58 protein-coding genes (1 of these 58 cut by a window edge) are annotated in these 55,621 nt (G+C 72.3%); 29 read left to right on the top strand and 29 right to left on the bottom strand.

What is annotated here, in order from left to right:
- Together TOK_RS29850 and msrA are read left to right on the top strand one after the other, a co-directional pair.
- Window positions 1-326 carry the 3' portion of a VOC family protein gene (locus TOK_RS29850; RefSeq protein WP_098961331.1) on the top strand. The gene continues 103 nt to the left of window position 1, outside the view, so the window shows 326 of its 429 coding nt (coding positions 104-429); its start codon lies off the left edge, out of view; the stop codon is at window positions 324-326.
- 228 nt (window positions 327-554) lie between these two features.
- Window positions 555-1,073 carry a peptide-methionine (S)-S-oxide reductase MsrA gene (gene msrA, locus TOK_RS29845; RefSeq protein ID WP_098961330.1) on the top strand — a complete coding sequence of 173 codons (519 nt, stop codon included), beginning with the start codon at window positions 555-557 and terminating at the stop codon, window positions 1,071-1,073.
- An 85-nt stretch (window positions 1,074-1,158) separates the two neighbouring features.
- Here the strand turns inward: msrA and TOK_RS29840 are convergent, their stop codons facing one another.
- From TOK_RS29840 to TOK_RS34575, 3 genes are all read right to left on the bottom strand, one after another.
- Window positions 1,159-2,250, bottom strand: a complete 1,092-nt coding sequence (locus tag TOK_RS29840; protein ID WP_141566620.1) for a lysylphosphatidylglycerol synthase transmembrane domain-containing protein — start codon at window positions 2,248-2,250, stop codon at window positions 1,159-1,161.
- Window positions 2,251-2,349: 99 nt separating this feature from the next.
- Window positions 2,350-2,868 carry an Ldh family oxidoreductase gene (locus tag TOK_RS29835; RefSeq protein WP_253258738.1) on the bottom strand — a complete coding sequence of 173 codons (519 nt, stop codon included), beginning with the start codon at window positions 2,866-2,868 and terminating at the stop codon, window positions 2,350-2,352.
- A gap of 68 nt (window positions 2,869-2,936) precedes the next feature.
- Window positions 2,937-3,416, bottom strand: coding sequence for an acyl-CoA thioesterase (locus tag TOK_RS34575; RefSeq protein WP_098961327.1), 480 nt, complete (start codon window positions 3,414-3,416; stop codon window positions 2,937-2,939).
- Between the two features lie 154 nt (window positions 3,417-3,570).
- Here TOK_RS34575 and TOK_RS29825 point away from each other — a divergent pair, with 154 nt between their 5' ends.
- Window positions 3,571-4,104 carry a hypothetical protein gene (locus TOK_RS29825; RefSeq protein WP_098961326.1) on the top strand — a complete coding sequence of 178 codons (534 nt, stop codon included), beginning with the start codon at window positions 3,571-3,573 and terminating at the stop codon, window positions 4,102-4,104.
- Between the two features lie 71 nt (window positions 4,105-4,175).
- Here TOK_RS29825 and TOK_RS29820 read toward each other — a convergent pair whose 3' ends face one another.
- From TOK_RS29820 to TOK_RS29810, 4 genes are all read right to left on the bottom strand, one after another.
- A complete protein-coding gene (locus TOK_RS29820) occupies window positions 4,176-4,502 on the bottom strand; it encodes a hypothetical protein (RefSeq protein WP_098961325.1) in 327 nt (108 codons plus the stop codon).
- Window positions 4,503-4,648: 146 nt separating this feature from the next.
- Entirely contained in the window at window positions 4,649-5,065 is a 417-nt protein-coding gene (locus TOK_RS29815; RefSeq protein WP_098961324.1) for a nuclear transport factor 2 family protein, read from the bottom strand.
- Between the two features lie 48 nt (window positions 5,066-5,113).
- Window positions 5,114-5,287 (bottom strand): hypothetical protein, encoded by a 174-nt coding sequence (locus TOK_RS33090; protein WP_172457867.1) that lies wholly within the window; start codon window positions 5,285-5,287, stop codon window positions 5,114-5,116.
- Window positions 5,284-7,005 (bottom strand): FUSC family protein, encoded by a 1,722-nt coding sequence (locus TOK_RS29810; RefSeq protein WP_172457866.1) that lies wholly within the window; start codon window positions 7,003-7,005, stop codon window positions 5,284-5,286. Before TOK_RS29810 ends, TOK_RS33090 begins: the two co-directional genes overlap by 4 nt.
- Before the next feature lie 127 nt (window positions 7,006-7,132).
- Here TOK_RS29810 and TOK_RS29805 point away from each other — a divergent pair, with 127 nt between their 5' ends.
- The 8 genes from TOK_RS29805 (at window position 7,133) to TOK_RS29770 (ending at window position 14,403) form a co-directional block, all read left to right on the top strand.
- Window positions 7,133-8,497: an FAD-binding oxidoreductase gene (locus TOK_RS29805; protein WP_172457865.1), complete on the top strand. Its 1,365-nt coding sequence runs from the start codon at window positions 7,133-7,135 to the stop codon at window positions 8,495-8,497.
- 91 nt (window positions 8,498-8,588) lie between these two features.
- The gene (locus TOK_RS29800; protein WP_098961321.1) at window positions 8,589-9,089 is read left to right on the top strand and encodes a DUF1269 domain-containing protein; all 501 of its coding nucleotides are present in this window, start codon (window positions 8,589-8,591) and stop codon (window positions 9,087-9,089) included.
- Window positions 9,086-10,612: an FAD-dependent monooxygenase gene (locus tag TOK_RS29795; protein ID WP_098961320.1), complete on the top strand. Its 1,527-nt coding sequence runs from the start codon at window positions 9,086-9,088 to the stop codon at window positions 10,610-10,612. The genes TOK_RS29800 and TOK_RS29795 overlap by 4 nt, the downstream gene beginning before the upstream one ends.
- A gap of 66 nt (window positions 10,613-10,678) precedes the next feature.
- Window positions 10,679-11,176 carry a hypothetical protein gene (locus tag TOK_RS29790; protein ID WP_098961319.1) on the top strand — a complete coding sequence of 166 codons (498 nt, stop codon included), beginning with the start codon at window positions 10,679-10,681 and terminating at the stop codon, window positions 11,174-11,176.
- 4 nt (window positions 11,177-11,180) lie between these two features.
- Window positions 11,181-12,026, top strand: a complete 846-nt coding sequence (locus tag TOK_RS29785; protein ID WP_098961318.1) for a DUF4097 family beta strand repeat-containing protein — start codon at window positions 11,181-11,183, stop codon at window positions 12,024-12,026.
- Between the two features lie 13 nt (window positions 12,027-12,039).
- Window positions 12,040-12,999, top strand: a complete 960-nt coding sequence (locus tag TOK_RS29780; protein ID WP_098961317.1) for an ATP-binding cassette domain-containing protein — start codon at window positions 12,040-12,042, stop codon at window positions 12,997-12,999.
- Entirely contained in the window at window positions 12,996-13,805 is an 810-nt protein-coding gene (locus TOK_RS29775; RefSeq protein WP_098961316.1) for an ABC transporter permease, read from the top strand. The genes TOK_RS29780 and TOK_RS29775 overlap by 4 nt, the downstream gene beginning before the upstream one ends.
- Before the next feature lie 82 nt (window positions 13,806-13,887).
- On the top strand, window positions 13,888-14,403 hold the full coding sequence (locus TOK_RS29770) for an ATP-binding protein (RefSeq protein WP_141566618.1): 516 nt from the start codon (window positions 13,888-13,890) through the stop codon (window positions 14,401-14,403).
- Window positions 14,404-14,440: 37 nt separating this feature from the next.
- Here TOK_RS29770 and TOK_RS29765 read toward each other — a convergent pair whose 3' ends face one another.
- The 3 genes from TOK_RS29765 to TOK_RS29760 form a co-directional block, all read right to left on the bottom strand.
- Window positions 14,441-15,685 carry an MFS transporter gene (locus TOK_RS29765; RefSeq protein ID WP_253258737.1) on the bottom strand — a complete coding sequence of 415 codons (1,245 nt, stop codon included), beginning with the start codon at window positions 15,683-15,685 and terminating at the stop codon, window positions 14,441-14,443.
- Between the two features lie 42 nt (window positions 15,686-15,727).
- Window positions 15,728-15,871 carry a hypothetical protein gene (locus TOK_RS33640; protein ID WP_216362153.1) on the bottom strand — a complete coding sequence of 48 codons (144 nt, stop codon included), beginning with the start codon at window positions 15,869-15,871 and terminating at the stop codon, window positions 15,728-15,730.
- A 63-nt stretch (window positions 15,872-15,934) separates the two neighbouring features.
- Entirely contained in the window at window positions 15,935-16,804 is an 870-nt protein-coding gene (locus TOK_RS29760; protein WP_098961314.1) for an LLM class F420-dependent oxidoreductase, read from the bottom strand.
- A 119-nt stretch (window positions 16,805-16,923) separates the two neighbouring features.
- Here TOK_RS29760 and TOK_RS29755 point away from each other — a divergent pair, with 119 nt between their 5' ends.
- The 3 genes from TOK_RS29755 to TOK_RS29745 all read left to right on the top strand — a co-directional run bounded on the left by TOK_RS29755 (window position 16,924) and on the right by TOK_RS29745 (window position 20,016).
- Complete coding sequence (locus tag TOK_RS29755; protein ID WP_098961313.1) at window positions 16,924-17,958, top strand: YbhN family protein; 1,035 nt, start codon at window positions 16,924-16,926, stop codon at window positions 17,956-17,958.
- A 327-nt stretch (window positions 17,959-18,285) separates the two neighbouring features.
- Window positions 18,286-19,194, top strand: a complete 909-nt coding sequence (locus TOK_RS29750) for an alpha/beta fold hydrolase (RefSeq protein WP_098961363.1) — start codon at window positions 18,286-18,288, stop codon at window positions 19,192-19,194.
- 93 nt (window positions 19,195-19,287) lie between these two features.
- The gene (locus TOK_RS29745) at window positions 19,288-20,016 is read left to right on the top strand and encodes a spermidine synthase (RefSeq protein ID WP_098961312.1); all 729 of its coding nucleotides are present in this window, start codon (window positions 19,288-19,290) and stop codon (window positions 20,014-20,016) included.
- Between the two features lie 88 nt (window positions 20,017-20,104).
- Here the strand turns inward: TOK_RS29745 and TOK_RS29740 are convergent, their stop codons facing one another.
- The 7 genes from TOK_RS29740 to TOK_RS29710 all read right to left on the bottom strand — a co-directional run bounded on the left by TOK_RS29740 (window position 20,105) and on the right by TOK_RS29710 (window position 27,415).
- A complete protein-coding gene (locus TOK_RS29740) occupies window positions 20,105-21,757 on the bottom strand; it encodes a CdaR family transcriptional regulator (protein WP_098961311.1) in 1,653 nt (550 codons plus the stop codon).
- A 21-nt stretch (window positions 21,758-21,778) separates the two neighbouring features.
- On the bottom strand, window positions 21,779-23,035 hold the full coding sequence (locus TOK_RS29735; protein WP_098961310.1) for a M20 family metallopeptidase: 1,257 nt from the start codon (window positions 23,033-23,035) through the stop codon (window positions 21,779-21,781).
- A complete protein-coding gene (locus TOK_RS29730; RefSeq protein WP_098961309.1) occupies window positions 23,032-23,946 on the bottom strand; it encodes a DUF1028 domain-containing protein in 915 nt (304 codons plus the stop codon). Before TOK_RS29730 ends, TOK_RS29735 begins: the two co-directional genes overlap by 4 nt.
- The gene (locus tag TOK_RS29725) at window positions 23,943-24,782 is read right to left on the bottom strand and encodes an alpha/beta fold hydrolase (RefSeq protein ID WP_098961308.1); all 840 of its coding nucleotides are present in this window, start codon (window positions 24,780-24,782) and stop codon (window positions 23,943-23,945) included. Before TOK_RS29725 ends, TOK_RS29730 begins: the two co-directional genes overlap by 4 nt.
- An 89-nt stretch (window positions 24,783-24,871) precedes the next feature.
- Window positions 24,872-25,345: a nuclear transport factor 2 family protein gene (locus TOK_RS29720; RefSeq protein ID WP_172457864.1), complete on the bottom strand. Its 474-nt coding sequence runs from the start codon at window positions 25,343-25,345 to the stop codon at window positions 24,872-24,874.
- Window positions 25,346-25,415: 70 nt separating this feature from the next.
- Entirely contained in the window at window positions 25,416-26,429 is a 1,014-nt protein-coding gene (gene fgd, locus TOK_RS29715) for a glucose-6-phosphate dehydrogenase (coenzyme-F420) (protein ID WP_098961307.1), read from the bottom strand.
- Window positions 26,426-27,415: an LLM class flavin-dependent oxidoreductase gene (locus TOK_RS29710; RefSeq protein WP_098961306.1), complete on the bottom strand. Its 990-nt coding sequence runs from the start codon at window positions 27,413-27,415 to the stop codon at window positions 26,426-26,428. The genes fgd and TOK_RS29710 overlap by 4 nt, the downstream gene beginning before the upstream one ends.
- 307 nt (window positions 27,416-27,722) lie before the next feature.
- Here TOK_RS29710 and TOK_RS29705 point away from each other — a divergent pair, with 307 nt between their 5' ends.
- From TOK_RS29705 to TOK_RS29695, 3 genes are read left to right on the top strand one after another with little or no spacing between them, the layout of a single operon-like run.
- On the top strand, window positions 27,723-30,107 hold the full coding sequence (locus tag TOK_RS29705; RefSeq protein WP_098961305.1) for a xanthine dehydrogenase family protein molybdopterin-binding subunit: 2,385 nt from the start codon (window positions 27,723-27,725) through the stop codon (window positions 30,105-30,107).
- Entirely contained in the window at window positions 30,104-30,985 is an 882-nt protein-coding gene (locus TOK_RS29700) for a xanthine dehydrogenase family protein subunit M (RefSeq protein WP_098961304.1), read from the top strand. Before TOK_RS29705 ends, TOK_RS29700 begins: the two co-directional genes overlap by 4 nt.
- The gene (locus TOK_RS29695; RefSeq protein WP_098961303.1) at window positions 30,982-31,515 is read left to right on the top strand and encodes a (2Fe-2S)-binding protein; all 534 of its coding nucleotides are present in this window, start codon (window positions 30,982-30,984) and stop codon (window positions 31,513-31,515) included. The genes TOK_RS29700 and TOK_RS29695 overlap by 4 nt, the downstream gene beginning before the upstream one ends.
- Before the next feature lie 50 nt (window positions 31,516-31,565).
- On the opposite strand, the gene TOK_RS29690 is transcribed toward TOK_RS29695, so the two are convergent.
- From TOK_RS29690 to TOK_RS29660, 7 genes are all read right to left on the bottom strand, one after another.
- The gene (locus TOK_RS29690; RefSeq protein WP_098961302.1) at window positions 31,566-32,498 is read right to left on the bottom strand and encodes a helix-turn-helix domain-containing protein; all 933 of its coding nucleotides are present in this window, start codon (window positions 32,496-32,498) and stop codon (window positions 31,566-31,568) included.
- 57 nt (window positions 32,499-32,555) lie between these two features.
- Complete coding sequence (locus TOK_RS29685) at window positions 32,556-32,960, bottom strand: nitrile hydratase accessory protein (protein WP_098961301.1); 405 nt, start codon at window positions 32,958-32,960, stop codon at window positions 32,556-32,558.
- The gene (nthA, locus tag TOK_RS29680; RefSeq protein WP_098961300.1) at window positions 32,960-33,565 is read right to left on the bottom strand and encodes a nitrile hydratase subunit alpha; all 606 of its coding nucleotides are present in this window, start codon (window positions 33,563-33,565) and stop codon (window positions 32,960-32,962) included. The genes TOK_RS29685 and nthA overlap by 1 nt, the downstream gene beginning before the upstream one ends.
- Complete coding sequence (nthB, locus tag TOK_RS29675) at window positions 33,565-34,260, bottom strand: nitrile hydratase subunit beta (protein ID WP_098961299.1); 696 nt, start codon at window positions 34,258-34,260, stop codon at window positions 33,565-33,567. Before nthB ends, nthA begins: the two co-directional genes overlap by 1 nt.
- A complete protein-coding gene (locus TOK_RS29670; RefSeq protein WP_098961298.1) occupies window positions 34,257-35,786 on the bottom strand; it encodes an amidase in 1,530 nt (509 codons plus the stop codon). The genes nthB and TOK_RS29670 overlap by 4 nt, the downstream gene beginning before the upstream one ends.
- 85 nt (window positions 35,787-35,871) lie before the next feature.
- On the bottom strand, window positions 35,872-37,296 hold the full coding sequence (locus tag TOK_RS29665) for a substrate-binding protein (protein WP_098961297.1): 1,425 nt from the start codon (window positions 37,294-37,296) through the stop codon (window positions 35,872-35,874).
- A 90-nt stretch (window positions 37,297-37,386) separates the two neighbouring features.
- A complete protein-coding gene (locus tag TOK_RS29660) occupies window positions 37,387-37,704 on the bottom strand; it encodes a helix-turn-helix transcriptional regulator (protein ID WP_253258736.1) in 318 nt (105 codons plus the stop codon).
- Window positions 37,705-38,083: 379 nt separating this feature from the next.
- On the opposite strand from TOK_RS29660, the gene TOK_RS29655 reads away from it, so the two are divergent.
- From TOK_RS29655 to TOK_RS29610, 10 genes are all read left to right on the top strand, one after another.
- Window positions 38,084-38,461 carry a hypothetical protein gene (locus TOK_RS29655; RefSeq protein ID WP_098961295.1) on the top strand — a complete coding sequence of 126 codons (378 nt, stop codon included), beginning with the start codon at window positions 38,084-38,086 and terminating at the stop codon, window positions 38,459-38,461.
- Window positions 38,462-38,765: 304 nt separating this feature from the next.
- Entirely contained in the window at window positions 38,766-39,092 is a 327-nt protein-coding gene (locus TOK_RS29650; RefSeq protein WP_172457863.1) for a helix-turn-helix transcriptional regulator, read from the top strand.
- Window positions 39,093-39,171: 79 nt separating this feature from the next.
- Complete coding sequence (locus TOK_RS29645) at window positions 39,172-39,651, top strand: NADH-quinone oxidoreductase subunit B family protein (protein WP_216362152.1); 480 nt, start codon at window positions 39,172-39,174, stop codon at window positions 39,649-39,651.
- On the top strand, window positions 39,648-41,663 hold the full coding sequence (locus TOK_RS29640) for a proton-conducting transporter membrane subunit (protein WP_098961294.1): 2,016 nt from the start codon (window positions 39,648-39,650) through the stop codon (window positions 41,661-41,663). Before TOK_RS29645 ends, TOK_RS29640 begins: the two co-directional genes overlap by 4 nt.
- Window positions 41,660-42,607, top strand: a complete 948-nt coding sequence (locus tag TOK_RS29635; RefSeq protein ID WP_098961293.1) for a respiratory chain complex I subunit 1 family protein — start codon at window positions 41,660-41,662, stop codon at window positions 42,605-42,607. The genes TOK_RS29640 and TOK_RS29635 overlap by 4 nt, the downstream gene beginning before the upstream one ends.
- Before the next feature lie 16 nt (window positions 42,608-42,623).
- Window positions 42,624-43,295 carry a hypothetical protein gene (locus tag TOK_RS29630; RefSeq protein ID WP_253258735.1) on the top strand — a complete coding sequence of 224 codons (672 nt, stop codon included), beginning with the start codon at window positions 42,624-42,626 and terminating at the stop codon, window positions 43,293-43,295.
- Entirely contained in the window at window positions 43,295-44,764 is a 1,470-nt protein-coding gene (locus tag TOK_RS29625) for a proton-conducting transporter membrane subunit (RefSeq protein ID WP_098961292.1), read from the top strand. The genes TOK_RS29630 and TOK_RS29625 overlap by 1 nt, the downstream gene beginning before the upstream one ends.
- Window positions 44,761-46,278 carry an NADH-quinone oxidoreductase subunit C gene (locus tag TOK_RS29620; RefSeq protein ID WP_098961291.1) on the top strand — a complete coding sequence of 506 codons (1,518 nt, stop codon included), beginning with the start codon at window positions 44,761-44,763 and terminating at the stop codon, window positions 46,276-46,278. The genes TOK_RS29625 and TOK_RS29620 overlap by 4 nt, the downstream gene beginning before the upstream one ends.
- Before the next feature lie 422 nt (window positions 46,279-46,700).
- On the top strand, window positions 46,701-46,931 hold the full coding sequence (locus tag TOK_RS33635; RefSeq protein ID WP_216362151.1) for a hypothetical protein: 231 nt from the start codon (window positions 46,701-46,703) through the stop codon (window positions 46,929-46,931).
- Window positions 46,932-47,033: 102 nt separating this feature from the next.
- Window positions 47,034-48,323 (top strand): APC family permease, encoded by a 1,290-nt coding sequence (locus tag TOK_RS29610; RefSeq protein WP_098961290.1) that lies wholly within the window; start codon window positions 47,034-47,036, stop codon window positions 48,321-48,323.
- 111 nt (window positions 48,324-48,434) lie between these two features.
- Here the strand turns inward: TOK_RS29610 and TOK_RS29605 are convergent, their stop codons facing one another.
- The 3 genes from TOK_RS29605 to TOK_RS33085 all read right to left on the bottom strand — a co-directional run bounded on the left by TOK_RS29605 (window position 48,435) and on the right by TOK_RS33085 (window position 50,465).
- Window positions 48,435-49,208, bottom strand: coding sequence for an SDR family oxidoreductase (locus TOK_RS29605; RefSeq protein ID WP_216362150.1), 774 nt, complete (start codon window positions 49,206-49,208; stop codon window positions 48,435-48,437).
- Window positions 49,205-50,224, bottom strand: coding sequence for a polysaccharide deacetylase family protein (locus tag TOK_RS29600; RefSeq protein WP_098961289.1), 1,020 nt, complete (start codon window positions 50,222-50,224; stop codon window positions 49,205-49,207). Before TOK_RS29600 ends, TOK_RS29605 begins: the two co-directional genes overlap by 4 nt.
- 97 nt (window positions 50,225-50,321) lie before the next feature.
- Window positions 50,322-50,465, bottom strand: coding sequence for a hypothetical protein (locus TOK_RS33085; RefSeq protein ID WP_172457862.1), 144 nt, complete (start codon window positions 50,463-50,465; stop codon window positions 50,322-50,324).
- 197 nt (window positions 50,466-50,662) lie between these two features.
- On the opposite strand from TOK_RS33085, the gene TOK_RS29595 reads away from it, so the two are divergent.
- Window positions 50,663-51,385 carry a CdaR family transcriptional regulator gene (locus tag TOK_RS29595; RefSeq protein ID WP_172457861.1) on the top strand — a complete coding sequence of 241 codons (723 nt, stop codon included), beginning with the start codon at window positions 50,663-50,665 and terminating at the stop codon, window positions 51,383-51,385.
- Here TOK_RS29595 and TOK_RS29590 read toward each other — a convergent pair.
- Window positions 51,372-52,361, bottom strand: a complete 990-nt coding sequence (locus TOK_RS29590; RefSeq protein WP_216362149.1) for an NADP-dependent oxidoreductase — start codon at window positions 52,359-52,361, stop codon at window positions 51,372-51,374. The two genes, TOK_RS29595 and TOK_RS29590, sit on opposite strands and share 14 nt — an antisense overlap.
- Window positions 52,362-52,470: 109 nt before the next feature.
- Between TOK_RS29590 and TOK_RS29585 the strand changes: the two genes are divergently transcribed.
- Entirely contained in the window at window positions 52,471-54,081 is a 1,611-nt protein-coding gene (locus tag TOK_RS29585) for a long-chain fatty acid--CoA ligase (protein ID WP_172457860.1), read from the top strand.
- A gap of 173 nt (window positions 54,082-54,254) precedes the next feature.
- On the opposite strand, the gene TOK_RS29580 is transcribed toward TOK_RS29585, so the two are convergent.
- Window positions 54,255-55,235, bottom strand: coding sequence for a GlxA family transcriptional regulator (locus tag TOK_RS29580; protein ID WP_098961286.1), 981 nt, complete (start codon window positions 55,233-55,235; stop codon window positions 54,255-54,257).
- Window positions 55,236-55,621 lie beyond the last annotated feature (386 nt).

The raw sequence follows: 55,621 nt of genomic DNA, 5'->3' as shown, positions 1-55,621 counted from the left end.
CGATCGGCGACGGCTACCGGTGGTGCACGGTGAAGCACCCGAACCAGCCGGAACTGCAGGTCCACCTGACGGTGCCGGGCCCACCGTTCTCCCCGGAGATGGTCGAGGCGATCAAGCGGTCGCAGGACGGCGGCGGAATGAACGGCCTCGGCATGAACGTCGACGACTGCCGCAAGACCTACGAGGACCTGGTGTCCAAGGGTGTCGAGTTCATCAACCCGCCGGAGGAGCGGCCGTACGGCATCGAGGCCGTCGCCCGCGACAACTCCGGCAACTGGATGGTCCTGGTGGAGCCCCGCGAGTTCACCCCCGGCGACTTCTCCTGACCTCGCACGATCGGTGTGCGCGGGACATGGGCGTCATCGGTGACGCTCATGTCCCCATGTCAACCGGCGTCACGTCGAACACCCGGACCACGTCCTTGTTCTCCGCGACACCCGTCGCGGCATCGTAATGTGGACCTCACCACGCCAGGCTCGACGATTCCACGGGATGGGTGACCCCCGCTCGCGTGTTGAACCGACTGGCAGGCCCACGACGGAAGGAACCCGGACATGAGCCAGACCGAGAAGGCGATCCTCGCCGGAGGGTGCTTCTGGGGGATGCAGGACCTGATCCGCAAGCGCCCCGGAGTGGTCACGACGCGGGTCGGGTACACCGGCGGCGACGTCACGAATGCCACCTACCGCAACCACGGCACGCACGCCGAGGCGATCGAGATCGTGTTCGACCCGGCCGAGACCAGCTACCGCGAGGTTCTCGAGTTCTTCTTCCAGATCCACGACCCGACCACGAAGAACCGGCAGGGCAACGACATCGGTATGTCGTACCGGTCGGCGGTCTACTACGTGAACGACGAGCAGCGTGACGTCGCGCAGGACACGATCGCCGACGTCGAGGCGTCGGGACTGTGGCCGGGCAAGGTCGTCACCGAGGTGGAGCCGGCCGGCCCGTTCTGGGAGGCCGAGCCCGAGCACCAGGACTACCTGGAGCGCATCCCCAACGGCTACACCTGCCACTTCCCGAGGCCCGACTGGGTGCTCCCGCGTCGTGACGCGAGCACCACTGCCTGACCCGGTTCCTGTCGACGGCCCGTCCTGCTCCCGCGGGGCGGACCGTCGTCGTGTCCCCGGTCGCCCGCCCCGACGACGGTGAGCGTCAGGCCGGGTGCGCTGCCAGCTCGGCGGCGTGGCGGTGGCGGTGCCGCGGGCCGGCGTGGATCTGCACGGCGTAGACGACCCAGCCGATCACCGACAGCCCGAGCCACGTGATCAGCCGGTAGACGAGGACGGTCGCGGCCGCGGGACCGGCGCCCACCCCGGCCGCGACGAGGGCGCCGAGCAGGCCGACCTCGGCGAGCCCGGCCCCACCGGGCAGGATCTGCAGCGCGATGCTGGCCTGCACCGCCAGGAAGCCGAGCGCGAGCGGCACCCACAGCACGGGGATGCCGACGGCCGCCGCCGCCGCCGCGAGCGCCAGGTAGTCGAGTCCCCAGCTGACGGTGGCGAGACAGATGAGGACGAGCCACTGCGGCGCGGTGGGCCGGAGCAGGCCGATGCGGGCGGCGAGCCGGTCGGAGACGGCGTCGGGGTCGAGCGCCCAGACTCCCCGGCAGTGGCGGCACAGCCACGGCAGCCGGCGTCCGACGTGCAGCAGCCCGGTCAGCGCGCGGCGCAGCACGGCCGGGCGGGTGAGCACCGCCCACAGCCCGGCCGACCCGAGCGCGACGACCATGGCGAGCACCACCGCCGACCAGGGCGGGAGCCAGCCGGCGATGCCCGCGACCACCATGGCGACGACGATCAGCACGATCGTCGACAGCGCGCCGGGCAGAACCACCGACCAGGACGCGAGCGTCGCGTCGACGCCCCGGCGGCGCAGCCGGGCGATCGAGTAGGCCATCGATCCGGCGCCGCCGACGACGGGCACGGTGTTGGAGATCGCGTTCTCCGCGAACGTGATGGCCTGCATCTGCCCGACGCCGACAGAGGCGTCGGCGACGACGAGCAGCCGCCTGTGCAGCTCCCCGTAGAGGGCGAGCGCGGCAACGGCGAGGAGCGCGCAGACGCCGGTCCAGGTCCAGCTCAGGTCGGCCAGGGGGTCCCGCGCCGCGACGGCGGCGCGGACCAGGTCGGGCGACTGCCAGGCGAGGTAGCCGAGCGCGGCGAGCACGAGCGCCCAGTGCGCGATCGACCCGCCGTGCGTCGCGAGGGTGTGCAGCGCCGACCGCGGGCGGGTGGCTGCGGTCATCGCGTCCTCACCGGTCGTCGTGGCGTTGCGTCCACCGTCGTCCCGTCGCCGGTCGTACGCAAGCACATGTTCCGCGGCCCACTCCGCCGACGTCGGCGCTCACCCCCGCCGGGCGCGGACCAGCAGCACGATCGCGAACACACCTTCGGTCAGCCGCACCGCGCGGGTGCGGGCCTCGGCGTCGCCGGGCGCGAGGACGGGGCCGTCGCCGTCGACGGGCCGCGCCGACAGCACCCAGTCCAGGTAGGCGCAGCCGGCGCTCTCGAACTCGGCCCGCGTGCCGGAGTGGGCGGGCGAGAGGTGGATCGAGCATCCGCGACCCTCCTCGGTGACCGGGCCGGAGCAGCCGCCGCCGGTCAGCGCACCACCCAGCAGCTCGCGCATCAGTGCCGGCCCCGAGCCCTTGTGCTCGCCGAACGCGCGGATCGCACCTGTCCCGCGCGTGGGCGAGCGCGCCTCGTACGGCCCGTACCCGCCGTAGACGGCGTGCGGATCACCCGTGTACGTCCCGTCTCCGGTGACCAGCGCGTCCGCGGGCAACGGCTTCCCGCCGAACGACGCCACCCGCACCTCGCCCTCCGCGACCGACGACGTCGCGAATCCTGGCAGCGCGTGCACACCTCGGTGCGGGCCGACGCCCCTGTGAGTGGCGGCGCCGTGGCACGGGGCCGCAGGCGGCCGGACGTCTACGACTCCGCGCGGCTGATCTCGCGGCGCCGTGCGGCCTCCGCCCAGCGACGCTTCTCGTCGTCGGTACGGGGGACGTGTGGGCGGACGGGGACAGGCGTGCCGTCGTCGCCGACCGCAACCATCGTGAAGTAGCAGCTGTTGGTGTGCCGCACCAGGTTGCGCCGGATGTCCTCGGTCGTGACCCGGATACCGACCTCCATCGACGAGCGGCCGGTGTAGTTGACCGACGCCTGGAAGGTGACCAGCTCGCCGATGTCGATCGGCTCCCGGAACACGACGCGGTCCACCGACAGCGTGACGACGTAGGTCTGTGCGAAGCGGCTCGCGCAGGTGAACGCGACCTGGTCGAGCAGCTTCAGGATCTGCCCACCGTGGACGTGCCCGGAGAAGTTCGACATGTCCGGAGTCATCAGGACGGTCATCGACAGCCGGTGACGGCCCTCGTCGACGTGGGTCTCGGCCAGGGTCTCGGGCATGCCACTCCAGTCGTTCGTACCGTGACGACCCTAGGACGCCGAACGCGCGCGGGCGTCAGCGGCTCCGTCTGGTCGTCCGGGTCAGGGGAGGGCACTGCCGGCGGCGACGCTCCGGGGGCCGGCCGGACGAGGACCCGGCATAGACTTCGCCGACGTGGACACGGGACACCGCGATCGCCCACCCCTCAACGAGCTCGACGCTGCGATGAAGTCCTTGGACGCCTTGACGAGCGAGGTCCGCGGTCTCGGACCGGAGCCCGACGAGGGCACGGACCTGACGGGCATCTCGGACCGGATCGAGGCGCTCCATCGCACCGCCAGGCGCGAGAACCCGACCGGGACGGAAGCGCGCTGGCGACGCGTCGCCGACGACGCCGACAAGCTGGCCCGCCGCGTCGCGCGGCTGCAGCGGACGCCGGTCGACCCCACCCCGGCCCCTGCCCGGCCCGCCCCTGCCGCCACTCCCGCGCGGACCACGCGGCGCGCGTCGACGCCACGGCCGCCCGCGGAGCCCCACGGGCAGCGGTGGGTCCGGGCGGAGCCCGATGCCACGCTGCACCGGGTGATCTCGGGCCAGGCGCGCCGGACCATCTGCGGTCAACCGACGACACCCGGCCTGCCCGACCTGTCCGCCGACCCCGGGCGCCGCTGCCCGCTGTGCTCCATCGGGGACCCGAACGGCCGCTGACCCGGCCGCCGCCGGATCCGTTCCCGGCGACAGGCCGGGTCGGCGGACGGTCCCGGCGAACACCCCGGCGGTCAGCAGTGCCGCAGGTCGGGCGCGACCGTGACCGAGTCACGGTGCACGAACGACGAGCCGTTCGGGTCGCTGATGCGGAACCAGTAGAAGTTGCTGCTGCCGGCCGGCGTCTGTCCCTCGACGACGCACTGCACCTGCAGCGCCGTGTCCTTCGGGAGCGACGAGACCGGGGCGCTCTGGTTGGACGGGCTCGAGTAGGACGTCGTCGCGTGGGTGACGACCCCGTTCGGGCCCGCCGTCTCCGCCGCCGACGCGGCACTCGCCGTCGCGATCGCGCCCACGGCCAGAATCGCCACGACACCCCCGGTGACCAGTGTCTTTCGCATTGTCCTGCTCCGTTCTCTCCGTGTCGCCCGGCGTTTCCGGGCATGCGAGAACGATCTCCTGATCGGGGACGGCCCAGGATCGGTCGACCGGCCGACACGAGGGACCACAGCGGGGTCCCCCGATCGGCGGCGCACCGGGACACCGGTCAGGCGAAGAGGGCCGCCACCTTGACCTGGTCGTAGTAGCCGACGACCTCGACGATCTCGCCACCGACGACGCGCAGCAGCCAGCAGTAGCGCATCGAGTAGTCGAGGCCGTTGCGCCCCAGGCCGTCGACGCCGTCGAACTCGACGGTGGCCCACTCCCCGTCGACGATCATCCGCAGCACGCTCGCGCGGGGCCAGCGTTCGAGGCGGTCGTCGAGCTTGCGCCAGATGCCGTCGGCGTAGGCCTGCTTGCCGCGGAAGGTCCCGGAGACCGGGGACTCCCCGGTGGCGGTCCAGACGAGGTCCTCGGAGAGTGCGCCGAGGAACACTTCACCGGAGAACCCGCTCGCCGCGAGCCGATCGAACCAGTCGGTGAGGAAGGCCCGGGTCGCTGCTGTCGTGTCGTCGCTGCTCATGACCGGAGTGTGCGCGGGCCGCCTTCAACCGGGCTCCAACGCCGGCGGTCAGCGGGTCTCGGGGGTGGAGACGACGTGCATGGTGCCGTTGGCGAGCTGCGTCGACGACGCCAGCGGCAGCGGGAACGACTCGCCGTCGGCGAACACGCGTTGCCCCTTGCCCACGACGACTGGGTGCACGAGCAGCTTCAGCTCGTCGAGCCGGGCGCGGGGAGAACTCATCGCCCGGACTGCGGATCTTCTCGCATCCTCTCGCCGACGGCGGTGAGCAGGACGGATGCCTCCCCTGCCGACGTCGGGGTGTCGGCGTGCAACAGGTCCAGCAGTTCGGCCCGGGCGTCGGGTGTCCGGGGCCCGGCGGCGCCGACGAGGTCGACGACGTGTTCGAGCTGCAGCGCCACGGGCAGCCAGGCCGCGGCGGTGCGGGCGGGGTCGGGTTCGGCGAGGTCGCGTTCGAGCTGGGCGCGCCAGCCGTGGGCGGCCCGGTAGGCGTCGTCGGTGGCGAGCGCCGGGTCGGCGTCGGGCGGGAGCGCGATCCACCGGGCAAGGGTCTCGAGGGCGGCGGCGAACGTCCGCGGCTGGTCGGGGACCCCGCGCCGCGGCCACAGCAGCACGCCAGCGACGAGCGCGACCGCGCAGCCGAGGACGGTGTCGAGCAGCCGGGCCCAGGGCTCGACGCCGGGTGGGTCGCCGACAGCGATGCTGAACAGCGCGGAACCGGTGATGCCGACAACGGCGAGCCCGTAGAGGCGTGGGCCCGCGAACCCCGCCAGCCCGAGGGCGAGCGCGGCGGCGACGCACAGCCACAGCGGGGACGTCGTCACGGCGAGCAGGACGGCGACCGCGACGACACCGACGACCGTGCCGACCAGCCGGTGCACCGACCGGACGAGGACGGCGCCGTACTCGGGGCGCAGGACGACGGCGACGGTCAGCGCGATCCAGAAGGCGTGCTGCGGCGGGTGCAGGGCGAGCGCGAGGACCGTCGCGACGCCGACGCACAGCCCGATCCGCACGCCGGTCCGCAAGGCGTCGGGGGTGGTGGCGGCGCGGGCCGCGGCTCGGATCCGGGCGGCACGGGTGGGGACCGGCGGCGCGTCCGCCCGCCCGCCCGCGTTCCCCGACCGAATCCGACGGGCCCGGGTCCGCCAGGCCCGCGCGAGCTCCTCGGGGTCGTCGGAAGGGCCGGGTGCGACGGCGATCCGCGCGGCAAGGGTGGCGGCGTCGCGGGCCTCGGACCAGGCACCACCGAGCCGGTCGGCCACGACGTCGCCCCGGTAGCCGGCGACGGCCGCGCGGGCGTCGGCGGAGGCGAGCGCGAGCCGGTGCCGCGCGGCGTCGGCACCGGGGCCGCGCAGCCCGTCGAGGAGTTCGGCCGCGGCGTCGAGGACGGCCGCGACCGCCGCGCGCCGGTGCCGGTCCCGGTCGCGCAGCCCGCCCGCGAGGCTGAGCGCGAGCAGCACCGCGCTGCCGACGACGTAGGCCGCCACCGGCACCCACCAGGGCATCGGCAGCCGCCCGAACTGCGTGTAGGCCACGCCGATCACCGCCATCACGGCAGCGCCGGTCGACGCCGGCCCGATGCACCCGACCATCCCGGCCACCACACCGACGACGACAGCCGCGGCGAGCACCCACGGCGTCGTGTCGGGGACGAGCATCCCGACGGTCATGCCCGCGGCGGCGCCCAGGGTCTCGGCGGCGACCCGCACGGCACGGGCGCGGTAGTCGCCGCGGCCGACGAAGCTCACCGCGCAGGCGACACCGAGGTAGGCGATGCCGCCGACGCTCAGGTCGGCGAGCAGCGCGGACCCGCCGAGCACGAGGGCGGCGGCGAGTGCGGCCCGCAGCCCGGGACCGACCGCCCAGTGCCCGGGAAGCGGCGTCAGCGCTGCCCGCAGGGCGGCTCCCCGGCTCGTCGTCACACCTGTGTCGGCCACGCAGCGATCGTGGCAGCCCCGTCTCCAACACGGGTGGAGCCGGATTGAAGCGGTGTTGAAGGGGCCGCGCGGATGGTCGTGTCGTCGGGCCGGTGAGCGGCCCCACGAATCGGCAGGAGAGCCGGCCATGTCCACGACCATCGACAGCATCCCCACCACCTTCGAACCCGGAACCCCGGGTTACGAGGCGGCCCGCGCCGGCTTCGACCTCTCGGCGATCCCGGCCCCGGAGCTTGCGGTCTCCGCCCGCGACGAGGCCGACGTCGCCGCCGCGGTGCGGTTCGCCGCGGAGCGGGGCATGCCCCTCGGCGTCCGGACGACGGGCCACGGCCCGGTCCGTGGCGCCGACGGCGGCGTGCTCGTCGACACCCGGGCGCTGTCGTGGGTCACCGTGGACCCGACGGGCCGCACCGCGGTCGTCGGCGGCGGCGCGACGTGGACGCCGGTCCTGGCCGCGTGCGCCCCGTCGGGGCTGATCCCGTTGTGCGGGTCGTCGCCCGACGTCGGCGTCGCGTCCTACACGATGGGTGGGGGACTGAGCCCGCTCGGCCGCCTGCACGGCTGGGCGGCGGACATGGTGCGCCGGGTCCGGCTCGTCACCGCCGACGGCGAGGTCCGCGACGTCACCGCCGACTCGGACCCGGAGCTGTTCGCCGCGGTCCGCGGTGGTGGCGGCAACCTCGGCATCGCGACGGAGCTGGAGTTCGACCTCGTTCCCGGCGACGCGATGTACGGCGGCGGACTCTTCCAGCCGGGCGAGTGCGCCCCCGAGCTGCTGGCCACGTTCGGCCGGGTCACGGCGTCGGCACCCGACGCGCTCAGCCTGTCGGTGGCCTTCGTGACCTTCCCTGACCTGGACGTGGTGCCCGCCCCGCTGCGCGGCCGGTACGTCGCCCACCTGCGGGTCACCTTCGTCGGTGCCCCGGCCGAGGCCGAGCGGCTGATCGCGCCGCTGCGCGCGGTGGCGACGCCGATCCTCGACTCGGTGCGGCCGCTGCCGGTCCTCGAGTTCGGCACGATCCACGGCGACCCGGCCCGGCCGCAGCCCGTCAGCTCCGGCGGTACGGTCCTTCCGGCCTGGGACGACGCCGCGATCGAGGTCCTGCTCGGTGACATCGGCCCGGCCACCCCGCACATGCTGGAGCTGCGCCACCTCGGCGGCGCGCTGGCCCGCCCGGCAGCCGTCCAGGACTGCGTCGGGCACCGCGACGCCGCGTTCAACGTCTTCACCTCCGCCTACCCCGGCCCTGCCTTCGCCGACGCCGCCCGGCTGCAGACCGCCTTCCACCAGCGGCTGCTGCCGTGGAGCGGGGGCCGGTCCCTGTTCAACTTCACCTCCCGCCCCGACGGCGGTCCCATCGATCCCCGCGCGGTGTTCGAGCCGGCAACCCTCGCCCGGTTGCAGCAGGTCAAGGCCGCCGTCGACCCGCAGGGCCTGTTCCGGCCCGGCGTCGCGATCGCCGCACCCGCCCTCGCCGGGGTGTCGGCATGACGCCCGTTGGAGACGGATCGGAGCACCGCCGGGCACCGTCGTCGACACACGGACACCGGACACCACCTCCAGCCGGACCGGAGCTGCCGACATGACCACCGTGAGCATCTGGACCTTCGACACCCCCGCGGGTGCCGAGGTCGCGCTGCGGACCCTGGAACGGCTGCAGAACCGGCGCCGTCTCGTGATCGACGACGCCGCCGTCGTCGTCTGGCCGGCCGACGTCCGCCGGCCGCGGACCTACCAGGCGGGGACGGCCATGGGCACTGCCGCGTTGTCCGGCGCCTTCTGGGGTCTGCTGTTCGGGCTGGTGTTCCTGCTGCCGCTGGCCGGCACCCCGGACGGCGCCACCGGGCTCGCCCGCGTGGGCCTGTCCGACGAGCTCCTCGCCCAGCTCCGCGACCGAATCGCCGCGGGGACCTCCGCGCTGTTCCTCCTCAGCGGCGGCGCCGTACTCGATGATGTCCGCGAGGCGCTTGCGGGCCTGCACACCGACCTGCTCGTCACCACCCTCGACCACACCCAGGACAAGGCGTTGTACAGCGCCTTCGCCACCGACGACATCACCGAGACCACGGGAGCACACCGATGAACACCCCCGCAGACAGCATCCTGGTCGTCGGGGCCGGCCCCGTCGGGCTGACCGCCGCCTGCCAGCTCGCCCGCCTCGGCGTGGCCGTGCGCGTCGTCGACGCCCTGGCCGAGCCCACCACCGAGTCCCGTGCCGTCAGCATCCACGCCCGCAGCATGGAGATGCTCGCCGCGCTCGGCGTCATGCCCCGGCTGGAGGAGCGCGCCCGGCGCATCCCCGCCCTGGAGATGATCGACGGCCGGACCGGCACGGTCCGGGCCCGGCTCGACATCGGCGGGGTCCCGAGCCGCCACCCGTACATCCTCGACATCCCGCAGCCCGACACCGAGGCCGTGCTGGCCGAGCGGGCCACCGAGCTGGGGATCGTCGTCGAGCGCGGCGTCCGGCTCACCGCGCTCACCCAGGACGGCGACGGTGTCGACGTCACCCTGACCTCCCGTGACGGGGACGAGACGACGGCTCGCGTCGGCTGGGTCGTCGGTGCCGACGGCGGGCACAGCTCGGTCCGCTCGTTCGCCGGTGTGAAGCTGGAGGGCGGCTTCCGCGGCCAGCACTTCGCGATGGCCGACATCGACGTCGACACCTCGTGGGCCCCCGACGCGATCCGCATGTTCACCCACCACGACGGCATGGGCATCCTGTTCCCGTTGGCCGGGAAGCGGGCTCGGATCATGTTCATGGTCGACGACCCCGGCACCGGCGCCCCCGACCCGACGCTGGCGCAGATCCAGGCGCTGGCCGACACCCGGATGAGCGGCGACGTCACGATGAGCAACCCGCGCTGGCTGACCTGGTTCGAGGTCCACCACGCGCAGGTGCCGCAGTACCGGCTCGGGCGCGTCCTGCTCGCCGGCGACGCCGCGCACATCCACAGCCCCGCAGGGGCTCAGGGCATGAACACCGGCATCCAGGACGCCGCGAACCTCGGCTGGAAGCTCGCACTCGTCGCGCAGGGCCGGGCCGACGCCGCGCTGCTCGACAGCTACCACGACGAGCGGCACCCCGTCGGGGCGATGGTCGTGAAGAGCACGACGACGCTCACCGACATCGGCGCCGCGACCGGGCCGAAGGCGCACCTGCGCGACGCGGCGTTCTTCCTGGTCGGGCATCTGTCCCGGTTCGCGGGAGTCGCCGCCGACACGCTGACCGAGACCTCGGTCGCCTACCGCGACAGCACGCTGTCGGTGCACCACGGCCGCGCCGCGGTCAAGGCGGGCGAGCACGCGCCCGACCCCGACGGCCTCCCGGTCGCGATCGAGGACCTGCTGGCGACGACACCCGGCTTCCTGCTGGTCGTCGACGGGCCCGAGCACGAGGCAGAGCTGCGCAAGACCCTCGGCGACCTCGGCTCGGTCGTCGCCGCCGACGGCGTGCTCGCCCGCACCTACGGCTGGCCGATCGACGGCATGGCGCTGATCCGTCCCGACGGCTACCTCGGCCTCGTCGCCGACTCGGCCCACCCCGACGTCCTGCGCGACTACCTCTCGCGGACGCTGCGGATCGCGGTGCCGTCATGGAGCTGACCGTCCCGATGACGACCTGAGCCATCGGGACTTGCATTGGCGCCATCTTGGCGCCATGATGGCGCCATGGAACTCGGAGGATATGTCGACGGCCTCCGCCGCGAGCTCGTGGTGGCGGCGGAGGCGGGTGGCGACGAGATGCGTGCGCTCGCGGAGCGACTGCTGCCCGCACTGGAGTCGGCCACCCGGCTGACCTTGCTCGACGCGCTCTCGGTCGCCGCCGACGAGATCACCCGGGAGCTGGCTCCGGGCTCGGTCCACCTGCGGCTGCGAGGGCGCGAGCCGGACTTCGTCGTGTCCACGCCGACGTCCACACCCACCGTCCACGAGGCCGCAGCACCCGACGAACGACCGGTGAGCCAACCTGACGCCACCGATGGCGCCACCTCCCGGATCAACTTCCGGCCGCCGGAGACGCTCAAGACCCGGATCGAGGAGGCCGCCGGCCGCGACGGGACGTCGGTCAACGCCTGGCTCGTCCGGGCCACCACCGCGGCGCTCGACCCGGCGCCGGAGCGCAGGAGCCGCTCGCACGGCGGCCGGCTGACCGGCTGGGTGGGGTGACCCGATGACCGACCACGTCTTCGACACCCCCGGCCCGGTCCGGGTCACGATCGACCTCCCCAACGGCAACGTGCGGGTCGTCGCGAGCGCGCGGGCCGACACCCGGGTCACCGTCTCCCCCGCCGACCCCGACGCCGACACCACGACGCAGGTGTCCCTCCTCGACGGCGAGCTCGCGATCAAGGGCGCGCCGCAGCGCCGGTTCGGCTGGGCGCTCGACTGGCTGCGTGGCAGCACGGCCGAGAACGTCGAGATCGAACTGCCCGCCGGGTCCCGCATCGACGCGACCCTGGCCATGGGCGAGTATCGCTGCGACGGCCCGCTCGGCGAGTGCCGGCTGGCCACCCGCTACGGCGACATCCGTGTCGACGAGGCCGGACCGCTGCGGCTGGAGACGACCTACGGCGAGATCCACGTCGAGCACGCCCGCGGCGACGCCGAGATCATGACGGGTGCGGGCGACATCCAGGTCCGGACGCTCGACGGACCGGCGACGGTGAAGAACGACTACGGCGGCACCCGGATCGAGCACGCGGGCGGGGACCTGCAGGTCACCGGCCTCTACGGCGACGTCCGCATCACCCGGGCCGAGGGCGGCGTCAACGCCCGCACCGCCTACGGCGGCGTCCGCATCGACGACGTCGCCCGCGGTGTCGTCGACCTGACCACGACGTCGGGCGTCCTGGAGGTCGGCATCCGCGCCGGAACCGCGGCGTGGCTCGACGTGAGCTCCGCGTCGGGCCGGGTGCGCAACTCCCTCACGTCCCACGACAACCCCGATGGCTTCACCGACACCGTCGAGGTCCACGCCCACACCGACAGCGGCGACATCGTCGTCCGCCGCGCCTGACCGAGGAGAACCGATGTCCGCCACTCATTCCGATGCCGTCGCGGCGACCGGGCTGCGCAAGTCCTTCGGGACCGAGCTCGTGCTCGACGGCATCGACCTCGCCGTCCCCGCCGGCTCGATCTTCGCCCTGCTCGGACCGAACGGGGCCGGCAAGACGACGTCCGTCCACATCCTCACGACGCTAATGCCCGCCGACGGCGGCACGGTCCGCATCGCCGGTCACGACCTGGCCGACGAACCCGATGCCGCACGCCGGGCCATCGGCGTGACCGGCCAGTTCTCGGCGGTCGACAACCTGCTGACCGGGGAGGAGAACCTGCTGCTGATGGCCGACCTGCTCCACCTCGACCGGGTCGAGGGACGCCGGCGCGCCGCGGAGCTGCTGGAGCGGTTCGATCTCGTCGACGCCGCCGGCCGGGCTCCCGCGACGTACTCCGGCGGGATGCGCCGCAAGCTCGACCTGGCGATGACGTTGATCGGCGACCCGCAGGTGATCTTCCTCGACGAACCGACCACCGGCCTCGATCCACGGACCCGCCGCATGATGTGGGACGCGATCCGCGGACTCGCCGCGGGCGGCGTCACGATCTTCCTCACCACGCAGTACCTGGAGGAGGCCGACGAGCTGGCCGACCGGATCGCGTTGCTCGACCAGGGCCGGATCGTCGCCGAGGGGACCGCCACCGAACTGAAGCGGATGATCCCCGGCGGGCACATCAGCGTCCGGTTCACCGACCCGCGTGCCCTCGACGCGGCGGCCGGCGTGTTCGGCCGGGCCCGCCGCGACGACGACGCCCTGACCCTGGAGATCCCGGCCGACGGCGGCGTCGGCTCGCTGCGCGCCGTGCTCGACGGCCTCGACGCGGTCCGGGTCCAGCCCGACGAGCTGACCGTCCACAGCCCCGACCTCGACGACGTGTTCCTGTCCCTCACCGGCCGCGCCGGTGCGCCCGAGAAGGAGGCCGTCCGATGACGACCATGACCCACCCCCTGCGCGACTCGCGCACCATGTTGCGCCGCAACGTCCGCCGGATGCTCCGCTACCCGTCGCTGACGGTGATGCTCGTCGGGATGCCGGTGGTGTTCCTGCTGCTGTTCGTGTTCGTCTTCGGCGGGACGCTGGGGTCCGGCCTCGGCGGCCCGGCGGCCGGCCCGACCGGCCGCGCGGCCTACGCCAACTACGTCGTCCCCGGCATCCTGCTGATGACGATCGCCGGCGCGGTGCAGGGCACGGCGATCTCGATCGCGATGGACATGACCGAGGGCATCGTCGCCCGCTTCCGGACGATGTCGATCTCCCGCGCGTCGGTGCTGACCGGGCACGTGATCGGCAGCCTGCTGCAGACGTTCGTCGGTCTGGTCGCCGTCACCGCCGTCGCCCTCGCGGCCGGGTTCCGGCCGGAGGCGGGCGTCCCCGGCTGGCTCGGTGCGATCGGGCTCCTGGTGCTCGCCGGGCTGGCGATGATCTGGCTGGCCGTGGCGCTGGGGCTGAAGGCCAAGAGCGTCGAGACCGCGAGCAACACCCCGATGGTCCTGATGCTGCTGCCGCTCCTGAGCAGCGGCTTCGTGCCCACCGACTCGATGCCGACGGTGCTGCGCTGGTTCGCCGAGTACCAACCTTTCACCCCGGTGATCGAGACGCTGCGGGCCCTGCTGTCGGGGACCCCGGTCGGTGCGACGGGACTCGTGGCGGTCGGCTGGTGCGTCGTGATCGCGGGTGCGGGCTACCTGTGGTCGCGCCGGCTCTACGAGCGCGCATCGACGCGCCCGCGGGGCTGACCGCACACCCTGTGAGTGGCGCCGGTCATACGTCATCCGCATGGGTCATCCGGGGCGGGCGCGTCGTCAATAGCCTGACGCCGTGACCATGGTTCCCGCGAGCCGCCACGCCACGGCGGTCGAGGAGATCCTCGCGCACCTGCAGGGTGACGCTGCGCGGACCGTGCTGGTGAGCGGCCTGCCCGGCATCGGGAAGTCGACGACCGTCGGCATGGTCGCGGGACGGCTGGGCCGCACCCGCACGGTGGTGCAACGCGCCGAGGCCGACGACTTGAGCCGCAGCCGCCCGTTCGGGCTGATCTCGGGCCTGCTGGGGATCGAGGCCGCGTACCCGCCGCGGCCCGACACGGCCGACCGGATGGTCGAGGCGGCGGAGAAGCTGTGCGCCGAGGGCCCGGTCCTGCTGAGGCTCAGCCGAGGTGTGCCCGGACGACTCCGTTCGGTCGACACCCGCCGCGCCAGTCGAGGGCCGGCTCGACCCCGACAGCGTGTTCGTCGGACCCTGACGGATTCGTCGGACCTGACGACGGAGACCGAGCTCCATGCGCGCCACCCTGATCGCGACGACCTCGGCGATGGTCCTGCTCGTCCTCGATGACCAACGCCGCCCTCACCGAGAGCCGGAGAGGACCTCGTCATGATCGGGACGGGGCGCGGCGGCCCGTCAACGCCACGATCGGGATGATCGCCAGCGCGCAGGCCCCACCCGCGAGGGCGAGCGTCGGGAACCCGGCCGCGGCGACGACCAGCCCGGACGCCAGACCGGCGCCGGCACCCGAGACGGCGATGCCGACGTCGACGGTCCCCTGTGTCGTCGCCCGGCGTGCCAACGGCACCGAGTCGGTGATGATCGCCGTGCCGCTGACCAGTCCGAGGTTCCACCCCAGGCCCAGCAGCGCCAGCGCGACCGCGAGCAGCACGAGCGAGTCACCGGGTGCCAGTGCGGCCAGCACCCCGGCGACGAGCAGCGTCATCCCCGACGCCACCGCCACCACGACCCGCCCGAACCGGTCGACCAGGAGACCGCTGATCGGCGACGGCAGGAACATCGCCGCGACGTGGATCGCGATCACGAGTCCCGCGGCGCCGAGGCCGCGCCCGTGCGCGGCCATGTGGATCGGCGTCATCGTCATGATCGCGACCATCACCAGCTGCGTCAGGACCATGATCGACGCGCCCAGTACGACGCCGGTCGAGCTCCCGCCGTCGGCTGCGGGGTCGGGAGTGGCGCCGGCTGCGGCGGGCCCGGTCGCCCGTTGCCGCGCCAGGAGCAGCGGGTCCGGGCGCAGCAGCGCCCACAGCACCACCGCCGCGACCGCGTACGCGACCCCGGCCAGCAGGAAGGGCCCGGCCAGGCGCGGGATGCCCCACGCCTGCGCCAACGCGCCCATCGGCGACACCAGGTTGGGCCCCAGCACGCCGCCGAGCGTCGTCGACACCAGGACGACGCTCACCGCGCGACCCCGGCGCGCCGGATCGGCGAGGTCCGCACCGGCGTAGCGGGCCTGCAGGTTCGTCGCCGTCCCCGCGCCGTAGACGAGGAACGCCACGAACAGCAACGGCACGTTCCCGAGGACGGCGGCGACCACGACACCGGCGCACCCCACCGCCCCGACGGCATACCCGGCCGCGAGGCCCGCCCGCCGGCCGAGGCGGTCCGACAGCCGCCCGACGCCGGCCGCCGCGGCCGCGGACCCGATGGTGAACATCGCGGTCGGCAGGCCGGCCCAGCCGGTCGTGTTCAACATGTCCTGCGCCAGGAGCGCCCCGACCGTGATGCCCGCGGCCAGCCCCGCCCCGCTCAGGACCTGGGCGGCGACGAGCACCCGGAGGATGCGCCGCTGCTCCGGGGCTTCGGTGACGATCTCGTCCTCCTGCACGTCGGGTAGTGCGCGGTGCTGCGCGGGCCCGCGTGAGCGTACCTACGCGAACGGCCGCTCAGACGTCCGCGGCGTAGGTCTCGCCCGCCCGTTCCCGCAGCGCGAGGAGACCGTGAAGACCTCCCAGGGCCCGACGACGTCGAGCTCCTCCGCGCCGTCGAACAGCAGGACTCCGATGGTGCTCACGGGCTCGTCCCATCGCGTCGGCGACGCGGCGTCCAGATCTCCGGTGCTCAGGGTCTCCGGTGCTCAGAGCTCGGCGGCGGCCGGGATGATCTCGCGGCCGAACCGCTGGATCCTCTCGATCTCCCAGACACCCGGCAGCTTGCCCTGGATGGAGTCGACGCCCAGCGCCGCGAGACCGCGCAGCGTCGCCAGGAACTCGTCGGCACCCGCCCTGCCGTCGCCCAGCTCCAGGGTGACCTGCACGGTCTTCTCGATCGAGTCGTAGTCGCGGCCCTCGGTCTCGCAGTGCCCGCGCAGAACGGCGAGCTTGTGCTCGAGCGCGGGGCTGTTGATCACGTTGCAGGCGTCGGCGTACCTGGCGACGAGCCGCAGCGTCTTCTTCTCGCCGCCGCCACCGATGAGGATCCGCGGCCGGTGCAGCGGGGCGGGCACGTTGAGGGTGCGGCCGAGGCGGTAGTGCTTCCCCTCGTAGGGGCCGTCGTCGTCGGGGTCCCACATCTGCCGGCAGATCTGCACGGTCTCCTCGAGCATCTCGAACCGCTGCGCGAGTGGCGGGAAGTCGAGCCCCAGGCCGGCGGACTCCTCGGCGTTCCAGGCGGCGCCGACGCCGAGCCAGGCCCGTCCGCCGGAGAGGACGTCGAGGGTGCTGACGAGCTTGGCCAGCAATCCGGGCGCCCGGTAGCTGACAGCCGTGACCCAGGCCAGCAGTTCGACGCGGCTGGTTCGGGCCGCGATGAAGCCGAGGGTCGTGTACGCCTCGAGCATGTCGTGCTCGGGTGGGCCGTGGACCGCGATCTGCCAGACGTGGTCCATGACGCTGACCCGCGCGAACCCGGCCTCTTCGGCCGCGACGACGATGCGGGTGAGGTCGTCGGCGAGGGCGCCGGGACCGTTCGGGTAGGTGAGGTCCGAGAGGTGCAGACCGATCTCCATGCCCTCACGCTAGACCTGGCGGGCCGGCGAGCAGGCACACCCGCAGCGCGCGCTCTGGGCTTCACCGCCCGGGGACGGAAGGCTGTCGGTGACGTCGCGGGCCGGGGAGGGAGCCGAGGATGGTCGGGCAGGACGCCGTCGGTGGTTCCGTCCACCCGGGACGACGCCGTCTGAAGCAGGTCGCCATCGCCGCGGTGCTGGTCCTGTTCGTCGTCGAGCTCGTCCTGGGCTGGTCGTCGCTGTCGAAGGCGTTCGCACAGCTACGGGCCCCGCGGGTGGAGCCGCTGGTCTTCGCGCTGCTGGCGGAGCTGGGTGTGATGGGCGCCTACGCGCGCATGCAGCGGCACCTGCTCCGCTCGGCGGGGTTGACGGTGTCGGTCCGCAGGCACCTGGCGCTCGCGTACGCGGCGCACTCACTCAGCGTCACGCTGCCCGGCGGCACCGCGTTCTCCACCCGCTACAACTACCGGCAGCTGATGCGGTTCGGCGCCACCCCGGTCGTCGCGGCGTGGTGCATCGCGCTGTCGGGGATCCTGTCTGCCACGGCGCTCGCGGTCGTGACGGCGGTCGGTGCGTTCACCGCCGGCGACGGTGTGCAGTGGCGCTCGCTCGTCGGGTTGGGGATCGCGCTGGTCCTCGTCGTCGTCGGGCTCCGGTACGTGGCGCACGGGACCGACCGGCTCGACCGGGCGACGCGGGCCGCGGTCGCGGCCGTGAACAGGGTGCGCCGCAAGCCGCCCACCCAGGACCTGGAGCGGGTCCGTGACCTGGAGAGCCAGCTCGGCGCGGCCCGGCTCACCCCGGGGCACGGCGCCGCGGCGGCGGTCTTCGCCCTGCTGAACTGGGGCCTCGACGCGCTCTGCCTGTGGATGTGCATCCGCGCCGTCACCGACCTGCCGGTCAACCCCGCCCAGGTCCTGCTGGCCTACTGCGCGGGCATGGCCGCGGGCTCCATCACGATCATCCCCGGCGGCCTGGGGATCATCGACAGCGCACTGGTCCTCGGGCTGGTCACGGCCGGCATCGCGGCGCCCACTGCCATCGCGGCCGTCGTCCTCTACCGGATCATCAGCTTCGGGTTCGTGATCGGGGCGGGCTGGATCGTGTGGCTGCTGGTGCGTCGCCACGTCGCGCGTGACGGCGGCGACCCCTGACATCCGTGGACCGATCCGTCACGGAGCCGACGCCGACGGCCTGGGGGAGGTGTGGAGCCCCCGGACACCCCGAGGCCAGCCGGGCCCGATGCGGGTGGAGACCGCGAGAAGGCGATCCCGGGGAGGAAGCCGAGGAGAATCTGCTTCGTGTTCGTAGCTCGACCCTGATCCCCCGCCCGGACCGGAACGTCCGCCATCACACTCGGACAGTCGTCGCGGCCCGCCCGCGAGAAGCGAGCGCAATGGCGGATGTTCCACGGGACCGGAAGGGGCAACGTCGGTGTCATCGCGGAACCGGCCCGGCTCCGCACCGGAAAGGACCTGATCATGAGCACCACCCACACCAACGCCCCCGAGTACACCTCCTCGGTCGCCGAGACCGCCCTCGGGCCGGTCGAGTACGCCGTCGTCGGCACCGGCGTCCCGGTCCTCGTCGTCCACGGCACTCCCGGCGGCATCGACGCCGCCGCGCTGATGGCGCGGATCCTGCCCCGCGACCGGGTCTCCGCGATCCTGGTCTCCCGGCCCGGCTACCTCGGCACCCCGCTCGGCTCCGGCGCCACCATCGACGAGCAGGCCGACCTGCTCGCCGCGCTGCTGGACCACCTCGGGATCGAGCGGGCGGGCGTCTACACCTGGTCCGGCGGCGGCCCCGCCGGCTACCGCTTCGCCGTCCGCCACCCCGAGCGCGTCACCGTCCTCGTCGCCAACGCCGCCTGCAGCGCGGCCTACGAACTGCCCCAGCAGGACCTCGCCACCCGGCTGATGTTCACCACCGCTCCCGGGCAGTGGCTCCTGCGGGTCCTGGCCGCCCACCAGCCCAAGCAGTACATCGCGGGCGCACTCGCCGGCGAGGGCGACCTGACCAAGGAGCAGCTGGCCGCCCGCACCGAGGAGGTCTTCGCCGACCCCGCCAAGCGACGGTTCGTCGTCGACCTGGGTCCCACCGCCTCTCCGGACAGGTCCCGCCGCACCGGCTACGACAACGACCTCGCCCAGTTCGCCGCCATCACGTCCCTGGGGCTGGAGAAGATCACCGCGCCCACCCTCGTCGTCCAGGGCACCTCCGACAGCGACCTGCCGCCCGCGCAGAGCTACGCCGCCGCCGACGCCATCCCCGGCGCCGAGCTGCTCACCCTCGACACGGGCACGCACCTCGCGCTCTACACCCACCCGGACGCCGCCGCGGCCCAGGCACGCGTCGTCGACTTCCTGCTGGCAGGTGGTCGCCGCTGACCCGCGTCGCCGCCGACGCCCGCGCCTCCCTCCTCCGGGTCCGGGCAGCCCGGCCGCCTGCGGTTAGGCTCACGTCCCCTGGCTGGAGGTCCGATGGCCGCACGTTTCGCCGAGCTCGACTGGCGGCCCACCCCGATGGGCGACCTGCTGCTCCGCCGACGGTGGGATCCCGCCGTCGCCACGGAGGTCCTGGAGGTCAAGCTCGGGGACGAGTTCCTGATGTCCAGCATGTTCACCGTGGCCGAGGAGGAGATGGCGCGCCTCGCCCTCGCCGGGCTCGCGGCGCGGGTCGGCGACCCGGGCGGCCTGGACGTGGTGGTCGGCGGCCTCGGCCTCGGCTACACCGCCCTGACGGTGCTGGAGGATCCCGGCGTGCGGTCCCTGACCGTGGTCGAGGCGCTGGAGCCGGTGATCGAGTGGCACCGCGACGGGCTGATCCCCGCGGGCCGCACCCTGACCAACGACCCCCGCTGCACGCTGGTGCAGGGCGACTTCTTCGCGATGGTCCGCTCCGGTGACGGCCTCGACCCGACGAGCCCGGGACGGCGCTTCCACGCCCTCGTCGTCGACATCGACCACTCCCCGCGGCACCTGCTCCACCCGAGTCACTCCGACCTGTACGAGCCGCCGGGGCTGCACCGTGTCGCGGAGCTGCTGCACCCGGGAGGCGTCTTCGCCCTCTGGTCCAACGACCCCCCGGACGACGCCTTCACCCGCGTGCTCGGCGAGGTCTTCGCGACGGCCCACGCCGAGGTGGTCCGCTTCCCGAACCTCCTGCAGGACAGGGAGTCGACCAACACCGTCTACGTCGCGACGATCTGAGCGACCGGCCGTGTGACGCGATGGCGACACAGCCGCCGGCGAGCCGCCGACCGGCCTCGGCACGCGCGCCACCGCCCGAGTCGTCGACTCAGTCCTGCGAAGAGTCGACAGCCGCCAGCTTGACCTGCAGCTCCGGGTGAGCGGTGAACACTGCGACCTGCAGCTCGGCTACGAGTCGCTGGGTGGGGTGGTCGACATCGACCCCGAAAGCGTCGCGGATACGCGTGAGCCGGTACTTCAGAGTGTTTCGGTGCACGTAGAGGGTCCGGGCGGCGGCGGTGAGGTCGCCACCGGCGTCGAAGAACGCACGCAGGCTCGGCAGGTACTCCGTGCCGCGGTCGCGGTCGCTCACGACCATGCCGGCGATCCCACCCTGGAGGAGCCGGGGGCGTTCGAGGACGATCTCGGTGAGTTCCGACATGATCGCGTCCGCGATCGAGTCCTCGAAGGAGACGACGCGGCGCTGCTCGTCGAGGAGCGGAAGGTTCAACAGCCGGTCGAGGTCACGGCGCGCCTCGCTGATCTGGTCGGGGTCGGCGATCTCGCCGCTGACGGCGGCTCGTAGATCGGTGCGGAGCTGACGGCTCGCCTGACCGACGATCTCGGTGGCCAGCGCGACCGTCTCGTTGGTGGAGAGGCTGTCGAGCGACGGGACCAGGGCGTAGACGCGGCCGGTGCAGGAGGTGACCGCGCCGCGGCGGTGCGAGGCTTCGACCCGCAGCGCGACCAGGTCCTCGAGTGGGCGCAGGGCGACCTGGTCGTCGGACCGGGCCCGGGGGCCGACGTGCTCGCGGGCGAAGGAGACCAGGCGGAACGGGACCCCCTCGATCCCGAGACGCGTGGCGACGGTCTGCGGGCTGCCGCGTCCGGAGAGGGCGTTGCGCAGCAGGTCGCTGCGGAGCCGGCGGTCGAGGTCCTCACTGATCCGGGACCGCAGCAGCTGGAGAGCCGCGACGCGGGCGATCTCTGCCAGCAGGTCCTCCGACTGCTGGTCCAGTTCGCGCTTGGTCTGGGCGACCCAGATGTAGCCGAGGATGTCGGTACCCCCACGAATGGCCGTGACCAGGCGCGTTGCGCCGTCCGGCGGGACCACCCGTACAGGACGCAGGCTCTGGCGGACCCGCGGCAGGATGCCGGTCGACTCACACCAGGCGATGAACTCCTTCGGCGGACGTCGCTGCAGGATGGACTGCTGACGGATCTCGTCGATCGGGTCGCCCAGGCTGGAGAAGGCGATGACCTCCATACGGTCGTCGTCGATGATCACAGGACCCTCGAGGGTCGCGGCGGCGGCGTTGGCGAGCGCGAAGAGGTCGCCGAACGCCACCCCACGTTCGTCGGCGACGCTGGCCGAGGCCGCGGAGATGGACCGTCGGGCGAGCACGTGCAGCTGGTCCCAGGACAGCTCCGGCGCGATCGCCAGGACCGTGGAGTCGCATTCGGCCGCCAGTACGCGCAGATGGCCGCGCTCCGGATCGTCGCGGACCTTGAACGCGACGGTGATGTCGGGCCCGAGGCGCTTGAGCAGCGGCTCCACGTCCGGATCGTCGACACGGACGCCGATGGCGAGAACGAGGTCTCCCGCCCCGGCCTGGGCCGCGGTGGAGGTGTCATGGATGAGGACGGCGACGACCGGGATGTCGAGACCGGCAGGGGCATGGACCACGTCGACGTACTCGCCGCCGACCAGTCCCAGGAACATGTCGAGGCTGAGAGCGTCCGGACCCGAGGGGTGGGCCATACGGTTCTCCCTCCGTCGCGCTCAGGTCATGCTCTGCGCCCCGTCGACGCCAGTGTCGATGGAAGAATGTGACGGGACGTCCCGCAGTCGTTGCGTCCCTGTGAAGCCGGCGAAGATGTGAGCGTAGACCGACACGGCTGTCACCAGGGAGTCCACGTCGACGTACTCGTCGACGGTGTGCGCCACGTCGAGCTTCCCCGGCCCGAACACGACGGCGGGAATGCCGAGCTGGTTGCGCATGAAGCGGGCGTCGGTGGTGAACGGGAGACCGGTGATGCCCGGGAGCCTTCCGGTCATCGCCCGGTAGGAGTCGGCGACTGTACCGACGAACGGGTGACCGGCGTCGATCTCGGACGGCTCGCAGAACATGTCGACCACCAGCTCGTAGTCCGTCCCCCGGGACAGGCCGAGCGAGGCGATCCGATCGACCACTCCCCGCACGACGCTCTGCTGCGTGTCACCGGGCAGCACGCGCCGGTCGATCTGCAGCTCGCACTCCTCGGGGACGACGTTCGGGCCACTGCCTCCGCGGATGACGCCGACGTTGCAGGTGGTGGTGCCGAGCAGCGGGTGGGGCGTCTGCGGGAACTCGTTGTCGTGCAGCACCTGGGCGATCGCGGCTGCGGTGATGATGGCGCTGCGTCCCTTGGAGGGTTCACTGCCGTGCGCGGGGACGCCGCGAGTGGTGACGCGGGCGAACATGAGTCCGCGTTCTGCCAGGCACAGCTGCAGTCCGGTCGGTTCGGGGTCGAGGCAGGCGTCAGCGGCGATGAGGCCCTTCTCGAGCAGGACCGCGGTGCCGTGCGCACCGCCGAGCTCCTCGTCGGCGACAAGATGGAACGCGACCTCACACGGCAGCTCCAGCCCGAGCGACCGGCACACCTGCAGCGCGGTGATCGCGCCGGCGATCCCGCCCTTCATGTCGGCGGAGCCGCGGCCGTAGAGCCGTCCGTCGTGGACCTCGCCGCCGAACGGGTCGTGGCGCCACCCGTCGGGCCGGACGGGGACGGTGTCGACGTGCCCGTTCACCAGCAGTACCGGCTTGCCGCTGACGGCGCCGTCCCCGGTGGCGACCAGCAGGCTCTGCCGGCCCGGCGCCGGCTCGATGATCCGGCCGTCACCGAGGCCGATCGTCCTGAAGAGATCCCGGAGATAGGCGATGACGTCGCTCTCGTGGCCGGGTGGGTTCTCGGACCGGAGGCGGACGAGGTCGCGGGTGAGCGACACGACGACGTCGACGTCCACCGCCGCACGGATCTCACGGGCGAGTGGCCTCATCGGAGTTCCTCCACGTCGTGCCGGTCGAGGAAGCCGGCGGCAACGAGGCGGCCGAGGAAGGTGACCAGCCGAGGGTTCGCGGCGAGAGGTGCGGCGAGCTGCTCCCGCGCACCCACGAGGTCGCCCGATCGCGCGAGGAGGACTCCTCGCCAGAACTCGGCCTCGGGGTTGCCGGCCAGCACCTCCGCTGCGGCGGCGAGACCGTCGAGGGCGCGGTCGAGATCACCGGGCCGGGGTTCGTGGAAGGGGCCGACCATCAGCCCCGGCGCGAACATCGTCCCGGAGACAGCGTCGAACGCGCGGCGACAGCGCAGCAGCCGCCGTAGCTCGCGGACCGGGTCGGGATGGTCCTCCACCCGCAGGTCGACGGGCTTGTGGTTCCACGGGTCGTCGACGCGTTCGCCGCCGACGACGAGCAGCGCGGCGCCCTGGCGTCCACGGATGTCGCCGCCGGCGAGCTCGGCCGCCTCCAGGGAGCTCATGACGCGTTCTGCGAGGTCGCCCGGGCTGCGGATGTAGGACTCGAGCATCGCGGGCAGGACGTCGTCGTTGTCGAGCATGTTGCCCTGCACCGCGACCGGTCCGTGGACCAGGCCGCCGGAGACTCCGATGCACGAGTCACCCGTCCAGGTCGCCGCGTCCCCGACGGCGCCCACCAGCCCGACCTGACGGACCTGCGGATGTGGGTCGTCGGCACGGAGACGTTCGAGGACCTCGGCTGCGGTGGCTCCGCCGTCGAGCAGCTCCATGCCCCTGCCGCCGTACCTGCCGTCGACGAATGCCTGCGTCGCGATCGCCCCGACACCCGGCCGTGCCCAGGTCACACCCGCTCCGGGCGCGAAGAAATGGGACTCGCACGCCACCGCGAGCTGCCCGGTCGCGTCGTCGCGGGCGACGATCGAGTACGTCATCGGACACCCTCGACGAGCCCTGCGTGGAAGTGCGCGACGGCCGCCGCGGTGGCCACGGGGTCCTCGAGCATCGGCAGGTGGCCGATGTCGGTCATCGTGTGCAGGTCGCCGCCGAGGATGCCCGCCAGCTCGGCGGCCATCTCCACCGGGCAGGTCGGGTCGTGGGTGCCGACGAACACGCGTGCAGGAGGTCGGGCGACCCGGCGGGCCACTGCCTCACCCGCCGGACGGGAGTCGGCGAGTCCGAAGGTCGTCCGCAGCACCTCGACGACGGTGTCCACGTCACGGTCGCCGTCGCGGCCTCCCGACGCGAGCTCCACGAGCTCCCGCGCGGCCTCCGGCCGGCCGGCCGGGCCGAGGATTCCGGCACCGTGACGGACGAACCATTCCCGGACGCCGAGCGCGCGGAGGTCGTGCTCGGTGGCGTCGAGGGCCGGCTCGTCCCAGCCGACCCGCAACGTCGCTCCGAACGCGACGATGCTCGCCACCCGGTCCGGTGATGCGGCAGCCAGCTCCGTGGCGACCGCACCGCCGATCGAACCGCACACCACGTGCGCCTTGTCGACACCGCGGGCATCGAGGACCGCGAGCGCGTCGGCGGCGTAGTCGGCCGGGAGGTAGGGGCCTGCGGCCTCCGACCCGCCGTGTGCCCGGTAGTCCACGGCGAACGCGGGCCGGATGCCGTCGAGGCGCTCGGCGACGGCGGTCCACACAGCGGCGGCGGTGTTGACCGGGTGCAGGTACAGGATCGGCGGCGCCTCCGCCGGGCCCTGCCACTCCAGATAGGACAGCTCGCCGGCGCTGCCCCGTGTGGTGTGACGTTCGCTGTGCACCATTGCTGCTTCTCCCCGACTCGACGGTCCTGCTCAGTGGTTCCTCACCGGCGGCCCCGGGGCCTGCGCGGCCCGACCGGCGGTGATCGCGCTCAGGCGTCCTGCGGGAAGCGCGGGGTGTCCGGAGCGGCGATCGGAGAGGCGTGGAAGTGCCAGATCTTCCACACCGGGTTGCCCCTCCCGTCGTCGCGCCGGTAGACCTCGGTCACGCGGAAGACCAGGGGCTCGGGATCGGGCTCGAGAACGCCGGTCCCCTTGTCGCCGGAGACCTGCGCGCTCCAGTAGGTGGTGAGGTAGGCCAGGTCGCCCTCGGCGTGGACCTTGGGCTCCTCGACGATCTTCATGTCGGAGAGGTTGAAGCCGATCTCGTGCAGGCCCTCCCAGAGCTTCACCTTCTCGTCGACACTGTCGTACTGGTGCCCGTTGAGGTTGAACTGCAGATAGCCCGGGTTCGCGAAGTTCGGGTACATCTTCTCCTCGACGAGGTCGTTGTTCGACTCCAGCCAGGAGTGGTGGACCGCGAGGATCGCCTTGACGTCGTCCGGGTCGTTGATCTTGTCGCTCACGTTGTCTCCCTGTTGGGTGTCGTGCCGTTCGGAGGGGCGCCGGTCGCCCCGAGGCGGCGGGTGTCGCCGTTCAGGTCTGGTCACCGTGCGCGCGCAACCGCGGCAGCACGTCGTCGGCGAACTGGGTGAGGAAGCGCTCCTGGTCGTGGCCGGGGCCGTGGAAGACGAGATGGTCGAGACCCGCATCGAGATAGGGCTTGATCTGAGCGACGGCCTCGTCCGGGTCGGAGGCGACGATCCATCGCCGGGCGACCTGTTCGATCGGGAGCTCGTCGGCGAGGCGCTCCATCTCCTCGGCCGAGTCGACCGTGTGCTTCTGCTCGGCGCTCAGCGACAGCGGCGCCCAGAAGCGACAGTTCTCGAGCGCGACGCGGGGGTCGCGGTCGTAGGAGAACTTGACCTCGATCATGCGATCGATCGCCGCCGGGTCGCGGGACTCCTTCGCGGCCCCCTCGGTCACCGCGGGCATGAGCTTGTCGGTGTAGAGGTCCATCCCCTTGCCCGAGGTGCAGATGATCCCGTCGGCCTCGCGGCCCGCGTAGCGTGCGACCAACGGGCCGCCCGCGGCGATGTAGACCGGCACGGGGACATCGGGACGGTCGTAGATCGACGCGTTGACGAGGCGGTAGTAGTCGCCCTCGAAGTCGACGTTCGTCTCGGCCCACAGCATCCGCATCAACCGGACGGACTCGCGGAGGCGGGCGAAGCGCTCCTTGAACTCCGGCCACTCCATACCCGACACCGCGATCTCGTTGAGCGCCTCACCGGTACCCGCCCCGAGGACGATCCGGTTGTCGTAGAGCAGCGCCAGGGTGCCGAACGTCTGAGCCATGACCGCCGGGTTGTAGCGGAACGTCGGGGTGGTCACCGAGGTCCCGATGCGGACCCTCCGGGTGCGCTCGCCGACCGCCGCCATCCATGTGAGGGCGGACGGGGCATGTCCGCCCTCGTGTCGCCACGGCAGGAAATGGTCCGACACCCACACCGAGTCGAGTCCGAGCTCCTCTGCCCGCACCGCGTACTCCACGAGGTCCCGTGGGCCGAACTGCTCGGCCGAGGCCTTGTAGCCGATCGTCAGGCTCACGAGAGCTGCGGCAGGACGGCGGACGCGGCGAGCTCGATCTCGTCGAGCGCGGTGTCGGCGTTGACCGGGGACAGCACCACGCTCGTCGCGCCGGCCGCGCGCAGCGCACTGATGCGGGCGGCGACCTCGTCGGGGTCCCCGGCCACCGCGAGGGTGTCGATGAACTCCTCGGGGAGCTTGTCCGCCAACGTCTCCGGGCTTCCCTGCAGCAGCTCCGCGATCTGGTCGCCATAGCCGAAGGCGCCGGTCAGCGGATTGTGCGCGCCGACCGCGGCGATGTAGCCGGCCAACGCCGGCCGGACCGCCGCACGGGCCTGTCTGCTGTCCTTCGCCACGCTGAACAGCGCGAACGTCGGGACGAGGTGCTCGCTGCGGCCCGACTCGGCCATTCCGTCACGGATGTGACGCGAGGCCTCCTCGAGGTACCTGGTGCCGGCCAGGACACTCATCACCGTGCCGTCGGCGATCGCACCGGACAGCCGCAGGGACTTGGGACCGAGCACGCCGGTGAGGATCGGGACATGACCGTCGACAGGGTGCGTCGCGGTGACCGACCTGAAGGTGAACTGCTTGCCCTGCATGTCGACCGTCTCCCCGGCCAGCAACGTGCGCACGCTGTTCACGCATTCGCGCAAGGCGGTCAGCGGTGACTTCGCCGTCACACCCATCTGGTCGGTCCAGAACGGGACCCCGTGGCCGATGCCGGGGAGGAACCTGCCCGGATGGGCACGCGCGAGCGTGGCGATCTCCATCGCCGTGACTGCGGGGTGCCTGGCCACGGACGCGGCGATGCCGAGACCGACCGACACCCGTTCGGTCGCCCCGAGAGCCAGGGCCGCGCCCGTGAAGCCGCCGTAGCAGAAGTAGTCCTCGGCGACCCACACCTCGCCGTAGCCCAGTCGCTCCGCGGTGGCCGCGAGCACGGGGATGCGCTCGGGCGGCGTCGACGTCGCGACGAAGACTCCGACTTGGATCGGCACGTTCATGGGGAATCCTCCGGAATCGACGAGCGCCGATCGCACACACCGCGGTCGACGGCGGACCGGGGCGGCGGCGACCCTCTCGGTCGTGGACGAGTCTCGGCGCGGTCGCCCACCCCGACAATTGCCTTTGCGACGAAGTCGGGCCGCAGGCTTCGGCTGATCCGTCAATGGACGCCGGGTCGACCGGCCTCGACGCTGACAGGCATCGGTCACCGAGCCGGCGCATCACCCCCGGAAGCGGACGCCGCGCGCGTTCACACGGCGAGGTGCTGCGTGCGCCGTCGCCACCACCACTGCCGAAGGGCGGATCGTGACTTCGCAACAGCTACCCCCAGGACTCATCGGCGCACGGACGCGGCGCAAGGAGGACCCACGGCTGCTGACCGGTCGCGCCCAGTTCGTCGACGACGTCGTACTCCCCGGGATGCTCGAGGCGGCCGTCCTGCGCAGCCCGCATCCCCATGCCCGCATCAGCAGCATCGACATCAGTGCGGCGCTCACCGTCCCGGGCGTCTTCGCCGTCCTGACCGGCCACGAGGTGCGCGACGCGTGCGCCACCCCGCAACCGGTCGTCTGGCGGATGATCCCCGACCAGCGGATGACCGACCAGTACGCCCTCGCCGTCGACAAGGTCCGCTACGTCGGACAGCCCGTCGCGGTCGTCGCCGCCACCGATCGCTACGTCGCAGAGGACGCGCTCGGACACATCGAGGTCGAGTACGAGGTCCTCGATCCCGTGGTCACACTCGACGACGCCCTCGCCGCGGACGCTCCGCTGCTCTACGAGGACTGGCCGGACAACGTCAGCTGCCGGCAGACCATCCCGAAGGGGGACGCCGCCACCGCCTTCGCCGAGGCCGACGTCGTCGTCACCGAGACCCTCACCTACGGCCGGCAGATGGGGGCGCCGCTCGAGACCCGCGGCGCCGTCATGTCCTGGGATCCGTTCACCGACCACCTCGAGTGCTGGATGTCGACGCAGTCGCCCAACCTCACCCGAGACCTGCTCGGCGAGGTGCTCGGCCTGCCCGTCGACCACATCCGGGTGCGCACACCGCACGTCGGCGGCGGCTTCGGCAACAAGTTCGACTTCTACGCCGAGGAGGTCCTCGCAGCGCTGCTGTCCAAGCGCACCGGACGACCCGTGAAGATCATCGAGGACCGCCTCGAGAGCTTCGTCGCGAACGCCCACTCCCGCGAGCAGCGCATCGAGGTGTCGGTCGCGGCCAAGGCCGACGGCACGATCACCGGCATGCGCGGCACGGTGTGGGCCGTCCTCGGTGGGCAGCTCGCCACGGTCGGCATCGGTCCGTGCTGGCTGTCGATGGCGCTGATGGCAGGGCCCTACGACATCCCCAACGTCGAGGCGACCGTGGTCGGCGTCGTGACCAACCGATCCCCCTACGGCTCGTACCGCGGTTGGGGACAGCCCAAGGCCAACTTCGCCCACGAACGCATCATCGAGAAGCTGGCGCACGAACTCGGCCTGCCCGCGAACGACGTCCGCCGCCGCAATCTCATCCCCGCCGACAAGTTCCCCTACCCGAGCCAGGTCTTCTACTACGACAGCGGCAACTACGCGGACTGTCTCGACATGGCCGAGAACGCCGTCGCCGAGCGTGGCTGGCGGAAGCGCTGCGACGCGGCGTCGAACGAGGGACGCGCGCTGGGGGTCGGGTACTCGTTCCACATCGAGATCAGCGCCCTCGGACCCAGCAAGATCATGAACCAGGCCGGCCTCCAGCACTCGTCGTTCGACGAGGAGGTTGTCCGGATCGACTCGGCCGGTGGCGTGACCGTGCGGACCGGGCTGAGCGCCATGGGGCAGGGCATCGAGACCGCGCTGGCCCAGGTCGCCGCGCACACACTCGGCGTCCCGCTCGACTCGGTCACGGTCCTGCACGGCGACACCCAGACGAACCCGTTCACCGGTTACGGCACCGGCGCCAGTCGCGGGGCGGCCCTGGGAGGCGGAGCACTGCTGCGTGCGAGCACCCGTCTGCGGGACAAGGTCCTGCGCATCGCGGGGCACGTACTGGAGGCCTCACCCGACGATCTCGAGATCGCCGACGGCGTCATCTCGGTCAAGGGCGCCCCCGGCGGGCCGTCGATCACCATGCGCGACATCGGGGACGCCGCCTACCGGCGCCTCGACGGCAAGCTTCCCGACGGCGAGGACCCGACGCTCGAGGAACGCGACGTGCTCGACCCGGACAACGTGGCCTTCTCCTACGGCACGACCGCGGTCCTGGTCGAGGTCGACCGCGAGACCGGGCGCGTCGACGTCCTCGACTACCTGCTCGTGCACGACTGTGGAACGGTCATCAACCCGATGATCGTCGACGGCCAGCTCCACGGGGGCGCCACCCAGGGCATCGGCGGAGCGCTGTACGAGGAGATCGTCTACAGCCCCGAAGGCCAGCCGCTGACCACGACCTTCATGGACTACCTCATCCCGACCGCCACCGAGATCCCGCGCTTCGAGACGCTGCACATGACCACGACCGCCGACCACATCCCCGGCGGATTCAAGGGCATGGGCGAGGCGGGAACCATCGGCGCCGCCTCCGCGATCACCGCGGCCATCGAGGACGCCCTTCCCGACCTCACGCTGCACCTCGCCCGGCTCCCGGTGAGCCCGCCGCGACTCCTCGACGCGATCGACGTCGCGACGGCATCGAAGGAGAACTCATGAAACCCGCCCCTCTCGACCACGTCCGAGCCACCGGCCTGGACCACGCGATCGAGACGCTCGTCGCCGCGGGTGAGGACGCGAAGATCCTCGCCGGCGGACAGAGCCTGGTTCCGCTCCTCGCCATGCGCCTGGCCCAGCCGACGACGCTGGTCGACCTCGGTGGCCTGCGCGAGCTCGACTACATCCGCGACGACGGGGACACCCTCGAGATCGGCGCCATGACACGCAGCCGGACCGTCGAGACGTCGCCCGTTGTCGCAGGCGCGGTGCCGCTGCTCCCGGCGGCTCTGCGGTACGTCGGACACGTCACCATCCGCAACCGGGGCACGATCGGCGGCAGCGCCGCGCACGCCGACCCCGCCGCGGAGGTCCCGTCCGTGCTCCGCGCACTGGACGCCGAGCTCATCGCCTCCGGCCCCCGCGGCCCACGCACCATTGCTGCGCGCGACTTCTTCGACAGCTTCCTGCTCACCACGCTCGAGCCGGACGAAATCCTCACGGCGATCCGCATCCCCCGGCAACCGTCCGGGTCGGTCGTCGCCGTCGAGGAGTTCGCACGCCGGCACGGTGACTTCGCGCTCGTCGCGGTCCTCGGAGCCGCCCACATCGACTCCTCCGGCCGCATCGCCGAGGTCCGGATCAGCATCGCCGGGGCCGCGCCCACACCCGTCCGCGCCGACGCTGCCGAGCGCCTCCTCGTCGGCCGGACCCCGACCCCCGAGCTGGTTCGCGCCGCCGCGGCCGCGGCGTCGGACGCAACCGACCCCGGATCGGACATCCATGCACCGGCCGACTATCGCCGCACCTTGGCGACCGTGCTGACCAGGCGCTGCCTGACCCGCCTCGTCGCCGACACCGAGAGGACCGAAGCCGCATGAGCACGCCCACGCGAACGGGTCGCAACGTCTCGATGACCGTCAACGGCGAGGCGGTCGACCGGCACGTCGATCCTCGCCGGACGTTGTCCGACTTCCTCCGGAAGGACTGCGGCGCGACGGGCGTGCACGTCGGGTGCGAGCACGGCGTGTGCGGCGCCTGCACCGTCCTGCTCGACGGGCGCACCGCGCGCTCCTGCTGCACCCTCGCCGTCCAGGCGGAGGGGTCAGAGATCACGACGGTCGAAGGGCTCGCCGACGGCGGCGAGCTCCACCCACTGCAGGAGGCGTTCTGGAAGCACCATGGACTCCAATGCGGCTTCTGCACACCAGGAATCCTCCTGACGGTCACGGAGTTGCTCGCGGGCAACCCGGACCCCACCGACGACGAGATCCGCGAAGGCATCTCCGGAAACATCTGCCGCTGCACCGGCTACCAGTTCATCGTCGACGCGGTCCGCGACGCTGCGGAGATCCTCCGTGGCACCGGCACCGGCACCGGCACCGGCACCGGCACCGACCCGACTCGATGAGGTTCGATCGTCATCGAGTCGCCACTGCCGGTTCGGGATGAGCCGGAAGGTCAGGTGTCGCACGACAGGAGGCCTGTGCGCTGCGCGCCACTGACGCGACGCTGCGTGCCGTGCCGGAAGTCCCTGGGGCTGCAGCCGTACTCGTCGCGGAAGGCGCGGGCGAACACCGTCGGGTCCGAGAAGCAGTACCGTGCGGCGACGACCGCGATAGGCCGGTCGGGGAACGCGACGAGGTCGGTCCGGGCCTCCTCGAGCCTGCGGTGCCGGATCCACCGCGCGAGGCTGCGCGGCTGGTCGGCGAAGAGCCGGTACAGGCTGCGCAGCGAGAGATGGCAGGCCCGCGCGATCATCCCCGGGCAGAGGCCCGGATCGTCGAGCTTCAGCTCGATCAGGTCGAGCACCTGCCGCACGAGGTCGGACGGGGCACGGAGGTCGACAGCCGCGAGTACGAGCTCGGCCACCCGGTCCGCGACCCGCAGGCCCTCGCTCCCGCCGAGCGGGCCGCTCCGGGTCAGCTCGGTCAAGGCCGTCCTGGCCACGAGCGCGCTCGCGCCGTCGTGCGCCGGCAGGGCGGTGAGCGCCGGGAGCCGCCTCGGGTCCACCGGAACGGCGTCACGTCGCCAGGTGAAGACGTTCATCCGCCAGTCGCCCGCCATGGTCCAGGTGAAAGGGCGGGTGGTGTCGTAGACGACGAAGGAGCCAGGGGGCACGCGCGCGACGCGGCCGTCCTGGTCGAGCTGGACCTCGCCGGCCCGCACGAGCGCGACCTGCAGACGGTCCTCGCCGTGGCGCGCGATGAGCCCAGGCGTGCGGTGGAAGGTCTGTGCGACCGATCGCACGTCCGCCACGAGCAGCGGCCCCACGGCGTGCGACGCGACGTGTCCGCGCACGGCCGGACCGTTCCCGGGCCGGATGTCGAGCGCGACGAACCGGTCCCGGATCAGATCCCGCCAGCCGGGCAGGCCCTCGACCCGCTGTTCCAACCGACACCTCCGTGGGCCGCGCGGCTGTCCGAGGGTAGAGGCCGCGCGGCCCCGGGGTCACCCGCGTGCGGGTGACACGGCGACGGGTTCGCGGTGAGCCTCGTGATGGTTCGCGTTCCTCGGGACGGCAAGGACCTCCCGGGTGCGGGCGTCGACGTCGGCGTCGGAGAGCACACCGTTGTCGGCCAACACGGACTCCAGGGCGGTCAGCCAGTGCTCGTAGTAGCTCCACGGCTCGCCCGCGTTCCCCTCCTCCCACTGCCGGATCGCCTGGATCAGGGAGAGCTGGAACTCACTCCACTCGTACTTGCCGTTGTGATAGGCGGCAACGGCCATCGAGAAGGCCCGCAGCTCCCACGGCTCGGCGAACATCCGCTCGTCCACGTTCCCGCCGGGCAGGTCGCAGACCAGAGCCTCGACCCGCCGCCGCGCGTCGCCCAGCTCGGTCGTGTCGCTGCGCATCAGGGCGTCCCGACCGGACCGACGCCGATCATCGAGTCCCGGGTGACCAGCGCGGCCAGCTCGAACGCGCCGAGGTGCTCCGTGCCCGCGGGGCGCTGGGGCAGCACCCAGTAGCGCAGCTCGGAGCTGGAGTCCCAGATGCGGACCTCGACGTCGTCGGGGACCGGGAAGCCGAAGTCCTCGGCGAGCACCTTCCGCGGCTCGCGCACGATCCGCGAGCGGTAGGCGGGCGCCTTGTACCAGTTCGGCGGCAGACCGAGCACGGGCCACGGGTAGCACGAGCAGAGCGTGCAGACGATGGCGTTGTGCACGGCGTCGGTGTTCTCGACGACCACCATCTCCTCGCCCTGCAACCCGCCGATGCCCATCTCGGCACAGGCGGCAGAGGCGTCGGCGAGCAGCCGGGCCTTGAACTCCGGATCGGTCCACGCACGGGCCACGACCTGCGCACCGAGCTGAGGACCGACCTCGTTCTCGTAGATCTCGGCGAGGCGGTCGATCGCCTCGGTCGTCATGATCCCCTTCTCGATCAACATCGACTCGAGCGCCTTGACCCTGGCCGCGATCTCGGCCTGCGTACGGAGCGGGGTGTCGGTGGGTGCCATCAGCTGTTCTCCTGTCCGGCAAGCGTGAGATAGGGCTCCCACACGTCGAAGTAGACGATGTTGTTCGGCTCGGCGGTCTCCGGTCCCCACAGTTCCTCGGCGGTGAACCGCACCGTGTAGAGGTGCTCCGGAGCCTCCGGGCCGTCGTTGCCCGCGCTGTCCGGATAGATCGCCCCGCCGTGGGCGCCGCTGATCTCGCCGGTCCGGCCGCGGACGTACCGGGCGCGACGGGTGTGCCCGTACGGGCTGTCCGCGATCACGGTGACCCGGTCGCCCACCTTGAACTGCGCGACCTTGTCGGTGGGCCGGTTCGCGGGGGCCCCGCTCTTCACTACGGCGTCGACGAAGGACAGCAGGTCCGGGTCCTCGCGGACGGGCATCGGAGCGTCGGGGTTGTCGAGGTAGAACTGCGTGCGCCGGTCCAGCTCGTCGAGGTCGATCACACCCTTCTGCGCACCGCGGTCCTCGACGACGTGGACCCAGTGCTCGTAGTAGTTGGACAGCAGGTAGTCGGCCGCGTCCATCTTCTCGATGCTGTGCCGGAAGGAGTCGACGCCGAAGAAGCCGGCCCTGAAGCAGTTCGAGAACATCGCGAACGCGGCCTTCTCCCACTCCGCGCGGAACACCGGTTCGTTCTCGACGGTCTGGACCTTGCCCATGCCGTCCGTGCCGCCGAGGTCGAAGACGCCGTTCATGCGGAAGCTCCCGTCGTCTGCCGCGGGGCGGGGAAGCCGCCGCGAGCCTGCTCGTAGGTGTGCGCGACGCGCAGCACGGTCGCGTCGTCGAAATGCCTGCCGACGATCATCAGGCCGGCGGGCAGGCCGTCCACCAGTTCGGTGGGCACGCTGCACGCCGGGTGACCCGTCACGTCGAACGGGGCGGTGTTGGCGATCATCGACAGCGCCGTGTCGAGGTACGTGCCCAGGTCGACGTCCGCGGCCGGCAGCTTTCGCGCGGTGTAGGGCAGGGTCGGCATGACGAGCACGTCGTGGTCCGCGAGCGCCGCGTCGTAGGCCGCGCGCACCTCGGGCACCAGGTTCTGTGCCATCGCGTAGTAGGAGCCGCCACCGACGGCGAAGGTGTGGCGGCCGGACATCGCGACGAGCTTGACCGTCTTGGACAGCTCCGCGCCGCGTTCGGCGCGTCCGCGCCGGTAGTGGGCGATGAGCTCCGGATCGTAGAGCCCGTGCCAGTTCATCCCGTAGGCGTTGCCGTCCACCATCTGGTACGCGGCGCCCTCGGTCGCGATCACGTTCCAGACGTGCATCGCGTCGAGGTGCCACGGAATCGAGACCTCGCTCACCGGCAGTCCGGCCTCGCGCAGCACCTCGACCGCGGCACGCACCGCTGCGTCCACCGCCGGGTCGGAGTTCGGGTGGCCGAACCCCTCGGTGACGACGCCGATCCTCAGTCCTGCCGCCGACTCGGCCAGGGCGGCCGAATGGTCGACCGGATCGATCACGGTCGGCTGGCGCGGGTCGTGCCCGTCCGGACCGGCCAGCACGTCGAGCATCAGTGCGGCGTCGGCGACGGTGCGGGTGATCGGTCCGAGGTGGTCGATCGTGGTCTCGATCGGGAACGCTCCGGTGTACGGGACCAGGCCGAAGGTCGGCTTGTGTCCGACCGTTCCGCAGAACGAGCTGGGGATCCGGACCGAGCCGCCCTGGTCGCCACCGAGGGCCAGGTCGACCTCGCCGGTCGCGACCAGGACCGCGCTGCCGGACGAGGAGCCGCCGGCGTTGCGTGTGGGATCCCAGGGGTTGGCGACCGGCGCAGGCTTCGACGTGAAGCTGCCCCCGGAGAAGCACAGGTCCTCGCACACCGCCTTGCCGGCGATCACCGCGCCCGCGCCGAGAAGGCGCTGGACCGCGGTCGCGTCGCGGGTCGGGACGAAGCCCTCGACCGTCGCGGAACCATTGGTCATCGGGACGCCGGCAACCGCGACGTTGTCCTTGATCGCGACCGTCCGCCCGGCCAGGGGGCCGTCGCTGACCTCACGGATGTCGGTGGTGACGTGCCAGGCGTTGAGCGGGTGCTCGCCCGCCTGCCAGTCCCGCACCGGGGCGGTCGGAGCGGTACGGCGGTAGAGCACCTCGACGGCGTCGGAGGATGCGAAGGTGGCCGTGACGGCGGGGGCGAACTCCGCGAGCTCCGCGCTCGTGAGACCCAGATCGGAGCCGAGTTCGGCGAGCCGCGCGGGATCGGGTGGGGGGACAGCCACAGAGGGCCTCCTGTGATCCGAAGGTGTCGGCCAATCTACGAACGCCTCAGAGACCTGTCAACGGGTCGCGACACATTGACTTGTGTTACGAGGAGGTGACCACGCGGAGATCTGTTCCGACCGCCTCCGCAACGTGCATCCGCTGGCCGACGACCCCGTTCCCGTCGAGCGTGACGGTTCCGCGAGGCAGCTCGAAACGTGCGCCGTGCATGGCGCGGGCCACGGCGCGCGGCTCGTCGGTGCCGGCGAGGACCGCGGACGCGAACCACATCTGGACGCCCTCGAACACGGACTCGCTCAAGGTGGACAGTGGTGGCGCCCACCGCCCGAAGCGCTCCCGGTAGCGACTGCGCAAGGTGGCGTTGCCCTCGGTGTCCAGGGACTCGACGTAGCCCGACACGGCGTGCAGGCCCGCGGTCGCATCCGTGCCGATCCGGGTCAGCGTGGACTCGTCCATGGCCGGGGCAAGAGTGAGACAACGGTGATGCAGGCCGTGCTCATGGCACTGGCGCTGGAAAGCGGCCGCATCCGCGCCGACGAATGTCGACAGCACGACATCGGCCCCCGAGCGCTCGACGGCCTCCACCACCGCGGCGAAGTCCGTCGACCCCAGAGGGACCAGCCGTTCCCCGACGAGCCTGCCGCCCAGCCGGGGCAGGATCTCGTGGGCGGCCGCGTGCGTGCCGCGGGGCCAGCAGTAGTCGTTGCCCGCCAGGAACCACCGGCGCCCGCCCGCGGCATGCATCATCGTCCCGGCGGCGGCGGCGAGCTGGTCGGCCGGGCGCTCGCCGAGCTGGATCCGGAGTCCGCCCCCGACGCCGCCCTCGTTCATCAGCGTCTGGACGAGCAGGACGTCCGAGTCCGCCATCGCTGCGGACACGGCCACGAAGGTGGCGGACGTCGTCGCAACGAGGATCGTGCGACATCCCGCAGTGGCAAGCCGTCGCGCCTCGCGCGCGCCGGTCACCGGATCGGTCTCGTCGTCGCCGACCACGAGCTCGACAGGGTGACCGCGGAGCCCGCCGTCGGCGTTGATCTCCTCCAGGGCGAGCGTGGCCATGTTGTCCGAGGCCGCGGCGAACAGATTGCCCGGGCCGGACTTGGAGGTCAGGAGCCCGAGGGCGGTGTTCTCGCAATGGACGTTGCGCAGGACGTGTCCCCGGCGGCGCAGCAGCCACTCGAGCCCCTGCTGGTCCAGTTCGGACTGCAGGCGCACCCGCGTGCCCCTGCCGTTCGCGGCGAAACGCAGCACGGTCCGACCACGCCACGGTTGGTCGTGCACGATCTCGATCAGCCGACCGGCACGCAGCGCACCGATCCGGCCGAGGATCTCGATGGGTGCACCGTCCGGGTCGAGTGGAGCGCGCAGCGTCACCGCAGCGCCGGGGGCCACCCGGTGACACAGCGCGTCGAACACCCAGCCGGCGCCGGCGCCGGCACCGAACAGACCGAAGACCACGTGCGGCGGCGCAGACACCTCCTCCTGCGTGGTCAGCGTGAGGACGGACATCGAACCCCCGTGGGGTCGGTCGTGTCGAGTAGGAAGAGAGTGATTCTTCCAAGGGCCACGAGCCGGGAGAAGTGCAGAGCGTGCCAGGTTTCAGGCCAGGCGCTCCGAACCCACCTCGTGGGGCAGTGCCCCGTCGACGGACTGCAGGCCGGCACGGAAGACCTGATGGAGGAGGCTCAGCACGTCCCGCGCCGAGCCCGAGGAATCGATCGAGTAGTAGCGGAAACGCCCGTCGCGACGCTCGCTGACCAGACCCGCCACCCGCAGCACCCTGAGGTGCGTCGACACCGCCGTCCGGCCGACACTGGTGATGCGCTCGGCGATCGCACCGGCGCTGCACTCGTCCTCAGCCGCGAGAACACCGAGGATCTCGCGGCGAACGGGATCGGCCAAGGCATCGAACGCCATGTTCGAGTCCATGTCCCGCCTCCCTGACGTGTCATCCACCGCTGACATGATTGGACCATAGCGGACGCTGCGCCCCGCAGTCTGAACATGTCAGCAATGTGAGACACCAGCGACGACCCGCCCCGCCGCCGCCCGGCGCCACCTCATCCGTGCGATCGGCGGTGACGGGACCGTCGTCCGGCGCCGGCTCGTTGCGGGCCTCGGCGCGGCCGGCGGCGGCGAGGGTCCACACCCGGACGACGTTGCCCCCTGTCGGGCGATCGGCGGACAGCAGGGTCGTCCCCGGATCGACAGATCACCGGACAGGGAGGCCGCCCGGGTCAGAGCACTGTGGTGACAGGCGGATCGAGTCCGTCACCACGACCTGGAGGAGCCCACCATGAGCCTGCTCGTGAAGTCCGTCGCCGTCGTTCTCGCCGCCGCCGCGCTCACCGGGCTGGGAGCGGGCGTCGCCTGTGCAGCGACACCGACGGCCGGTCCCGCCGGCACCGTCGACGTGACGGTGACCGACACCCGCCAGCGGGTCGCCGACACCGAGCTCACTCCCGCGCAGGCGCACGGTGGCATCGTCGACTGCCTGGAAGACACCAACCATCTGACGATGAACCTGCACGCCGAAGACGGACCGGCCGCCGACCTCACGATCAACTTCTCGAACACCGACCCCGTCCACGTGGTGGTGACCGAAGACGGCCAGACGATCTGGAGCGCCACGGAGAGCGGTCCGGCGCAGAACGTTCTCGTCCCGCTCCCGTAGTTCTTCAGGCAGACATACTGGCCGGCGTCGTGGGGACGAGGGGAATCGAGCGCTGGCCCCGTCCTGCACGGGGAATCGCTCGTGTGAGCTGCGTTGAACCGGGCCGGCAGAGACCTTCCCCGGTCTGCCCTCGAGGCCTCAGCCCAGGCCGCGGCGGTCCATCCGCGATCCGAGCAGGCGTCCCAGCGCCGGGTGGGCGCCGAGGTCATCCCCGGCGACGACTGCTGATGTGCAGGATTGTATGGTTTCCATTTTACGCAACTATGAAATCTGTGTGTTGACCACCCGACGATGGACGGATCCGGTGAGCAGGCCCCTCTACCAGGCAAAAGCCGAGTTCTTCAAGACTCTCGGACATCCGGTTCGAATCCGGGTTCTGGAGTTGCTGAGCGTCCGCGAACACGGGGTGTCGGAGCTCGTCGCCGAGATCGACATCGAGCCCGCCAACTTGTCACAGCAGTTGGCGGTGCTGCGCCGAGCCGGCCTGGTGACCACTCGACGGGAAGGTTCATCGGTGTACTACTCGGTCACCGGTCCCCGGGTTTCGGAGTTGCTCGCGATCGCCAGGGCCATCCTGACCGGGGTGCTGTCGGGGCAGGCCGAGTTGCTCGACGAGCTCCGCCTGCCGTGATCAGGTACCTGCTCTCCGCGCCTTCGGTCAGGCCGCCCGCCCCGCAGACACCGTCCGGAGCGGACTCGCGGGACGTCGCGTGCTGAGCCTTTGGCGCAAGATCCGGCGAACCGGCCGAGTGGCCGAGCCGCCGCCGTCGGCCGACCGACCGACCCCGCTGACGTCCGAGCTCGCCGGCTCGGTCCAGATCCGCCACGTCGACGCCGGTTCGTGCAACGGCTGCGAGATCGAGATCGGGAGCGCGTTCGGGCCGGTGTACGACGCGGAGCGCTACGGCGCCCGGCTGGTCGCCTCACCCCGCCACGCCGACGCGCTGCTGGTCACGGGTGCGGTGACGAGAAACATGGCCGAGCCGCTGCGCAGGACCTTCGAAGCGGTGTCGGCACCGAAGGTCGTGGTCGCCGTCGGCGACTGCGCCCGCGACTGCGGGGCCTTCACCGGGGCCTACGGCGTCGTCGGCGCGGTACACGACATCGTGCCCGTCGACCTCGAGGTGGCCGGCTGCCCACCGCGCCCGGAGGCGATCGTCGAGGCGTTGCGCACCCTGACCGGTCGATGAACCCGGTCGAATTCGGGCTCGCTGCCGCGGTGGCCGTCGGGCTGGCCGGGACGGTGGCAGCCCTCCTCGTCCCCCGCCCCGCCCGGCCTGGGGTGACCGGGGCGTGCGTCGCCGTGGCCGGGGCACTCGGCCTCACCGCCGGGATCGCCGCGGTCACGGGCGTCACCTGGTCGGTCCACCTCCCGGCCGTCCTGCCGCTGGCCGGGGTGGACCTGGCCGTGGACGGGCTGTCGGGGGTGTTCCTCGCCGTCGCCGGCGCGGTCGCGGTGGCGGCCGGGATCTACGGGATCGGGTACGCCCGCCACGGCCTCGACGGGCGGGCCGTCCAGGCCGCGTTCCCCATGTTCGTCCTGTCCCTGCTGCTGGTGCCCGCCGCCGGTGGGGTCGGCACGTTCGGACTGTGCTGGGAACTGATGGCGCTGTCCTCGCTGATCCTCGTGCTGGCCGAGCACCGGCGCCGGCCCGCGGTCGCCTCGGCAGGCCTCTGGTACGCCGTGATGACCCATCTCGGGTTCGTCGCGATCCTGGTCGGGCTGCTGGTCGCCGCCGGTCCCGCCGACGGCGGCTCCTTCGCCGCCATCCGCGCCGCGGCTCCCGGCCTCCCGCCCGCGGTGGCCGGGCTGGCCTTCATGGCCTGCCTGGTCGGCTTCGGGTCCAAGGCCGGGATCGTGCCGCTGCACGCGTGGCTCCCGCGGGCGCATCCCGAGGCGCCGAGTCACGTGTCCGCGCTGATGTCTGCGGCGATGGTCAACCTCGGCGTCTACGGCGTCGTGCGGGTCGGGATCGACCTGCTCGGCGGCGGACCGCGCTGGTGGTGGCTGCTCACCCTCGCCGTCGGAGCCGTCTCGGCGGTGTACGGGATCCTGCAAGCCGTCGTCGCCGGCGACCTCAAGCGGCTGCTCGGCCACTCCACCACCGAGAACATGGGTCTCGTCCTCGTCGGCGTCGGTGCGTGCGGACTGTTCACCGTCGACGGCGAGGCGGTGCTGGCGGCACTGGCCCTAACCGCAGCCCTGCTGCACGTCATCGGCCACGCCGCGTTCAAGACCCTGCTGTTCCTGTCGGCAGGTTCGGTGCTGCACGCGACCGGCACCCGCGACCTCGACGCCCTCGGCGGGCTCCGCGCCCGGATGCCGGCGACGACGGCGGCGTTCGGCCTCGGCGCGCTCGCCGCGTCGGCGCTCCCGCCGGGAACGGCGTTCGTCAGCGAGTGGCTGCTGCTGCAGTCGCTGGTCCACGGCCTGCCGGCAGCGGGCGTGGTGGCCTCGATCGTCCTGCCGCTGGGGGTGGCGGCCGTGGCGCTGACCGCCGGGCTGGCGGTCGCCACCTTCGTCAAGGCGTTCGGCGTGGGATTCCTCGCCCGCCCGCGAGGCAGTGGTGCGGCCGGCGCGCGCGAGAGCCCGCCGACCATGCTCGCCGGGATGGCGCTGGCTGCAGCCGCGTGTGTCGGGCTGGCGATCGCCCCGATGTTGGTGCTGCCCGCACTCGCACAGGTCGCCGGCACCCTGACCCGCACCGGCCCGCCGGTGTCCGGCGCCGTCACGATCGAGCTCGACGGGGTTGCCGGCGCGATGTCGCCGGTGCTGCTCGCCGCCGCACTGGTGGCCGGCTGCGTTGTGGTCGTCGTACTCGTGAGGGTGTCGGCGGCCCGTCCGGCGCGCCGGGAGACCCGGCTGTGGGACTGCGGCGGCGGCCCGCTGACCGAGCGCATGCAGTACACGGCAACGTCGTTCGCCGAACCGCTGCAACGAGTGTTCGACAACGTCCTGCAGCCGGTCCAGGACATCGAGGTGACCCACCACCGGGAGTCGCAGTACCTCGTGGAGGCCGTGGCCTACCGACGCCGGGTGCCGGACCGGATCGAACGGCGCCTCTACGAGCCGGTGCTCGCCGCCGTCGCGGCGTGGGGGCGGGCCGGACGACGGCTGGCCACCGGCAGCGTCCACCTCTACCTGGGGTTCGGCTTCGCCGTGCTGTGCGGGGCGTTCGTGATGCTCGTGGTGACCCGGTGAACCCGCTCGGCGTCGCCGGTGGGGTCCTGCAGGCCGTCGTGATCGTCGGCGGCGCACCGCTCGTGGTGGGGCTGATGCGCCAGATCCGGGCCCGGCTCGAGGGCAGGGCGGGCGCCGGTGTCGCCCAGCCGTGGCGCGACCTGCGCAAACAGCTGCGCAAACAGCCCGCGTCCCCGCGCGGCACGTCGGAGATCTACCGCTCCGCACCGGTGCTGCTTGTGGCGACGACGCTCGTCGTCGCGGTCGTCGCGCCGTTCGTGACGACCGCGTCGGCGCTGCCGGCGGTGGCCGACCTGTTCGTCGTCGTCGCGCTGCTGGCACTCGGCACGGTCATGATCGCCCTGGCCGGCATCGACACCGGCACTGCGTTCGGCGGGATGGGTGCCAGCCGCGAGGTCACGATCCTCGCGCTCGTCGAACCGACCGTGCTGGTGGCGATCTTCGCTCTGTCGGTGCGGGCCGGCTCGACGAACCTCTCGGCCATCGTCGGATCGGTCCTCGACGATCCCGCCCGGCTCGTCTCACCGGCGAGCCTGCTCGCTGCCGTCGCCCTCGTGGTGGTGATCGTCGCCGAGACCGGCCGGTTGCCGGTCGACAACCCGGCCACCCACCTGGAGCTCACGATGGTGCACGAGGCGATGGTGCTGGAGTACGCGGGCCCCGACCTCGCGCTCGTCGAACTCGGCTCAGCGATGCGGCTGTCGGTCTACCTGGGGCTGCTGGCGAACCTGTTCGTCCCGTGGGGGGTCGCCACCGGTCCCGGCGTGGCGGCGCTCGCCGTCGGGGTGGCCGCGTTCGCGGTGAAGGTGACGCTGCTGGCCGCGGCGCTCGCCCTGGCCGAGGTGTTCCTCGCGAAGCTGCGCCTGTTCCGCGTGCCCGAGCTCCTGGCCGGGTCGTTCCTGCTGGCGCTCCTGTCCGTCACCACCGCCTACGTGCTCGTGTGATGGAGGTTCCGGTCTGATGGGTATCGAGATGAGTGGGCTCACCGTGCAGCTGCTCGACATCGCCGCCGGCGCCCTGCTGCTCACGGCCGTGCTCGTGGTGTGGCGCCGCGAGCTGTCGGTCATCCTGCGCGTGTTCGCGCTCCAGGGCGTCGCGCTCGCCGGGCTCGTGGCCGTGCTCGCCTCCGCGCAGCGGTCCGTCGAGCTCGGGCTGGTCGCGCTGGGGTTACTGGTGTTACGGGGCGTCGTGCTGCCGCTGTTGGTACGCCGCAGCCTCGCCGGCGCCGGACCGGTGCGCCGTGAGACCACCCCGATGCTCAACGTCGCCGCGTCCCTGCTCGCCGCGGCCGCACTCACCCTCCTGGCCCTGGCCGTCTCGGTACCGCTGGTGGCGCTCGACCCGTCACCCGCGACACGGGCGGTGCCGGTCGCGGTCGCGGTGGTGCTGATCGGGCTGATGGTGATGGTCACCCGCCGCCACGCCGTCTCCCAGGTCGTCGGGTTCCTGTTGATGGACAACGGGATCACCGCAGTGGCGTTCCTGACCACCGCGGGGATCGGCCTGCTCGTCGAGGCCGGTATCGCGCTGGATGTGCTGCTGGTCGCGGGGGTTCTGCACGTGCTCACCGGGCGGATCCGGGAGACCTTCGGCGACACCGACCTGAGCGCCCTGCGGGAGCTGCACGACTGATGTCCACCCTGCTACTGCTGATCCCCCTCGCCGTCCCGGTGATGGCCGCGGCCATGTACGCGGCGGCCGGATGGCGACGGCCGAGCGCTCCCGTCGCCGTGGTGTCGGCGGTGTTGTGCCTGGCGGCCGCCGTGCTGCTGGCCCGCCTGGTCGTGGACGACGGCCCCGTCATGGTCGCCGGGCTGCTTCGGGTCGACGCGCTCAGCGCGTTCATGCTGATCGTGATCGCGTCGGTCGCCACGATCGTCGCGCTGGCCACCCCGGCCCATCTCGCCACCGAGCTCGCCGCGGGCCGGATCGACCGGCGCGACGCGCGCCGGCACGCCGTCCTGGTCCAGGCGTTCCTCGCAGCGATGACGCTCGCGGTACTGGCCGCCGACCTCGGCGTGGTCTGGGTGGCCGTGGAGGCGACGACGATCGTCACCGCGTTCCTCGTCGGGCAGCGGCGGACCCGGGCGGCCGTCGAGGCCGCGTGGAAGTACGTCGTGATCTGCTCGACCGGGATCGCCCTGGCGCTGCTCGGTCTCGTCGTGCTCAACCAGGCCTCGGCACACTCCGGGACCGGCGCAGGACTCGACTGGGCGGCGCTGGCCGCCGGCGCGTCGGCACTCGACCCGGACGTGACCCGCCTCGCCGTCCTGCTCATCGTCCTGGGGTTCGGCGCGAAAGCCGGCCTCGCCCCGTTGCACGCCTGGCTTCCCGACGCCCACAGCCAGGCCCCTGCCCCGGTGTCGGCGTTGATGTCGGGGGTGCTGTTGTCGGTGTCGTTCTACGCGATCCTGCGGGTCAAGGTCATCGCCGACGGTGCGCTCGGACCGACGTTCGTGCGGGTGCTGCTGCTCGCCGCGGCACTGGCCACACTGCTGGTGTCGGCGTCGCTGCTGATCGCCCAGCGCGACTACAAGCGGATGCTCGCCTACTCCAGCATCGAGCACAGCGGGCTCCTCGCACTCGGCGCCGCGATCGGTGGCCCCCTGGCCTCGGCGGCGGTACTGCTGCACGTGCTGGGCCACGGCCTCGTCAAGAGCGTGCTGTTCGTCGGCGCAGGGCGGATCCTGCAGCTCACCGGCACCAGCCGGATCGACGAGGTCGGCGGGCTCGCGGTGCGCCGCCCCGTGCTCGCCGGCTGCGTCGGCCTCGGAGTGCTCGCGCTGGTGGGGCTGCCCCCGTTCAGCCTGTTCGCCAGCGAGTTCGGGATCGCCCGCGCCGGCTTCGAGGCCTCGCTGGGCTGGCCGACCGCCCTCGCCCTGGTCCTCGTGGTGGTCATCGCGGCGGCGCTGGTCGGCCACACCGGCCGGATGCTGCTCGGAGCGGCGCCCGAACAACCCCTGGTCCCGTGCCCGCCCGCCCGCTCCACGACCGTCGCAATGGTCGGCGGCCTGGCCGCCTGCGCGACAGTCGGGGTGGTGGCCGGGCCGCTCACCACATTGATCGACGCGGCCGCCGCCATCCTCACCGGAGCCTCATGACGACCTTCGCGGAGCCGGCCCCGCCCCGCCGGGCCCGGCTCACCCTGACCCCCGGCGAACTGCCCGGACACGCCGCTGAGCTGCTCGACCAGGGCTTCCGGCTCGCCCTGGTCGGCGGGCACGACGACCGGCCGGCCGGTGGCGGGCTGCGCGTCGTGCACCTGTTCACCGACCCCACCACCGACACCCGCACCGAACTGCACGTTCCGCTGGACCCGGCGACGCCGCATGTGCCCAGCCTCGCGGCCCTGTCCTTCCCAGCCGGCCGCTTCGAGCGCGAGACCCGCGACCTGTTCGGGATCGTCCCCGACGGGCATCCGCTGCCGCGGCGGCTGGTGCGCCACTTCCACTGGCCACGTGGCTGGTACCCGATGCGTTCCGACGCCGGTCCGCCGTCCGCGTTCGGCGACGTCGACGGCCCGTACCCGTTCCGCACCGTCGACGGCGCGGGCGTCTACGAGATCCCCGTCGGTCCGGTGCACGCCGGGATGATCGGCCCGGGCCACTTCCGGTTCTCGGTCGTCGGCGAGACCGTGCTCAAGCTCAAGGCGCGACTGTGGTTCGTGCACCGCGGGATCGAGAAGCACGTCGAGGGCCGCGCCCCCGCCGACGCGCTGCCGATCGCCGAACGGATCAGCGGCGACACCACCGTCGGACACGCCCTCGCGTTCTGCCAGGCCGTCGAGGAGGCGACCGGGGCCCTCGTCGGCGCGGACGCCCGCGTCGTGCGGGCGGTCCTGCTGGAGCTCGAGCGGCTCCACAACCACGCCGCCGACATCGGTGCGCTGTGCAACGACGTGGGGCACGGGATTCTCAACGCCCATGCCCTGCGGGTGAGGGAGCAACTGCTGCGGGTCAACGACCGGGTCTCGGGTCACCGCCTGCTCCGCGGCGCTGTGGTGCTCGGTGGCACGGCGACGGTCCGGCTGCCCGACCCGGCCGAGCTCGCGGGGATCGCCGCCGACGTCGCGGAGATCGTCGACCTCGCGCTCGGACACAGCGTGGTCCGTGACCGATTCGCCGGGACAGCCGCCCTGACCCAGCAGCAGGCGGCCGACCTCGGCACCCTCGGCTACGTCGCGCGGGCCAGCGGCCTGACCGCAGACGCCCGCTTCGACCATCCGACCGTGGCGGGCCTGCCGCGGCACCCGAGTCGGGTGGACGCCCGCGGGGACGTCCTGGCCCGGTTCCTGATCCGCGCCGAGGAGTTCGCCGACTCCGTCGCGATGATCAGCGCACTGGTCGCGCGACCCGCCGCCGCGGCGGCCGACCACGACCAACCGCAGCCCGCTCGCGGCACGGCATCGGGCGTCGGGATCGTCGAGGGCTGGCGCGGCACCATCGTCCATCGCGTGGAACTCGGTCCCGAGGGGACCGTGCGACGCCTCAAGGTCGTCGACCCGAGCTTCCTGAACTGGCCGGCGCTGCCGGTAGCCCTGACCGGCTCGATAGTCCCCGACTTCCCGCTGGTCAACAAGAGCTTCAACCTCTCCTACGCGGGCAACGACCTCTGACAGTTCCGCAGCGGCCCGCAGATCCACGAGGAGCACCAGATGCGGACTCCCGTGAGTATCGGGAGTGCCACGTCCAAGGACGGCCGCATCCCGGGTGCCGGACAGTGAGCGCCGCCAACGGACACGACGGACATCGCCGTCGTCGTCTGCCTCACCCGAACCGAGGTCGCCCGAGTCCGCGCCACGCAACGCCTCCTCGACACACCGCTGAGCCGACCGTTGACCGCGCCGCGATCCGACCGCGGTCGCACGCCTGCGCGCCGAGCGGACTCGACGCTTCGCGAGGTCCAGCGCCACGCCGGGCGCCCGGTCCAGGTGGGCGCGGCGTCGGCGGCCGTCGCAGCCTCGCCGACCTCGCCCTGATCGCCCACCACGGACCGGACTGGTTCCGCAGGACCGGGACCGCCGACCTGCCCGGGACGTTGCCGGTCACCACCGGTGGCGCGCTGCGCAGTCCCGGTGTCGACGAGGTCTGCGCCGGGACGACCGCCCGCGACGCGCTCGACGATCGGGGCTACCCCGTCATGGCCATCGGCCGCGACACCGACCCCGTCGGCCCTCCATCTGTGCAGCGGCGGCTCGCCGACCGTGGACGTACGGCGATGCTCGTGCGCACCGACGGCTCTGGCGTGCTTCTGGCGGGCCGCGCCTGAACCCGCCCGTTCCGGCCACGTTCTCCAGATCGACACCGCCGCTCGCTACGGTGGCGGCCCGAGGACACGGCAGCGGCTGGACTCATTCACGAACGGACGACCGTGCGCGCAAACCCGCCGTTGGCCCGCCGGCTCACCACCACCGACGCGGTGGTCATCGGACTCGGGTCGATGATCGGCGCCGGGGTGTTCGTCGTCTTCGCCCCCGCCGCCGCCGTTGCCGGCACGTGGCTGCTGTTGGGTGTGGCCCTCGCAGCGGTCGTGGCCTACTGCAACGCCACCTCGTCGGCCCAACTCGCGGCGCAGTACCCGACCTCCGGCGGCACGTATGTCTACGGCCGTGAGCGGCTCGGATCCTGGTGGGGATACCTCGCGGGTTGGGCCTTCGTCGTCGGCAAGACCGCCAGCTGCGCGGCGATGGCGCTGGTTCTCGCCGCCTACCTCGTCCCCGTCGGCTGGCAACGGCCGGTCGCCGTCGCCGCGGTCCTCGGGGTGGCCGGGGCGAACCTCCGCGGAGTCACCCGGACCGCGCGACTCACACGGCTGCTCGTCGGGATCGTCCTCGGCGTCCTGGGACTCGTAGTCGCCGCCGGCGTGGTCGCGGCCACCCGTCATCCCCTCGCACCGTTGCTCGCCGACGGGTCGCACGGCGTCGGAATCTACGGGGTCCTCCAGGCCGGCGGACTGCTGTTCTTCGCGTTCGCGGGTTACGCGCGTATCGCCACGCTCGGCGAGGAGGTCATTGCGCCACGACGGACCATTCCCTGCGCGGTCGTGATCGCCCTCGGCCTCACCGTGGTGCTCTACCTGGTCGTCGCCACCGCCACGCTCCTGGCGCTCGGACCGGAGCGCCTGGCCGCCTCGGCCGCCCCACTGGCCGACGTCGTCCAGGTCATCGGCTGGAGTTGGGCCGCCCCGGTCGTCGTCGTCGGCAGTGCGGCAGGCGCCCTGGGCGCATTGCTGGCCCTCGTCGCCGGGATCGGGCGCACGACACTGGCGATGGCTCGCAACGGCGATCTGCCCTCGCCGCTCGCTGCCGTGTCGGACCGGTTCCACGTCCCCCACCGTGCCGAGATCGCGGTGGCGCTCGTGGTCGTCGTGCTCGTGCTGACCGTCGACCTGCGCGGCGCGATCGGCTTCTCCTCGTTCGGCGTGCTCGTCTACTACCTGATCGCGAACATCGCTGCCCACACTCAGTCCGGGGAACATCGCCGGCACCCCCGATGCCTGCACTGGCTGGGGGCGGTGGGGTGCGTGGTGCTGGCCGTCACCCTGCCGTGGCAGTCCGTCGTCGGAGGCGTCGCGGTTCTCGCCGTCGGAGTCGGCCACCGCCTGCTCGCGTCGCGGCTCACGCGCGCTGCACGGACTCGCCTTTCACATCGCGCCGCGTGATCGGGACGTCATTCTGCCCTTCTCCCCTCCACAGGGTGCTCGCCGCCACGACGAGGCCCGGCACAGCGCCAGGCTGCCGGTAAGTCGTCTGGACCGGCGTTCTGCGCTGGATCATGCGCTGCACCCTGCGATTCCACCGTCCACGGGCAGGACGACGCCGGTGAGGTAGGAACCGGCCGGCGACGCCAGGTAGCGGACCGCGCCGACGATGTCGTCCGCGGTTCCGAGCCGCCGGAGCGGGATGGCCTTCTCGATCAGCGCTCGACCGGGACCGGACGCGAGCGCCGCGGCCGTCATGTCGCTCGGGAACGCACCGGGCGCGACCGCGTTGACGAGGACGCCGTCCTGCGCGAGGACCGCGGCGAGGTGGCGGGTCATCATGTGCACAGCGGCCTTGCTGGCCGAGTACGAGTAGTTCTCGAACACCGGTACGCGCAGCCCGTCGACCGACCCGACGTTCACCACCCGTGCCGGACGTCCGGCCGTCGCTGCCCGCCGCAGCGCGGGCAGCAGCGCCGTGGTGAGCTCGAACAGGCCGACCACGTTGGTGCTCAGAACGCGGTCCCAACCCTTGCGGGGGAAGGCCTCGAGCGGGGCGCCCCACGTCACGCCTGCGTTGTTGACCAGTACATCGAGGGTTCCGTCGAACTCCGCGTTGACGGCGTCGACAACTGCGGTGACCCCGTCAGCGGTGCTGACGTCCGCGGGCACCGCGGGGCAGCCGAGCCGTTCGCCGGTGGCCCGGCAGGCCTCGGGTTTGCGGGAGGTCACCAGGACCCGGGCCCCAGCCTCGAGCAGGCCTTCGGCGACCATCTCACCGATCCCCCGGGTCCCACCGGTGACGACGACCGTCCGGCCGTCGACGTCGAACAGGTCCTTCGTCACGCGTCCACCGCCGGGTTCCAGTCCAGGTCGGTGGCCTCCGGCTCGGAACCGACGGCCTGCGCCGCGGCGACGAGCGCCGGGCCGAGCAGGTCGGCCTCTGTCATCCCGTCGACGGGGCAGCAGCGCTGCACCTCGTTCAGGACCCGCGGGGGCGTGTCGGCGACCTCGATCCCGGCATGCTCGGCCCACTTCTGCGTGGAGTTGCGGAAGTACCGGGTCACGGTCGGCGGCACGACCTGGTTCGCCGGGTCGCTCATCGCCTCCTCGAGCGTGATGAACTCGACGCCCGCGGCCGCGTAGCCGGCGAGGACGTCGGCGTAGGCGTCGGCGGCGATCGGGGTGCCGTGGATGAGGGCGATGTGCGGGGGCTGCCGGCCGAACACCTGTTGGGCGGCGGCGGCCTGGTTGCGGAGCGCGTCGACCGCCGTCTCCGCGAACCGGCGCCGCACCCACGCCGCGGCCTCGGTGTCGCCGGCGACCAGGGTGCGCAGGTAGGCCACGAGGAACTGCACGTCGTAGAACCAGTGGGTGATCGGCGCGGGCAGCAGACCGCGGCGGACGAGGTGGGCCTGCACCTGGTCGGTCTTGTCGCGCGTGTCGCCCCACATGTCGAAGGCGTAGCGGAAGTACCGGGTGGGGGCCTTCGCCAACCACGGTTCGAGGATGTCGACGTTGCGGTCGAGGTCGGCGACGTACGACGCGACATCGGTCCAGTTGAGGCTGGCGTGGGAATGGGTGTGCGCCGCGACGTGGTGGCCGCGGTCGGTCCAGCGGTCGAGCGCCGAGAGCCACTCCGGGTGGTCGTCGACCGGCGCGGTCGACGTGAAGGCGTACACCTCGGGGACCCGGTGCTGCTCGAACGCGTCGCACAACCGGCCGAGCACGGCGTCGGGGTCGTAGCCGGGCGGGAAGCCGGCTCCTCTCCACATGAACGGGTCGTCGAGCGTGACGGCGAGTCGCAGTGGCTCCTGCGCACGTCCGCTCTCGTCGCTGAGCGCGGTGGTGGTGTCGGTCATGGCGTCGAGCGTGGAGGAGGCCGCAGGGTCCGGGCGACGCGTCCGGCGCACACCGCCCGGTGTGGTCTCGCCACACCGAGCCGGGCCGTGGGTGGCCCTACGATGCGCCCATGCCGAACTCCGTGACCGGAGCCAGGTCGACGACGCCGTCGCACCCACCCGTCGCGGAGTTCGTCTCCTGGCTCGACGAGCGCGCCGCCCGCCTCGTCGCCGACATGTTCGCCGCCGTCGTCGCCGCCACGCCGTCCGTGGTGCGCGACGACCAGGACGCGCGCCTCCTCCGGGAGGCCCTGAGCTCACACGTCCCGCTGCTGCGGGACGCCGCGCAGTCGGCGACGGCCAGGGTGAGCGTGCAGCTGGGCCGACGCTCTCGAGACCGTCCTCGACCGGCTGTTCCGCTACCTGCGCGCCGCGTGCGCCGCTGCGACCGCGGCCTACGTGCAGGAGTGCGACCTGCTGCGTCAGCGGGACGCCTCCGACCTGCGGGCCGTGACCGCGGAGGTGCTCGCGGGGACCGCGGACCTCGCAGCGGCCGAGGCACGGCTCGGCTACCGCTTCTCCGACACCCACACGGCCTTCGTGATCTGGGCGCCGCACGCGACGTCTGCCGAGCTCGACCGTGGTGTCGCGCGGTTGCGCGCCGTCGCGCGGCCCCGCCAGCTCGTCGCGGTCCCGGACGGTCCCACAGCCGTGCACGGTTGGTTCTCGGGCGGCGAGGTCGACGGCTGGGCACCGGGCACGTCGGGCCTCCGCCTCGCCCTCGGCAGCCCGCAGCAGGGCCTCGCCGGGCTGCGGGCCTCGCACCAGGAGGCGGCCGAGGCGCACCGGATCGCCGCACGGTGGGTCGACGGCACGACGGTCCGGTTCGACGACGTGGTGGTGCTGGCCCTGGCCGACCGCGCCCCCGAGCTCGCCGCGCCATGGGCCTGCGCCCGGCTGGGCGCCCTCGCCGACCCGGCCCACTCCGACCTGCTGCTGACCCTCCAGGTCTGGCTCGCCGAGCTGGGCAGCCCGACCCGGGCGGCACGCCGGCTCACCGTGCACCCCAACACGGTCGTGAAACGGCTGGAGCGGATCGCGGCGCTGCTCCCGGTCCCGTTGGACGCGAGATCGACGGTGCTTCGGGCCGCGGTCGAGCTCGCGCCCCTCACCCGAGGCTGACCACCAGCTTCCCCACGTGCCCACCGTCGAACGACCCGACGAACGTCGGGACGACGCTGTCGAAGCCCTCCACCACGGTCTCGAACGCACGCAGCCGACCCGCGTCGACGTGCGCGCCGAGTTCGGCCTCGCACCGCGCCGCGCGGTCGGTGTGGTCGGCCACGATGAACCCCTCCGCCCGGATGCGTTTCGTCACCAGCAGGCCGAAGTTGCGTGGGCCCGGAGGCCGGACGACGTCGTTGTACCCGGCGATCAGCCCGCACAACGCGATCCGGCCGCGGTTGTTCATCCGGTCGAGCACGGCCTCCATCAGCGGGCCGCCGACGTTCTCGAACAGCGCGTCGACCCCGTCCGGCGTCGCGTCGCGGAGCTGCTCGGCCCAGTCGTCGGCCCGGTGGTCGACGACCGCGTCGACGCCGAGCTCCTCGGTGAGCAGCTCGCACTTGCGCGGCCCGCCCGCACTCGCGACGACACGCGCCCCGGCGAGCCGGGCCAGCTGGACCGCGGCCGAGCCCACCGCGCCCGCGGCGGCGGACACGAACACCGTCTCGCCTGCCCGCGGCGCGCAGATGTCGCCCATTCCCACCCACGCGGTCAGGCCCGTCATCCCGAGGATGCCGAGCCGGGCCGTCGACGCGTCGGGCAGCCGCTCCCACCGCGCCGGGTCCTCGATCAGCACCTCCTCCTGCCACCCGGTGAACCCGCGGACCACATCCCCCGCAGCGAGGTCCGGGTGCCGGGACTCCTCGACCACCGCGATGCCCAGAGCGCGGACGACCTCACCCACACCGACCGGCGGGAGGTAGCTCGGGCGGTCGTCGAGCCAGCCGCGGATCGCCGGGTCGATGCTGAGGTGCCGGGTCCGGGCCCGGACCCCGCCCGCCGGGCAGGGCCGACGGGCGACCTCGACCCGTGCGAAGTCGGAGTCCCGGGCCCGGCCGTGCGGCCGCTGGGCGAGAACGACGGAAAGAGGCACGCCCTCACGCTGTCGGTGACGCCGACGCCCGACCATGGTGCGCGGCACCACCGTGCGGTGGCGGCCGGGCACCTGGGCGGTGCATCCCGCCCGACCTAGCGTCCGACGGATGCCGGACACCGTGGTCTCACTCTTCGACGCGCACGTCAGCGCCCAGCCGGACGCCGTCGCCCTCTCCTCGGGCGACGGATCCGTGCGCTGGACCCGGCGCGAGTACGCCGCGAAGGCGGCCCGGCTCGCGTCGGCGTTCAGCGCCCTCGGGGTCCGTCCCGGGGACACCGTCGCGCTCCTGATCGGGAACCGGCCGCAGTGGCAGCTCAGCGACCTCGCGGCGCTGCTGGTGGGCGCCACACCGTTCTCCCTGTACACCACCGCGCCCCCGGCGGAGTCGGCCGAGCTCGCCGTCCGGGCGCGCGTCCGGCTCGTCGTCGCCGACCCCGGACTGGTGCACGACGACCACATCCCGGCCGGCGTCCCGGTCGTCACCGTCGACGAGCTGGACCGGCTGCCCACCGACTCCTCGTTCACGATCCACGAACCGGGGCCCGACGACGTCGCGACCCTCATCTTCACCTCGGGCACGACCGGCAGGCCGAAGGGCGTGGAGCTCACCCACGCCGCGATCGTCTTCCAGCTCCGCGCCCTGGACTCGATCGTCCGGCTGGACGGCGGCGCGACGGTGTCCTACCTCCCCCACGCCCACATCGTCGACCGGGTCGTCGGCCACTACGCCGGACTGGTCGGCGGGACGAGCGTGACGACCGTCGCCGACCCGGCCACCCTTTTCGACGTCCTGCAGCGGGTCCGGCCGCGGCTGTTCACCTCCGTCCCTCGGATCTGGCAGCGCGTCGAACGGCTCATGCGCGCCATGCTCCGCGACGGTGCCACGCACAGGCAGCTGGCGTCCCGGTTCGGGCTCGACGGCGCGCATTGGCTGGTCACCGGGTCGGCGCCGCTGCCGGCCTCGACGCACGAGTTCTTCGACTCGGTGGGTCTCCCCCTGCACGACCTCTGGGGCCTGAGCGAGACCACGGCCGTCGCGACCTGGACCGGGCCCGGCGACGCCTTCCGGGACAGGGCCGGGACGGTCGGTCGTCCACTTCCGGGCACCGCGGTCCGGCTCGCCGACGACGGCGAGATCCTGGTGCGCGGCCCCCACCTCGCCCGCGGCTACCTCGACGATCCGCAGGCAACAGCGGCGTCGTTCGTCGACGGGTGGTTCCACACGGGCGATCTCGGGGAGTGGCGGGGCGAGCTCCTCGCGGTCACGGGCCGGAAGAAGGACCTCATCATCACCGCGGGCGGCGAGAACATCTCGCCCAGCCGGGTCGAGGACGTCGTCGCCGAGTCACCCCTGGTCGACCAGGTCCTCGTCGTCGGCGACGGACGGCCGTTCCTCGTCGCCCTCGTGGTCCCGGACTTCGCCGAGCTCGCCCACCACGGTCTGCACGGTCTCCCTGAGGAGGTCGTCGCCGACCCGCGAACCCGCGCACTGCTCGATGCGGTGCTCGACACCGCGAACCAGAAACTCGCCAAGGCCGAACAGGTGCGTGCCCACGCCGTCCTGGCACAGCCCTGGACCAGCGACTCAGGAGAGCTCACCCCGACGCAGAAGCTGCGCCGTCGGACGGTCGAGGAGAGCAATCGTGCCCTCGTCGACCGGCTCTACGCCGCCACCCGTTCACGCGACCGGCACGCCGACAGCACACCTACAGGCTGACCAGGTGCAGAACGTGGCCGACGGGCCTCGTCGCCGCAGCCCGGCAGCCAGGCCGCCTCGAGGCCGAGCTGACGAAGATCTCCTGCGGCGTCAGGTCGATGGCCAGGCGAGCGTGCTCCGCCGACGTGCAAGGCTTGGGCGACAGCGAGCTTCCGGACAACCGGTTGCTGCCGTCATTCCGACGCATTGCTGCATCGAACCCGAACGACGGCCGCAACCTGCGCCTGACCACGAAAGTTGCGCCGATAGGCGGTGGGCGTCGTGCCGACCTCGCGAGCAAAGTGCGCCCGGAGGTTCACCGCCGTCCCGAGGCCGCAGTCTCGTGCCACCTTCGCCACGCTCAGATCCGTCTGCTCGAGCAACCGCATCGCCGCACGGACCCGCTGCACGATCAACCATCGCATCGGCGACATGCCCGTTTCGGCGACGAAACGGCGCGCGAAGGTACGGGGTGCCCAACTGGCGTGCTCCGCCAGCCGTTGGATCGTGAGACGCTCGTCGAGATGCTGCAGAGCCCACTCGCACGTGGCAGAAAGTCCGTCTGACGACATCGCTACCGGCCGCTCGATGAACTGGGCCTGCCCGCCACCTCGGTGCAGAGGGACCACCATCCGGCGGGCGACATGCGCGGCTTCCTCCATCCCGCCGTCGGTGCGAACGAGGTCGATGCAGAGGTCGATTCCAGCCGCAATTCCGGCGCTGGTCCAGACCCCGCGATCTTCCGTGTAGAGGACGTCCGCGTCCACCTCGACGTCCGGATACCGCCGGGCAAGTTCTGCCGCGTGCAGCCAGTGGGTGGTGGCCCGCCGCCCGTCGAGGAGCCCGGCCGCACCGAGGGTGAACGCCCCGGTGCACAGGGACACGACTCGAGCACCGCGGCTCCACGCCGCCCTCAGAGCTACGCCCACCTCTCCGGGCGGCTCCTCGAAGGAAATCAGACCCGGAACGATGACCGTGTCCGCCTCGAGCAGTGCCTCCAGGCCTGCCGCCACCTCGATCTCGAAGCCCAAGTTGGTCTGCACCCGACCGGGCATCACTCCGCACAGCGACAGCTCGTACCTGGCCGGGTCCTCGACCAGGTTGAAGACCTCGAAGGGGACGGACAAGTCGAACGTGACGACGCTCGGCAGCGCTAGAACGACAATCGAGTGCATGAGCTAATTTTGACACCAGCGAGCCACGCTGGGTTTGTCATCGCTGTGCAGCTGACGATCACTCACAGCACACAGCCGCATGAGGATCAGCGGCTCTGCAGTCAGCCGGGACCACCACTGGACTGGTCAGGTCCGACATTCTTCGCGCCTCCGATCCCATTCACTGAGCGAAAGAGCAGCAGCTTCTCAATGACGCGCTGCGGTCCGAGAACTCACATGGCGATGGGTGATCGAGCGACTGTGTGGAAGACCGTCCGCGTGAACCGTGACTCTGCCGGCATCGTTGCCAGGCGGAGAAGTCGCGGCGCCGCGGTCAGGAACCGCCGGCACCCTCAGACGGCGGCCTTCGTGGTGCCGTTGCCGTTGTGCTCGACGACGGGCGCGCT

The organism is Pseudonocardia sp. N23 (genome assembly GCF_002583555.1).
GTDB lineage: Bacteria > Actinomycetota > Actinomycetes > Mycobacteriales > Pseudonocardiaceae > Pseudonocardia.
The sequence above is the reverse complement of the archived record's forward strand: the minus strand, read 5'-3'. Positions and strand labels throughout refer to the sequence as shown.

Bases quoted from the DNA above. Each gene is read 5' to 3' on its own strand.
- TOK_RS29815 (WP_098961324.1), bottom strand. From the start codon at position 5,065: ATGAGCAGCGACGACACGACAGCAGCGACCCGGGCCTTCCTCACCGAC.
- TOK_RS29740 (WP_098961311.1), bottom strand. From the start codon at position 21,757: ATGGCCCACCCCTCGGGTCCGGACGCTCTCAGCCTCGACATGTTCCTG.
- TOK_RS29760 (WP_098961314.1), bottom strand. From the start codon at position 16,804: ATGGAGATCGGTCTGCACCTCTCGGACCTCACCTACCCGAACGGTCCC.
- msrA (WP_098961330.1), top strand. From the start codon at position 555: ATGAGCCAGACCGAGAAGGCGATCCTCGCCGGAGGGTGCTTCTGGGGG.
- TOK_RS29730 (WP_098961309.1), bottom strand. From the start codon at position 23,946: ATGACGTACTCGATCGTCGCCCGCGACGACGCGACCGGGCAGCTCGCG.
- TOK_RS29660 (WP_253258736.1), bottom strand. From the start codon at position 37,704: ATGGCGTTCGATGCCTTGGCCGATCCCGTTCGCCGCGAGATCCTCGGT.
- TOK_RS29725 (WP_098961308.1), bottom strand. From the start codon at position 24,782: ATGGTGCACAGCGAACGTCACACCACACGGGGCAGCGCCGGCGAGCTG.
- TOK_RS29820 (WP_098961325.1), bottom strand. From the start codon at position 4,502: ATGCGAAAGACACTGGTCACCGGGGGTGTCGTGGCGATTCTGGCCGTG.
- TOK_RS29625 (WP_098961292.1), top strand. From the start codon at position 43,295: ATGTCCACCCTGCTACTGCTGATCCCCCTCGCCGTCCCGGTGATGGCC.
- TOK_RS29700 (WP_098961304.1), top strand. From the start codon at position 30,104: ATGAAACCCGCCCCTCTCGACCACGTCCGAGCCACCGGCCTGGACCAC.
- TOK_RS29840 (WP_141566620.1), bottom strand. From the start codon at position 2,250: ATGACCGCAGCCACCCGCCCGCGGTCGGCGCTGCACACCCTCGCGACG.
- TOK_RS29630 (WP_253258735.1), top strand. From the start codon at position 42,624: ATGGGTATCGAGATGAGTGGGCTCACCGTGCAGCTGCTCGACATCGCC.
- TOK_RS29580 (WP_098961286.1), bottom strand. From the start codon at position 55,235: ATGCACTCGATTGTCGTTCTAGCGCTGCCGAGCGTCGTCACGTTCGAC.
- TOK_RS29600 (WP_098961289.1), bottom strand. From the start codon at position 50,224: ATGACCGACACCACCACCGCGCTCAGCGACGAGAGCGGACGTGCGCAG.
- TOK_RS29780 (WP_098961317.1), top strand. From the start codon at position 12,040: ATGTCCGCCACTCATTCCGATGCCGTCGCGGCGACCGGGCTGCGCAAG.
- TOK_RS29775 (WP_098961316.1), top strand. From the start codon at position 12,996: ATGACGACCATGACCCACCCCCTGCGCGACTCGCGCACCATGTTGCGC.
- TOK_RS29755 (WP_098961313.1), top strand. From the start codon at position 16,924: ATGGTCGGGCAGGACGCCGTCGGTGGTTCCGTCCACCCGGGACGACGC.
- TOK_RS29735 (WP_098961310.1), bottom strand. From the start codon at position 23,035: ATGAGGCCACTCGCCCGTGAGATCCGTGCGGCGGTGGACGTCGACGTC.
- nthB (WP_098961299.1), bottom strand. From the start codon at position 34,260: ATGAACGGCGTCTTCGACCTCGGCGGCACGGACGGCATGGGCAAGGTC.
- TOK_RS29655 (WP_098961295.1), top strand. From the start codon at position 38,084: ATGAGCCTGCTCGTGAAGTCCGTCGCCGTCGTTCTCGCCGCCGCCGCG.
- TOK_RS29710 (WP_098961306.1), bottom strand. From the start codon at position 27,415: ATGAACGTGCCGATCCAAGTCGGAGTCTTCGTCGCGACGTCGACGCCG.
- TOK_RS34575 (WP_098961327.1), bottom strand. From the start codon at position 3,416: ATGCCCGAGACCCTGGCCGAGACCCACGTCGACGAGGGCCGTCACCGG.
- TOK_RS29750 (WP_098961363.1), top strand. From the start codon at position 18,286: ATGAGCACCACCCACACCAACGCCCCCGAGTACACCTCCTCGGTCGCC.
- TOK_RS29620 (WP_098961291.1), top strand. From the start codon at position 44,761: ATGACGACCTTCGCGGAGCCGGCCCCGCCCCGCCGGGCCCGGCTCACC.
- TOK_RS29640 (WP_098961294.1), top strand. From the start codon at position 39,648: ATGAACCCGGTCGAATTCGGGCTCGCTGCCGCGGTGGCCGTCGGGCTG.
- TOK_RS29685 (WP_098961301.1), bottom strand. From the start codon at position 32,960: ATGCGCAGCGACACGACCGAGCTGGGCGACGCGCGGCGGCGGGTCGAG.
- TOK_RS33090 (WP_172457867.1), bottom strand. From the start codon at position 5,287: ATGAGTTCTCCCCGCGCCCGGCTCGACGAGCTGAAGCTGCTCGTGCAC.
- nthA (WP_098961300.1), bottom strand. From the start codon at position 33,565: ATGGCACCCACCGACACCCCGCTCCGTACGCAGGCCGAGATCGCGGCC.
- TOK_RS29790 (WP_098961319.1), top strand. From the start codon at position 10,679: ATGGAACTCGGAGGATATGTCGACGGCCTCCGCCGCGAGCTCGTGGTG.
- TOK_RS29785 (WP_098961318.1), top strand. From the start codon at position 11,181: ATGACCGACCACGTCTTCGACACCCCCGGCCCGGTCCGGGTCACGATC.
- TOK_RS29665 (WP_098961297.1), bottom strand. From the start codon at position 37,296: ATGTCCGTCCTCACGCTGACCACGCAGGAGGAGGTGTCTGCGCCGCCG.
- TOK_RS29695 (WP_098961303.1), top strand. From the start codon at position 30,982: ATGAGCACGCCCACGCGAACGGGTCGCAACGTCTCGATGACCGTCAAC.
- TOK_RS29805 (WP_172457865.1), top strand. From the start codon at position 7,133: ATGTCCACGACCATCGACAGCATCCCCACCACCTTCGAACCCGGAACC.
- TOK_RS29800 (WP_098961321.1), top strand. From the start codon at position 8,589: ATGACCACCGTGAGCATCTGGACCTTCGACACCCCCGCGGGTGCCGAG.
- TOK_RS29585 (WP_172457860.1), top strand. From the start codon at position 52,471: ATGCCGGACACCGTGGTCTCACTCTTCGACGCGCACGTCAGCGCCCAG.
- TOK_RS29795 (WP_098961320.1), top strand. From the start codon at position 9,086: ATGAACACCCCCGCAGACAGCATCCTGGTCGTCGGGGCCGGCCCCGTC.
- TOK_RS29745 (WP_098961312.1), top strand. From the start codon at position 19,288: ATGGCCGCACGTTTCGCCGAGCTCGACTGGCGGCCCACCCCGATGGGC.